A 57671-nucleotide genomic window follows, 5' to 3' on the forward strand; every position below is an offset into this window, starting at 1 on the left:
TAACGTGGAAATCCGCAGGCTGGTTCCCGAAAAAACTTCCGGAACGCACTTTCCAGATGCAGCTGCGCATTCGCCAGGGCAAGGGAATCCACCTCCTTCAGCCATGGATATTCCTTTTTATATCCGGCCGGTGTGTTCCGGAGCATCTTTTTTTCTTTCTGGTAATAGCTGATCTTATCTGCAAGCATCTGGTTATAGATAAAGCGGCTGCAGCCGATTGTTTGCTCTATCTGAACTCTCTGCTCTTTATTTGGATAAATCCTTATTTTTACGGCGCGGTTCATTCTTCTCACCCTGGCTTTCTATATACTGCCGTATCGTTTCAATCGTTGCTCCACCTGCACTGAGCAGGCCGAAGATCTGACCCCAGAATGCATCTTTCATGGTCTAACTCCATTATATTTATCGTCCTTTTTCTTATATCGACGGATATGTATTTATGAACTAATTGTTCTTTTTCAGTATACTACATCAGGGAAGGGAGAACGAGTGTTTCTTTTATACTATAGAGATTTTTTTTGAGCAGATATGCTCAGATGTGCAATTCATCTCACCACCTGAAGAGGTGGGAGAATTCTTGCTACATTTGTTAAAATTTATTCTTCTCAGTGGCCTTAATATATAGTTTATCAAAATATAGAAGAAATGGATATATATTTTCTTTTAATATTTTTCTAAAAAAGCTTTATTTTATCACTCTCCAGTCACCGGACGCATCATGGAAAGCAGCTCCTTCCGGTAATGATCGGCCTTTTCCTGATTGCCCTGTTCTTTCCGTACCATCTTTGTGATTCCCGGATACTGTCCCGGGAAGCTTTCCAGCATGATACCATCTCCATAGATTAGGTAAACATCTCCGTCTGTCATATCTTCCTCTGTCAGCTTCTTTCCATTCTCATCCGTAAGCTTATCCGGTATCGTTCCGGAGAAAATCGTGTCCGTGTCCAGATCCGCAAAATACCAGCTGTTATCATCTGTATGAAAATACACTGCTGTCATCGGCTTTTCCCCGCATCCCGCCAGACAGAACATAACAAGTACCGCCAGCATCACGATCCATTTTTTCATTATTCCACCTCCTAGTCTCTGTCAGTATTTGATTATTTCGACTTCACACTGTGCTAGCACCATGAAAAACATTAATATTACTGACTTCTACAATGTTTTTTATCTGGCACTACCATTAGTGGGAGATTTTTGATATAAATTTAATTGATCGTTGGAAGTACTTCCATAACCTGATCAATCACTTCCACAATTCTCTGCATATCCATATTTTCTTTTACATCAGAACTATCATTCACGTTCAAACCATCTTGCCAGTCCTGGACAATAGATACTGCCGGGATATTCACTAATGCAAACGGATAATGGTCACTGTTGGTTGCCATTGTCAGGAAAAATCTGTCACTGGGTGTAAATAGTTCTGACATACTGTTTTTATTTAATTCTGCCAGTTTTTTCAATCCCTCATCATCATATTCCGCATTGTCTGGTCTTTTGTTTCCTTCGATCATCGCCATATAACCCAGATCACTTTTTTCTGCAATAGTATCAATATTTATTACTCCGATGATCTGTTTCCGCTCGTCCTCCGTCAGCTTACCAACATACCATCTTGAACCCAGCATATATTTCTCTTCGCCCGAGAACAGGATGAATTTTATATTATACGGTATCTCTGTATCTTTTAAAATCCTTGCCAGTTCAAGCACTGCTGCCACTCCGGAACCGTTATCATTGGCGCCCACCGAATCTTCTGCACTGTCATAATGGGCACTTATGATCAGATTTTTTGTAGTATCAATAGATGAGTTTTTTGTCACAATGATATTTTCACCAATGCCGTCAACAATTGCATTCTCGGCTGTTGATGCCAGAAACACATCCGCCTGCGAGGAATGCCTTATTGCATTCTCATTGTTTTCATCGTTATATTCGAATTTCTGGTATTCTATATTGTCATATCCCAGATTGCCAAAATATTCACTAATATATTCTTTTACATTCTGTATTGCATCAGAATTTATTGGACGCGGTTCAGAAGTGATTTCATCGATGATCTGTTCAATATTCTGTTCCAAAGGCTCTATTATTGTACCGTTCTGGGTAACACTCTCCGCCATTGTCTGAATTGGTGCTATTAATGATATAACCATAATTAAGGCAATTGTAATTTTTTTCATTTGTGAGCTCCCTCATTTTACCAAGTATTAATCAGTATCTTTTATCCAATAACTTTCCATGCAAAACCATAGGCTACAACGAAAGCTTTTTTCCATACCATAAACATTATCATGTGATATACTTCTGCCAATTAAATCTCAGATTTTGAAAAAGGGACAGACATTGATAAATTTACTTAGTTCCATTCTGGGCTATGCACGGAACATTACAACCACATGATCAAAAGGCGGTAAATCTGATATTCTAAATGTACATTGTGATCCTTTTTTAACAAAATTAGCTTTTTTATCATTTATGTTATCAACTGATACTATTATACCATGAACTGCATCACCAACCAAGTGTTCTTTTTTGCTTTTACAGCGTTCGTACAGTGCTTTTACAATTCATTGCACATCTGTAAAGGAAAGAGACTTCTTGCTATATATTATGTTAAATTCCTGAAAGTATTTTCTTTGCGTTCTCCAGGTTATTTTTTCCATTTATTTTTAGATATACTTTACTGATTTCAGAAGGCTCTCCTATTTCTCTGCAGAGATCCTGTGCCTGGGAAATGGGTATGTAGATTTCGTTGCCTTCTATTACTACAGCGGCTTTACAGGGCATATATGAGGTTTGCAGTTCTCTTGCGGAATTGCCGGATAAAGTGGTAAGATCATCCGTGGCTTTGGAAGTTTCCTTCTCTTTTTCATCCAGGGAATAAAAAATATTCAGGTTTTCACCCATCTCTAAAAATTTTTCCTGTTGTTTTTTTGAAATGGCATGATTATTATAGTCTTTCATATCCCGTAGGGAAGCATTTCCCAGCAATAACAACGGCATCTTCCCCAGTTCATTCTGAGTTGGATTTTTTCCAAACGCATTCATATCAATTCCTGAAAAAGTCGTTGTTTCCGTATAATCTTCAATTTTGATGACAACCGGGACTTCTATGACTGGCCAGATTTCTTTTATACCTTTTATCTTCTTCGCTTTCTGCAAAAAATCTTCATCATAAGCCAGATCTCCAAGTGGGAGCAACACAGTAAATTGCCGTTTTTCTTCTTTCATGCCTGCCAGCAGCATTCCTAATAATGTAAGTGTCAATGTCAGCAGAAGTATGACAAATAAGGTAAAGCTGTCTATTTTTTTTCTTTTCAATGAGAAGCCGCCTTTCTCACTTCTTCGAGAAGGATATTTTTCTTATGAAGCTTTCTGACCAGAATCAGGATTATGGAAATAAGCAGTACTGCAACAACTGCAACTATGGAATACCACCAGTTATTGGTTTTCTCCTGGTCATCTTCAACCTTTAAAGACTTTATCTGGGTTTCTTTGATTTCAGAATCAAATTTTATTTCGTCCTCATACGATTTGCCATCGGCATCCTCATACGTAAGAATTAATTGACCTGCACATTTTCCTGTTTTTCCTTTTACATATATGCGAAGACTTCCCTGGGATAAATCTCCGGCCTCTATGGTCCCTAAGAATGCCGTATCGTTTGAACTTAATTCATCAGCTTTTAAGCTGACACTTGCATTGTATATTTTGTCTCTTCCGAGATTCATTGCTTTTACCGGGATCTCTACTGTATCCATAGTGTATAAAACAGATGGAATATCTGAAGCTTCCAGCTTAACACGAACCGGTTGGATGATCTGAAAAGACAGTGATTCTGTACCGGTAGTTGCCGTTGCTTTTGAATCTTCATAATCCAGAGAAAAAGTAATGACAGCCTGTCCAGGATCACAGTTTTCTGTTATAGTAATCATCTGTTCCAAAGTAATTGCTTCACCCGGAGCCAGGACTTGTACATAAAAAGAGTTTTTCTCAAATTCGATTCCTTTGTTCTCTGTAGAAAGGGAAATTTTTAAACCAAATACATTTTGACTGCAGCTTTTATTTCGAAATGTCAGCGACATTTCTGTTGTAGAACCAGCCTCCAATCGTCCACCTGAAAGATTGCTGTCTTCTAATAATACCTGCGGTTTATGTAATATTTTTTCACTTGATGAGTCTGATGTTGAATTACCTCCTCCCCCACCGCCCGAATACCCTCCGTTGTCTATAACCGGATCTGTTATCTGCGGGGCGTCACCGTCCTCCGGATTATCACTGTCTATTACAACATGAAAAGGATTCGATTTAGAACCATCACCAAAGTCATCTCCTGATGTAAAAATATCCGGATCCGGATTTTCTTTATCGGTATCAGCTTTATCAGGAGTCTTTTCATCCTCTGCCGGAGGTTCGCTACTCGTAGAATCATCCTCTTTTTTATCAAGGGTTAACGAGTTATCATTCTCATAAGATACGGACGGATCTGAGTCCGTAAATCCTTCTTCAGCAGATGTAATCTCCGTGTTTTGAGGCTCTGTGGCAAAAACGGTAGCTGGAAGAAATATTATTGTCGTACACAATACTAATGCCGTTTTTACAAATAAATTTCTCATTATCAGGCAGTCCTTTCTCTTAAGATTCCTCCATCCATTTCATATACGTGGTCACATAAGATTCTGATGTCCTCTTCATTATGGCTTGCCAGCAAAATGGTTTTTCCTGCTGCTTTTAAATCCAGCAGCAGTTCTCTTATTTCTTCCACGCCATGTTTATCCAGTCCATTAAACGGCTCATCCAAGATCAAAAACAGAGGATCTTCCATAATGGCCTGTGCAATACCAAGGCGTTGACGCATTCCAAGGGAATATTTTCCGACTGGTTTCTTCATGTCCGGATCCAATCCTACCCTTTTTAAGACTATGCGGATATCGGCCTTCGAAATCCGGCCATTCATGTCTGCCAGGATCTCCAGATTTTTAAAGCCCGTATATTGTGTAAGAAAACCGGGAGTCTCGATAATAACTCCAAGACTTTCAGGAAAATCCACATCATGGCCTATTTTTTTTCCAAATACAAAAATAGTGCCCGTAGTTACAGGGAGAAACCCACAGATGCATTTCATAAGAACGGTCTTTCCGGAACCGTTATTTCCAACAATCCCATAGACGTTCCCTGTTTTCAAGGAAAGATTTACTTCCTGTAACACGATGTCTTCACCGAAACGTTTGGTCACGTGTTCTATTTTTACGCAGGTGTTCTGCATCATTCCACTTGCTCTTTGCGGATCACAGGCCAGATTAAATGTCCCTTCAGATTTCTTCCAATCTTCCATATAAAACACCTCCCAGAATTCCCAGCATTACTAATAAAAACAACAGTAGAAATAGCCAAAGTCCTATTTTGTCCGGTCCCCAATTTTTATCAGCCAATATCCATTCTACTGGATAAAACCATATCTGATTTTTAAAATAGCGGTCATGAAGAATAATTCCGAAATAGAAGCTTACAAAAGGGATTCCATATACCATGTAAGCAGAATCCCATAAAATCCCGCAGCTTCCACCGAAAGTACTTATGATACTTCCGATAAGTCCTGTCCGGAATGCCTTCATGAGCAAGTCCAGAAGTGCTTCTTTCTGAATAGCACCCTGTATCTCCAGCGGATAGAACACAATAAAATTGATAAAAAGTACCGTTAGTATAGCTAATGTCCAGACCATAAAACCAGACATCATAATAGAAAAGACTTTACCTTCGACATACTGTCTGCGGGTCGTTCTGGGAAGTATCTCCTTTAAAAATCCACTTTTATATTCTTGCAGAATGGAATCACTCCATGGCAATACGGCCGCTACCGGAATGGCAAAAGATACTGCCTGACTTTTTAAGGAACCTTCCAGTATACTGATAAAAGTACCACATGCCAGTGCTTTTTTTAAGCTGGGATAAGTCTGGCCAATGGCGATGGAAATGCAGGCTATCAGCCATGCTGCCAGAAAATTCTTATTAAATAACATACGTTTTGTTTCACCCCACACAGGTATTCCCCCTCCCGATCATGTCTTTTCTCCAAGAAATTCAAAGGTATATTTTTTCATCCGGTTAATTGCAAAAACTGCAAGAAGAACTAAAATACCCAGAAAAAACATGTAGGAATGCGTGATTTTCGGAAGCAATGGGTCATAACCTAAGTTATGTTTTCCGTATACTGCCTGGTTCAGAGGACTGATCCAGCAGATTAATACATTTACCTGATACATTTCGTATTTTTCTTTATGTAAAATTGCAGCCAGTACTTTCGGGTCCAATAAAAAACCAAATACACTGTAAAGAAGGCCAAAAATCATACCCTTAGTCTTCCCTTTATAGAGATTTCCTACAAGGATTACAAAGCTTAAGGTCAGCGAATAACAAAACAGAAGGAAGAAAACCTGCAGCATACAGCCATAGGGTGAGATACTTTCCATGACCCTTACTGTAGAAGGGACCTGCAGGTTTTTTCCTAATTCTGAATAACCAAGCATGGCCGCAGTTTCGCTCCACAGGTTACCTGGATAACTCTTTTTCATACACAGCACGGCCGTAAATAACAGCATCAAAACCGTATATAAAACAGTCACAAGAATAACATAAATGAATTGACCTAAAAGCCATTTCCTCTTGGTTGTCCGGGTCAGCTGGTATGGAGTAATAGGTGTCATCTTCGGCAGGTCAGAAAACATAAGAAGCAAGAGCAGCGAACTGGACAGTACTGCTATCCCATCCCCAAATGTCCAGATAAATGGCTCAATGGCCTGTACCGGTGTATCGTAGGTCTCCATTACAACCATGATTCTGCCTGTAAGTAGAAAACTAAGTACAAATTCTAACAGAAATATAAAAATAACTTTGGGATTGCGTAAAAATCCGAAGAAATTGTACCGTACAATTCCAAATACCTGCCTCATGTCAGTAACCCAAATTTCGGTCTATAATACTGCCATCCACAGCATTAATGGTAAGGAAACTTTCATTCGGAGTTTTTATGGTATTTGATTCTGTTTCTCCGTTATATTCACTTTCTGAAGTCATGCTGCCGAAAAAATCCCAGACAGGGATCATAATACCTGTGTGTGCGTCAGTAGACGGCTCATATATTCTGGCATAACCAAGAACAATCCGATCAATATTATAGACCCTGGAATTTTCATATTGCATATTATCAGCGTTTGTTACCACCATCATTTTTTCATAAATTTTCATAATCTCGCTGAATGAAAGAAGATTTAAATTCTCTGTCTTTATGTTACCAATTGTGTATGGATTTGAATAAGTCATGCTTTCTATGCCATCTTTATCGACATAGAAACAGAGACTTTCATAAGACCATGTTTCCATTGTACTGTCCATATCTTCCAATGCCCCACCGCCTGCAATTGTCTGAGTTACCGGCACACCATTTATGGTACGTGCATAGTCAATTCTATATCCATTTCCAAAATTACCTGAACTATTATCGCCTTCAAAACTTTTGCACACCGCGTAATTCCAGTTAGAAAACTGTAAATCTGTGATGCCCATTTTTTCAACTTTTTCCTTTACAAGTTTTTTGGCTTCATCCAGGGACAGCCCGATAGATTCTTCTGTGGGTTTTTCTTCCTCTTCAGAATATCCGTAATCACACCACATTGCATCCTCCGGTATTTTTTCCCCGCCCTTGTTTGCTGCTTTCTTGATCTTGACTGATAAGGTATCGGAGCCAGCGGAAGATATTTTATAGTAGTATTGTGAATCATCTGGCATTTGTGCAATACAATCGAAAGAATTTCCGGCAACAGGTTTTGCCTCTGTCAGGGTTTTCTTTTCCGGAGCAGTTTCGTATTCCTGTTCCCATGTCTCAATATCTTCATAGATATCATAGACATAATTCCCATCATCGTCTGTTCCATAGTTATACGGATCCAGGTTTCCGTTTGCAACGTCTTCTTTTAGTTCATCCAGAGTTTTTTTAATTTCATCCTTTGTCTTCACATAATAACTATCCATGGTATAAAGTTTTGCCTCTGAGAAGAATGCGTTTGTAATACGGTCGAGAAGCTCCTGGGTAACTTCTGCCGCGGTGACAGAAATAGCAGATATCTTTTCCACTTCCGGAATTTCTACGCTTGCATCTGTATTTACCACGAGCTTGGCACTGTCATCTTCCACATGGCTTTTATAATTTTGAGGAGCATTGATGAGATTCCTGATGGTTGTCTTTGACTCTGAACCGTCATCGTTCTTGCTTTCAGATGCTTCTCCTTTAGAACCGCTGACATCATCCGCTTCCGTATAGGCATCTACAGCCTTGCTCCCCTTTGGCTTTACCAAAGAAGAATCCGGGGTCTGTGCGCATCCTGTAAACATTCCAATACAAAGCACTATTCCTGCAAACTTTTTAATATTTTTTCTCATTTCTGGTAAAATCTCCTTTCTAAGGTTGTTATAAGTATATCATCGAGCATTACACCAAATCTTTCGCGATTTGTAACTGATATGTAAACGTTAGTGTGATTACCAGAAAACAGAGACGGTAGTTCCTTTTCCCGGATTGCTTTCAATCTTCAGATGGAAATCGTGCAGTTCTATAATTTTCTGACATAAAGAAAGACCGAGCCCTACACTTCCTTTTGCCCTGGAACGAGATTTGTCTACCATATAAAATGGTTCCGTCACCATTTCCAGATCCTCTTTCGGTATTCCCTTTCCAAAATCTTGAACCATCAGATGGTCTGGGGTTGCCTCAAGCACAATTTTAGATTCTTTCCTGGAGGCTTTGACTGCATTATCAATTAGATTTGTCACTACACTTATCATTAAGTCCTGATCAAACTTCTTTACCAATTCTTTTGGTTCACAAAATACATCAAGAGAGATGTTTTTTTCTTGAAGCCTGCAATCAATGAGTTCTTTTACTTCTTTCAGGAAATTATCCACCTGTATTTCAGCTGGATTGAATGAGTTTTCCGAAGCTTCGTAGAGTCCGGTCAATTCCAGCATTTTCATAGAAAGTCTTGAAAGCCTGCGACATTCATTTTCAATATAAATCAGAGCCTTCTCCTGCCTTTCCGGGGTTAGGCGCACAGTAAGCAATGTATCTGCATAGCCTATGATTGCAGTCATTGGGGTCTTCAGCTCATGAGCCAGACTTCCAATAAGCTGTTTTTGTGTCCGGTTTATGTTAGAAAGACTTTCAATTTGTTCTTTTATTTTACCTGTCATAAAATTAAAGGTTGCACCTACCTGCGCAAGTTCTGTATTTCCCTCTGACGGTACTTTAAAATCATAAATACCTTCAGAAACAAGAAGCGTAGCTTCTCTTAGGCTTGTAAGCGGTGCTGTGATTTTTCGAAGGCTCAAATAAAGGATAATTCCCATCACCACGATCAAAGATAAAGTAAATACACCCGTCTGAAAAAACAGCAGATGACTTTTTTCTATTACATCTGTTATATCTTTATAAGTAACAATCTGATATCCCATATTTACATTGCCATAGTAAAATAACAAAAGTGTCCTTCCATTTATCTGACTGATCATAGGGCCATGACCGTCACTGTTGCTGCCATGATCCACCATGTTTGCCTTACTTTCACATAATTCTCTTAACTTTTTTACATCGAATTCATAAACAGTTCCATTATAGATCATTTTTCCATCAAGATATAAAACCGCGCTGTCATGAAAAACCTGCCGAAAAGCATAAGTAACTATTTGGGGGCGCATTTCGTTGTCGGTATTCTGTTTCTGATTGTCAGAAAGGCTTGTTTTATTTTCAAACTGTAAGATATTTGTTCTGAATATACTGCTTTCATAACTGTTGATATTCTGTATACTCTGATTTTTCCAACAATAAGTGGTATAGAGAAAGATCCCTGACGACACCAACAAAATGATACATGTAGTCTGAGCAAAGATCTTTATTAAGAGTTTCATAAATCCACCTCAAGTCTGTAACCGATTCTGGGAATTGTTTTAATCTTATCCTGCCAGCCAAGCTTTTTCCTGATACGACCCACATGTGCATCCACAGTTCTTGTTTCTCCGCAGAACTCTTCATTCCACAGTTCCTGCAGAATCTGATTCCTGGTCAGTGCTTTGTTCGGGTTTTTGGCGAACACCATGAGACAGTTATATTCCATTGGCTTTAAATAGATTTCCATGCCCATTTTTGTAACAGTACGACTAGACGTATCAATGATAACATCACCAATTTGAATCTGTTCTTGTACAGTGCCATTACGTTCCAGTACCTTTTCAAGACGGACCATCACTTCCAGCATTTCAAATGGTTTTACAATATAATCTTCTGCACCGTCTTTTAATCCCTTTATCTTGCTCGCGATATCTCCCTTTGCGGTAAGAAATATTACGGGGATTTCATACTGCTTCAGTTTCGGTAACAGGCTATATCCGTCTCTTCCGGGAAGCATGATATCTACAAGTGCACACTGAAACGCATGATCTTGAATAATTGCTTCATATGCCTCATTTCCATCCAGATATCCTACTGTTTCATACCCTGCAATCTCCAAATTCATACATAGCAGGTCATTGATTGACATTTCGTCTTCTATCACAAGAATTCTTGCCTTCATAATTATTACCTCACATGTTTTTATAACTATCTTTTCACAGGTTAATTATACATTAAATTCTATATTGCAGTTGTAACTGATTTGTAACAGCAAAAAAGGAAACCAAAACCATTCTGTGAGAATAGTTTTGATTTCCTGTATAAACCGTTATTTTCTGATCGTTTATAACGCTGGTGAGAACATCTGGGAGCAAATAATCAGTCTTTTATGAATCCCAAATATCTGCTTCCCTGATAAGTCAGCACTCCGGAATCTCCTTTTTTTATATTTTTAAATGCTTTCTTGTCAACATCAAATTCTTTTTCTGTATAGTCCGTCATGCGGAATTTGATTTTAAAGCTGGGGATATCATGCACTGTAAAACCATGACTTCCTGTCGGGTCACCTGCATTTGGTATCTGCTGCTGATATATTTCCCCTATTTTTTCTGATACAACAGCATCCACAGATTCTACGGAAGAATTATTATTTTTACTCCATTCCAGAATCATTCGAAAGAGAGACAATGCAAATACAAAAATTATTAAAATCACTAGAATTTTCACACGTAGCCTGATTCCTTTCATTTACCTTTATCAGATCGTGTCATTCAAATCACATCCACTGATGATGCGATTCCATAAGTTCTCCCGCTTGTCCATTCCTTTGGTAAAATAGGGAAGTCTTTCCTCTTCCAGCTCTTCCAGACGAAGCACATTTCCATTCAGATAATTGTCAATCCGGTATCCTGTACTTTTAAGTCTTGTAATCACGCCACCAATTTTTATATCCAGAATCTCATAACCAAATGGCTTTGCATTGTTCATCCAGATTTTTTCTCTTGATGATTTCATATCTGTCAGATTGCAGATGATTTCAGGAATAACATTCTGACTGATATCTTTCAACGCTGCTCTGTCCGATCTGTCATCTTTTCTTTTTTTCTCCTCATATACAGGAAACATTTACCCGCTCCTTTTTTTGCAAGATTTGTCTGTTTTTTCTTTCTATTTAGCATGAACTCCCGGTCAACCTGCTTTATAATACAGCCATAAGATAAAGAAAGGAGGAACAGACAATGAATAGATTTAAAGCTTATATCGAATATGTAATGAATTTTTATGCCAACTATTACAGATTTTACCGGTAAGTGCAAAATATGGCTTCCGGATATAACCCGGAATCTGTATTTGCAGTTCATGTAGACCTTGTAATCAATAATTTCAGTATACGTTAGAATCCGTTTCCTGTACATGAACAGGATGCGTTAATATATAAACAAAATTTACAGTTGGCAGACTTAGCCAAAAAGAACCGATATCAGTCTTGCAAAGACCTTGTATCGGTTCTTTTTGTATTTTCTCATTATCTAATTATGGGAGGATTTTTCTGTATCACCGAAAAAACTTTTATCCCCGCACTTCAAGCCATTGGTCAATGTTCCCAAAATGTACCGCCTGCAGGTTATCTACATCAACCAGTTGCGGGAAGCTGTTTCTGATGATCAGGACACCGTTTTCCTTATCCTGTTTTTCTCCACCGCCAGCGATGCCTCCCATGGTCCTATCAAGTGTTAAAACCGTTCCATCTTTATAACGCACCTGGTCAATACTAGTTCTGGCATAAAGATCCATGCCATAGTCCGTACCTGCGTACTCAAATTTGTTTTTTTCATCTTCATACACCTTCATAGCTTCATCATAATCAAGATATAATGACCATAAAAGGGGCGTTACTTCCATTTTTTTCACTGTGATTTCATAACCTCCAAAATCACATTTCCGGTTCACTTCCAGAGTTGTCGGAGGCTTTACTGCACCCAGAGTCCATTTAAAATCCCATGTTCCATCTGTAATAACAGTCGTATCATAATCTCCTTCCTCCGTAAGATTCTTTAATGTGATTTCTACTGTTTTATTACTCAGATCATAATCACCGTCATAAGATATACAGGCGTTAAAATATTTAAGATGTGTAGAATTTTGATCTGTTTTCAGTAACACATCCTGTCCTACCCCAGTATTGAAACTTCCAAATCTGTTATCGTCCACTGCATATACTTCTTTTCCATCGATCTTAAAATGTGTCATCTCCTCAAAAGAAGTATGATCAGTCATAGAAATACTGTCCTCTGTTTTCACTTCAAAAAAAGCATACAGGAATCCCTGATCCTGAATAGAATCTGTCAGGGTAACCGTCACACCATTTTGTGTTACAGACTGGTCTATATTCTGAATATAAGTTGATTCCTGCAGTGTCTCCTGCTGTTCCTCCGATGGATCCAGTCTTTTCACTAGGTAATCATTCCATTTAAAGAACTCTTTTGCAGCCACAGTAACAGCCATACCAGTACAGATTACTGCTGCTGCAATCAATAATCGTCCACTGATTTTTTTTCTTTTGTATTTTTTATCAACTGAATCCGCCTGTTCAATCTGTTTTAGTGTATCTTCAAATTTATTATGAAAATCCTGTGGTACTTCCGGTGCGATATGATTCCATTTCTTCTCTAACATGACATTTTCCCCTTTCCTGTTATTCTCTTTAATTGCTTGCTGTTTTTCCCAGTTGCCGGTCTTTTCTCTTCTTCGGATAACTGCACCTTCAAAAACTCTCTTGCACGTGAAAGTCTGCTTTTGATCGTTCCTTCCGGAATATCCAGAGCCTCACTGATCTCTTTCAATGAAAATCCTTCTAAATAATACAATGTTACCAAAACCCTCAGATCCTCCGGAAGTTCCATAATCGCCATATATAAATGACTGTATCTGTCCTCCTCAGTCATTTTCATATTGTCCATATATTCTTCATATGGAATAACATTTTTTCTTTTCCGAAGAATCCCTTTGCATTCATTGATCAATATCCTTGTGATCCATGTTCGGAAATATTTTTCTTTCTTTAAAGTGGAAAGTTTTTCATATGCCTTAAGAATTGTTTCCTGTACAGCATCCCCACAATCAGAGTCATTCTTCAGAATGGACTTTGATATATGATACAGCATGGCTTCTGCATCCCGAACCTCCTTAATAAATACATCTTTTGTCATAACTTTGTCTTCTCCTTTTGTCCAGCTGGATTACTACTCATGTTTACTTTTACACTAATTAGATGCATCGGAAAGGAAATCGGTTCTCATAAAAGTATTTTTTTCCGTTGCCTCTTCCATTGCCAACGAAATATCCACTTTTTTTAATCTCTGTTCTGTTTGTGTTTTTTATGTAATTCCGTAATATATTCCTCAAGCTTCTCTTTGTCTTGCTCTTCACAGGCGACAAAAACAAAACACTGCTTAGATCAATCCGATATGCTTTTACTGTTTTCTCACCCAGTTTCTCTGTATATGTGCAATAATTCCAGAAACGGTGCTAATTTATCCGGTAGTTTCATTTTTACTCTCTTACGTTTTTTACATTCTCCGTATTATACTACCATTTCACCAGAATATTTTCAGAAATTTTACAAACAAAAAGATGGACATAAGCAAGATCATACATGACAGAAGCACTCCTTGCATTGCCAATCAGATCCGGATTCGGATATTCATCAACGATGGATACCAGGTTGTGTTTTGTATATCAGCTGTCACAAGGGATGATGACATGATCTTTGCTGTGAAATTCAGGCATAACCTGCCGGATCATGGAGGCTGCCAGTTCCAGTTTAGACTCTTTTTTCTGCCACATACGATAACCAAGAGGAACGGAAAGATGAGATACTTTATCCCCATTCCAGACAGGTACGCAGAGCATGACTCTCACAAAGCAGTGTCCATTCAGATAGTTGGAACCGTTGTGTGCGGCTCAGTATAGATAATATCAGCAGAAATAAGGTATTTGCTGTCGGAACAGAAAAAGTTTCAAAATAGATCAAAAAATATTGCTGAAGTCTGCCTATCAGTGTTTTTTCGCTGTATAATGTTTTTGCCGTACAGGGTCACTTTCCTTTGTAATGTTTTATGCCAAATTCATTATACATCAGGAAATCCTGTACGATATTTTTTTATAAAAAAGTTGTAAAGTGGTGTATCAATATCATAATTTTCTAAAATTGAAACTTTTTGCGCTTTGACAGGATATATAAGAATGTAAAGGTTAAAAGCTTTTAATTTTTGAAAATATTAAAAAGAAAGTAGGATTGATATGACAGATGAAGAAGAACTTTTGCAGCGTCTCAGGAACAGAGAAAAAAATTCAATAGATGAAGCAATCCGAATTTATACGCCGTATTTGAGTACTGTTTTGTATCATATGGCCGGCAATTCACTGCCGAAAGAGGATATTGAAGAAATTGTGGCAGATGTGTTTGTTGTACTTTGGAAGAATACCGGAAGGATAGATTTGCAGAAAGGTACATTACGGTCATATCTTGCTGCTGTTGCCCGGAATTTTGCTCTGAAACGGATAAACAGAAAGATGGATCATACATCTCTTGAAGATATTGAGCTGTCAGATGGCAAAAATTTCATGGAAGAGAATTTTCACAATAATTATGTATGGGAAACAGTTATGAGCCTTGGCGAACCTGACAGCGAGATTTTTGTAAGGCGGTATAAATTTGATGAAAAAATCAAGGATATTTCAAAAGCAATGGGACTTAATATTTCTACAGTTAAGACCAGACTTTCAAGAGGAAAAAGAAAACTCAGAAAAATGTTATCGGATGCGGAGGAAAAATTATGAGAAGAAAAAATTTGCTTAAAGAATTGGGAATACAAAAACAGGTAGATATTTCCTGCAATGCTCTTGATATTGATACAGAGAATGTCAGACAGAGAGTTTATGCAAAACTTGACTTCGCAGATACAGAAAGGAAGCAAACGACTATGAGATCAAAAAAGAAAATATTACCTTTGTTGATAGCTGCAACACTTACAATTGGAGTTACTGCTATGGCAGCAACAGGAAAGATTTCAATGTGGACAGGTTCATCTGCATCACGTGCTGATTATACATCTCTTCCAACGTCAGAACAGATTACAAAGGATATTGGGTATAGACCGGTATTGATTGATACCTTTGAGAACGGGTACTGCTTCAAAGAGGGCAATATTATAAAAAACAGTTTTAAGGATGGCAATGCAAATGTAATTGAGAATTTTAAATCTGTGTCCTTTGATTATCAGAAGAATGGAGATGTTGTATCGTTTGAACAGCAGAAATTTAACTCAAAACTTACTCCGTCAGGTGATATTATTGCCACTGTAAATGAAACAAATTTGTATTATGTACATTATATAAATAAAGTGGTATCAGATGATTACGAATTGACAGAACAAGATAAAAAAGACCAGTCCAGTGGAAAAGTTGTATTTAGTTACGATGGCAGTGCTTCTCAGATTGAAGTCAGTCAGGTTCAAAGCGTTAACTGGAATAAGGATGGCATCCAGTATGATTTGCTGCAAATAGATGGAAAATTATCTGCCGGAGAACTTGCAGATATGGCGAGAGAGGTTATTAATAACAGAAGATAAAGAAAAAAGATGGTGGATTCAGTCCGGTTCACCATCTTTTTGTAACTGTTGTGGAAATACCTGTATCGCAGCTGATGCATAATATGTTATAATTTACAGATAGTGTAGCTGTCCAGAAGAGAGCGTTTCAAGTTTTGTGTAAACAGAAAAAACTGATATAAGATATGTCATTAGTTATCGAGGACAGAACCTGTTTTTCAGGGTTCTGTCCTTGTTTGTATTATAATGCAGTTTTAGGGCATGTCAAGCAGGACTGGCTGTGCCAGCCCTGCCTAGCATGCATTCTGCTTATAACCTTTCCAATCTTTCTTCGAAGAAAATTTCCAGCTGAGAATGGATCTGTCCCCAATCCTGACGGTGTCCCGTCCATTTCTTGGTGATATCTATCATGGCCAGATACAGCATTTTCAGGAGACTGTCATCGGATGGAAATACCGTCTTGGATTTGGTGACTTTCCGGAGTTGGCGGTTAAATCCTTCAATCGTGTTCGTGGTATAGATCAGACGTCTGACAGCTTCCGGATACTTAAAATACGTTGAAAGATTTGCCCAGTTATCTTTCCATGACTTTGCAATCTTAGGGTATTTCCCGCTCCATTTTTCGTCAAAGCTGTCCAGTTCTGCCAATGCAACTTCTTCTGTAGGAGCTGCATATACACGCTTCAGATCTGCCATAAGTGGTTTGATCTCTTTGTAAGAAACAAATTTCGTGGTATTCCTGATCTGATGGATTATGCACTGCTGGATCTCGGTCTGGGGAAATACTGCTTCAATTGCCTGTGGAAAACCGGTCAGTCCATCCACACACGCAATCAATATATCTTCTACACCCCGGTTTTTCAGGCCATTCAGGATGGAGAGCCAGAACTTGGCACTTTCATTTTGACCAACATACATTCCGAGGACATCCTTACGTCCTTCCATATCGATCCCAATCGCAATGTAAACAGCACGTTTTACAATCCGCCCCTCATTACGGGCATGGAAATGGATCGCATCCATAAATACAACAGCATACACACTTTCTAATGGCCTTTCCTGCCATTCTTTTACTATTGGCAGGATCTTATCAGTGATCCGGCTGACAGTACTGTCGGAGATTTCAAGATCGTATAATTCACGCATGTGGCTTTCTATATCGGCAGTAGTCATTCCTTTTGCGTACATGGAAATGATCTTTTCTTCCATGTCCTGCGTAATCGAATTCTGATACTTCTTTACAACCTGTGGTTCGAAGTCACCTTTTCGATCCCTTGGAATATCAATCTCCATATCTCCGTAACTGGTATGTAACGTTTTCTGGGAATGTCCATTCCTGGAATTATCGGTTTCTTTATTTCGATAATCATACTTGGAATATCCCAGTTCTTCATCCAGTTCCTGATCAAGGGCACCTTCCAAAATGATAGACATCATATCCCGCATAATGGAATTAACATCTGTTCCATCTTTTACTTTTACATTGTTTTCCTTCAGGTAGTTTCCCATGAGTTCTCTAAGCGCTGCTTTTTGTGGTGAATCCTTTTTTCTTGCCATAAAATAAACCTCCAAACTGAGTAATTCTATCTTACATCAGTTTGAAGGTTTACACAAACTTTGGGATACTCCCGTCCAGAAGAACTTTTATAGTTCTGTTCAATCTTTTATACTGTCAACAATTCAGCATTTTTTATGATATCTTTTATCTTTTTTTCGTCCATTTCAGCTACATCCGCGATCTGAGCAGCTGTATAACCTTTGTTGTACATTTTTATAATCATTTCCCGTTTACCCATCTCAATTCCGGTTTCAATTCCAGTCTCTTTAATTTTCTGGCTCAAATTACACATAATACTCACATCCTCTCTAGAATCCTTTTCCATTGGAATTGCATATTCATTTCCAATGATATCCAGTTTTTCGTTTGCTGTTAAATCCTGAGATAACAATGCTCCCAGTAATCTATGTAATTCATATTTCTCCTCATGCTTCGGAAGTTCTTTGGCAAGTCCGATCATTACGATATTAACCAAGTCCAGTTTGCCTTTCCATGCATGGGAATTTACAATACTATCTTTCACCAGGTGAATGTGTTCCAGACTATTTTCCGGCATATTCATACAAACCTAGATGGAATAGACTCGCTTGATATCATTATAATTTGAATTTGAAAAATCTCTTTCCTTTTGTGAGGAAATCATACGGCTTATATAAAAGATTGCCCGATTCAATATATCATACCCATTTGGTTCGTCCTTTTGGGCTTCTACATTGATAATAATCTGCGATAATCCATCCTTCATCCTGACATAGAATATAATGTCAAATCGTATCATTCCCTCATGAAGTTCCGGGTTTTCAGAATTAAGACTAACCACAAGAGATTCATCATTTTTAATAACAGTATTAGTAAAACCTGTTTCTATTGGAACAGTGTTAATAAATGGTTCGCCTTCAAGATAAGGAACCACATCTTCGGACTTAATGCCATTCTGTTAAAATCTCCTATTCTATACGGCATGACACCGTTTTATCTTAAGTCTGACCATGTTCCGCTCTGTAAGACCATGGTCAGGTAAATACTTATATTGTGAAACTTTTTCAAGTCTATCATAAAAGGATTTTGGATTCAAGATGGGGTAATGAGAAATTTTCTATCCGGATGTCCAGGGCTATCCTTTCGCCTGATAGTTTTCACACAGTTCAGAAAAGAAGCTGTTCTTTCAGTTTCCATTTTCTGTTCCTGGAAGTAAAGGCTGCCTCCACAGAATTCAGAAGCAGCAGCCTTTTCTGCTCCTGGGTAAGATTTAACAGAGATTCCATATATCGGAATTCCCGGGAAAGGGTTGTTCTTTCGATCGCCGGATCATCGGTATTTAAGGTTACCTTAAGTCCCATTTCGAGAAATGCTTTCAGCGGATAAGCAGACATTTCTTCCATAGCTTTTGTCTGGCGGTTGCTTGTAGGGCACATTTCCAGAAAAACCCCCTTATCCTTTACAAGCTGTATCACTTCCTTATTTCCCGCGATCCTCACACCATGACCGATCCTGACTGCCCCCATATGGACAGCTGTTTTTACATCCTCTGCATTTCCGGCCTCGCCTGCATGGATGGTAAATGGAATCTGATATTCTCTTGCTTTTGCAAAAAGCGCCTCGTAATTTTCTGTTGGAAAGAGTGCCTCGGCTCCTGCAAGATCGATAGCAACCACGCCGCCATCTTCAACAAGATATTTTTTTGCCAGCTCCAGAGTTTCCAGATTTTCTTTCTGGTTAAGATCACCGCGCATACAGCATAAGATCAGATTACCGGGGATGGGAGCTCTTTTCAGACCACGTAATGCAGCGTGGATCGCTGTTTCCTGAGTCATTTCCTTCTGTGTGTGGAGCTGTGGGGCAAAACGAAGTTCTGCGTAGATCACACCGTCTTCTTTCATTTCAGAAAGGATAAGATAAACAGCCTCTTCCAATGCCTCTTCTGTCTGAAGAAGGGAAAGAGGCAGGTCAAAGCATTTCAGAAAATCATTGAGATTTTCGCAGGTATCCGGCACAGAAAGAAGAGAAAGAAGCTCTTCATCTGTGGCAGCCGGAAGCGTGATCTGCTGCAATGCGGCAAGTTTTCTGGCTATCTCTGTGGTAATGCAGCCGTCCAGATGTGCGTGGAGATCGATGTAGTGATCAATTCTATTTTCTGTTTTCATAGGCGCTAAGTACCTCCCTGGTTGGATTTATTCTTATCCCTGAAATGGTTTTGCGTTTCTTATGGTATCTGTCGGAAGGAAATATTAAGGTGAATTCCGGGTTATATTTCCTGTGTGGCTTTTTTTAACCAGGATTGCTCTTCTTCATTCAGATACGGAGAAATCTTTTCGTATACAAGGGCATGATACTGATTGAGCAATTTGCGCTCTCCTGCTTCCATCTGTTCCGGATCGATACCTTCCAGATCAAATGGGACCAGAGTCAGTGGCTCAAATTTCATAAACTGGCCGTAGGATGTTTTTTCGGCTTTTTTGCAAACTACAAGATTTTCGTGACGGATGCCGAATTCATTTTCCGCATAATATCCCGGTTCATCGGAGGTGATCATCCCTTCTTCCAGAACAGGAGCCGGAAGCGCGGCAGGGCTTTTCCAGCGAAAACTCTGAGGTCCTTCGTGTACATTGAGAAGATAACCTACGCCATGGCCGGTTCCGTGGTTGTAATCCTCTCCCATAGCCCAGAGAGGTCCTCTAGCCAGGGCATCCAGATTCAGGCCGGTACAGCCGTAGCGGAATTTTGCTGCTGCCAGGTTTAGGTGTCCACGGAGTACTGCTGTGAAATATTTTTTTTCTTTTTCAGTAACCGGGCCAAGTACAACGGTGCGGGTGATATCTGTGGTGCCCTCCAGATAATGTCCGCCTGTATCCATCAGAACCAGCCCTTTTGGCTCAAGTGGAATATTGGTTTCTTCTGTTGCACTGTAATGGACAATGGCTCCATGTGCACCGTAGGCAATGATGGGATCAAAGCTGTTTCCCTGAAAATTCTCCTGTACGGAACGGAATTCATAGAGCTTATCAGCAGCGGAAAGCTCGGTGATCTCCTTCATTCCCGCATTTTTCTTCAGCCAGTGGATAAACTTCACCATTGCAACGCCATCTTTGAGGTGGGCAGTCTTTTCATTCTGGACTTCGGTTTCATTTTTGATGGCTTTTGGGAGAAGGGTCAAATTTTCACCGTCCAGGATCGTTACCGTCTTTGGAATACTGCTGACCAGCCGGCTGTTTACATTGCTTCTGGAAAGAAATACCTTTTTCTCTTCGGGAATCGTCTGTACATAGGTGTAAATGTCATCATATGGATAAATGGCAATACCGTCTTTGGAAAGTGCTTCCTTAGCAGAATCCGAAAAGGCTTTTTCATTGACAAAAAGACGGAGCTCACTGTCATCCAGCACAAGATAGGAAAGAACTACCGGGCAGCAGTGGGTATCATTTCCGCGGATATTTAAAAGCCATGCAATGTCATCAAGGGAAGTGAGGATAAAGAGGTCTGCGCCCTTCTCTTTCAGTTTGCTGCGGATCTCACGGATCTTGTCTGCTCTGGATCTTCCGGCCCATTTTTCGGATAATTCCATTACCGGTTCACAGGAAAGTGCCGGACGATCATCCCAGATATTTCCGATGAGATCCTCATTTACAGAAAAATGTACCTGTTTTTTCTGAAGGATTTTTTCTAGCGTCTCTGCTTCTTCTGCGCTTACGGTACGGCCATCGAAGCCGAGACACATTCCCTCTTTCAGATTTTCTTCCAGGAATTTGTGGATCGTTGGTACGTCTGGTTCTCCCATCTTAAATAGAGTAACCGGAGTTCCCTCTAACTGCTGTGCAGCCTGGATAAAATATCTTCCGTCTGTCCAGAGTCCGGCCATGTCCTGCATGATCACGGCAGTTCCGGCAGAACCGGTAAATCCGGTGATGTATTTTCTGCATTTAAAATAATCCCCAACATACTCAGAACCATGAAAATCATCGGTCGGAACCAGATAAGCATCGATTCCCTTTTCCTTCATTTGTTTTCGAAGAGCTGTGATCCGTTCTGTAACTGTCATAATCTTATGCCTCCTCTGTATAATTGTTCTTTATCGCAAAGCCATGATCCATAGGGCCGCTTCCTTTTCCCAGATCCAGCATGGCAGCAAGGGCTCCGGAAATATAGTCCTTGGCATGGTTTACAGATTCCACCATGGAAAATCCCTTTGCAAGGTTGGAAGTGATGGCCGAGGAAAGAGTACATCCTGTTCCGTGGGTATTGGGATTGTCGATCCTTTTTCCCTCAAACCACTGATATGTTCCATTCACATAGAGAAGATCATTGGCATCATTGAGCTTATGTCCGCCCTTGCAGAGAACTGCACAGTGATACTGCTCGGAAACCTGTTTTGCAGCTTCGATCATATCATCGGCGCTTTTGATCTTCCGTCCGGTAAGCACCTCGGTTTCCGGGATATTGGGGGTGAGAAGATCTGCAAGAGGAAACAGTTCTTCCTTCAGAACATCCACCGCCTCCTCACTGATCAGTCTTGCACCGCTTGTGGCAACCATAACCGGGTCCACCACGATATTTTTTGCCCGATACTGTCGGAGCTTTCCTGCGATCATATGGATCAGATCACTTTCGGAAACCATTCCGATTTTTACTGCATCCGGAAAGATATCCGTAAAAATACAGTCCAGCTCCTGACCCAGGAACTCTGCGGTTGCATTCTGGATGGCTGTGACACCGGTGGTGTTCTGGGCAGTCAGCGCGGTGATGGCACTCATGGCGTATACTCCGTTTGCCATCATGGTTTTAATATCGGCCTGGATCCCGGCTCCTCCGCTGGAATCGCTGCCTGCGATGGTTAATGCTGTTTTCATCTTTGGTTTCCTCCGTTTTCTGTGAATATATAGTTCTGTAACTCTGTCAGATCCCGACAGTAGATATAGGCATCCTTTTTCAGCTGTTCCTGATCCGGTTCTCCCAATGCGTCATAAATACCGGCAGTCAGAAATCCTGCATTTCCGGCAGTCTGCAACGCGTAGAGTGAATCCTCCACAACCAGCGTCCGGGATGGCTCCGTTCCCAGTGCTTCTGCAGCCGTAAGATAGACCCTCGGAGAATGTTTGCTTTCTCCGATCTCACTGGTGGTATAGATTTTATCAAAAAAGGAAAGAAGTCCGTTTCTTTCCAGCGCCCGGCAGATATGTTCCCTGGGGCTTGAGGTTGCCACCGCAGCCGGGATTTTCTGTTCTGCAAGGCATTGAAGAAGTTCTCTGGCACCTGATTTTGCCGGGACCTCTTCAAAATAGTATTTACGGATCCGGGATTTCAGATCCATCACGATCTTTTCTTCGGAATACGCAAGAGTAAACCTGTTTTTCAGCCAGTCCGCTCCCTGCTCCATACTCATGGGAAAAAGGATTTCGTCCATTTCCGCAACCGGCTGATATCCCAGATCTGTAATATATCGTTTTCCAAGCTCCTTCCAAACAGAGAGCGAATCCAGAAGGACGCCGTCTGCATCAAATATCACGGCTTTTATAGGAAAAATCATGTTTATTCTCCTGAAAATTTTTTTTTGATACTCTGTCATTGGAACATTACGAAATAATTTCCCATGACATAAAAAACGCGGATATACCACAAAAGATATATCCGCATTTATTATAAGCCTCAGATATCCAAAATGCAACCGGGAGTTAAGGAGGCTCATCTGAAACAGCAGCTCTGTTTTTTATTCTTTACCGTTAAAACAATATGTGCATATATTACAAGGATCGATCCCAATGGATTCCAGAAGATCATCCAGTCTGTGATAACGGAGAGTTGTAAAATTCTGCATCTCGCAGATATCCTGTACCATCTGCTCGTATTTCTCTGTATGTGGATCTGCATATTCATCCAGAACTTCCTGCGGACAGTTGGGGCCTTCTCTCTTCTCGATCACCTGACGGGCGATCAGCTCCATCTCAGATTTGGAACGTGAGAAGTTTAAATATTTGCAGCCGTACATGATTGGCGGGCAGGCAGGACGGACATGAACCTCTTTGGCTCCGCTGCGGTACAGAAATTCGGTTGTCTCGCGAAGCTGGGTGCCACGTACGATGGAATCGTCTATGAGAAGAAGTTTTTTATCCTTGATCAGCGCACGTACCGGGATCAGTTTCATTTTGGCAATAAGGTTACGCTGGTTCTGATTGGTCGGCATAAAAGATCTGGGCCAGGTTGGTGTATATTTAATGAATGGTCTTGCGTAAGGAATGCCGGATTCATTGGCGTATCCGATGGCATGGGCAATGCCGGAATCCGGAACACCGGCTACAATGTCCGGGTGCACGGAATCGCCGTCTCTCTTTGCAAGCATGCTTCCACAGCGGTAGCGCATCTCCTCTACATTTACACCTTCATAAGAGGCTGTCGGATATCCGTAGTAAACCCAGAGGAAGGAACAGATCTTCATTTTCTTTCCGGGCTCAACCAGAGTTTTGACTTCGTCTGCTGTTACGAATACGATCTCTCCGGGGCCAAGTTCTTTATAATCTTCGTATCCAAGGTTGATATAGGCATGACTTTCAAAGGAAATACAGTATGACCCTTCTTTGCGGCCAATTTCCACAGGAGTTCTGCCCATCTTGTCACGGGCTGCATAAATTCCGTCTTTTGTCATAAGGAGCAGAGTCATGGAGCCGTCGATCAGTCCCTGTACGTACTGGATACCTTCCACAAAGTTGTCCTTTTCACAGATCAGTGCAGCGATCAGTTCGGTCACATTGACTGTTCCATTGGTCATCTCCTGAAAATGTACCTTGGTCGTATCATACAGCTGCTGCAGAAGTTCATCGTAATTATTAATCTTTCCCACAAAAGTGAGGGCAAAGCTGCCGATCCTGGAACTGAACAGAAGGGGCTGAGGCTCATAATCAGAAATACATCCGATTCCCATATTTCCCTTCATGGAACCCACATCTCCGTCAAATTTTGTACGGAAAGGCGTGTTCTCAATGTTGTGGATGGCACGGTCAAATCCATGTTCTCCGTAAACAGCCATACCTCCGCGGCGTGTTCCCAGATGAGAATGGTAATCCACTCCGTAAAAAAGCTCCAGTACACAGTCATCCTTCGATGCTACTCCAAAAAATCCGCTCATAATGCGCTCCTCTCTACTACTATGATGTTAACGATTTCTGTTATCGTTCCTATATCCATAATCGCTATCAGTATAGCATAAGAGAATTGAAAATAAAAACCAATTTGGCGGATAATCCTGCTTTTTCAGAATAAACTATAAAGATATTAGCCGGATTTATAGAAGTGGAAAATTTTTTCTGTATGAGACAAAAGAAACAGCTCCGCTTTTACAGAACTGTTTCTTTTGGCCATTTGGCAAATATGTGGTTTAAAAATCCGGTTTATTCCTGGGTGATTCCCTTAAACTCGTAACCGGCTTCCTTGATCACTTCTTCAACCTTTGCCTCGTCAACCTTCTCAGGTACAGAGAATACAGTTGTTCCGTTCTCGTGGGAAGAAACTACGTCTTCTGCTCCGAAAGCTGCCTGGATGGCTTTGTTTACGTGTGCCTCACAGTGTCCGCACATCATTCCTTCTACATTGACCGTTACCTTTACCATTGTTTTGTTCTCCTTTTCTTCTTTTATATTTTCATCATGACTGATGTGTAATGTTACCGGATTTTTGATCGTTTTGTCTTTGGCTGCATTGTGGATCTGAAACAGATTCAGACGCAGTGCATTTGTTACAACACAGAAGCTGGAAAGACTCATGGCCGCAGCTCCGAACATCGGATTCAAAGTCCATCCGAAAAGCGGGATCCAGACACCTGCTGCAAGGGGAATGCCGATTATATTGTAGAAAAATGCCCAGAAAAGATTCTCATGGATATTCCGAAGTGTGGCGCGGCTTAAACGTACTGCCGCTGGAACATCGCTTAACTGGCTCTTCATCAGAACGATATCTGCCGCATCAATGGCAATATCTGTTCCTGCACCGATGGCAATTCCGATATCGGCTCTTGTAAGTGCCGGCGCGTCGTTGATACCGTCACCGACCATGGCAACCTTTCCCTGCTCCTTCAGAGCGCGGATCACACTTTCTTTTCCATCCGGAAGAACTCCTGCGATCACATCGTCAACTCCTGCCTGAGCTCCGATGGCTTTTGCGGTACGCTCATTGTCACCAGTAAGCATAACTACACGGATTCCCATGTTCTGAAGCTCTTTTACTGCACGGGGACTGTCTTCCTTGATCACATCCGCAACTGCGATGATTCCCAGAAGTTTACCGTTTCGTGTGAAAAGAAGGGGCGTTTTTCCCTGCTCTGCAAGCTGCTCGGCTCTCCTGTTAAGGTCTGCGGAAACATTTGTCTGGCTGCTGATAAATTTCAGGCTTCCGCCTGTCAGTTTGTCACTTCCAAGTATAGCGAAAAGTCCGTTTCCCGGAAGTGCCTGGAAGCCGGTTACTTCACCTGTGGCAAGGTTCTCTTTCTCGGCTTTTTTTAGAACTGCCTTTGCCAGTGGATGTTCACTTTTTTTCTCCAGTGCACAGGCCAGCATGAGAAGCTCTGTTTCTGTAACTCCCTCAGCCGGAAGAATATCTGTTACCTCCGGCTGACCGCTTGTAATGGTTCCGGTTTTATCCAAAGCGACGATCTGGACTTTTCCTGCTTCCTCAAGAGAAACGGCTGTTTTGAAAAGGATTCCGTTTTTGGCACCCATACCGTTGCCGACCATAATGGCAACCGGTGTTGCAAGGCCAAGTGCGCAGGGGCAGCTGATGACCAGAACGGAAATCCCCCTTGCCAGAGCATAACCGAAGGTCTGTCCTGCAAGAAGCCAGATGATCGTTGTGATCACTGCGATTGTGATCACTGCCGGTACAAACACACCGGAAACACGGTCTGCGATCTTTGCGATCGGTGCCTTGGTGGCTGCCGCATCACTGACCATTTTGATGATCTGGGAAAGGGTGGTATCCTCTCCCACTCTGGTCGCTTCGCATTTGATAAATCCGGACTGATTCACGGTTGCCGCAGAAACCATATCTCCGGTTTCTTTATCAACCGGGATACTCTCGCCGGTCAGTGCGGATTCATTGACTGCTGTGGTTCCTTCCAGGATCACTCCGTCCACCGGAATATTCTCTCCCGGGCGGACGACAAAGGTTTCTCCTTTCTGAACCTGCTCAATAGGAACGGTAAGTTCCTGTCCCTTTCGTACCACAACCGCAGTTTTGGGTGCCAGCTTCATAAGGCTTTTAAGCGCATCCGTTGTCTTTCCTTTAGAACGGGCCTCCAGCATTTTTCCTACGGTGATCAGTGTCAGGATCATGGCTGCAGATTCAAAATAAAAATCCATCATGTAATTCATAACTGCAGCAGAATCTCCGTCTGCCTGTGCTCTTGTCATGGCAAACAGTGCATAGACGCTCCACAGGAAGGATGCCATGGAGCCAAGAGCTACCAGAGTATCCATATTTGGGGAACGGCGCCACAGACTCTTAAATCCATTGATGAAAAATTTCTGGTTGATCACCATGATGATACCAGCCAGGAGCAGCTGTACCAGTCCCATGGCTACGTGATTGCCGTCAAACCATTTCGGCAGTGGCCATCCCCACATCATGTGCCCCATGGAGAAATACATCAGCACCAGCAAAAATCCTACGGATGTGATAAGACGTCTCTTTAGGATCGGAGTTTCATGATCTTCCAGTGCTTCTTCTGCCGCAGACATGGAAATCTTCGCTCCGGCAGCCCCGCCCTTTAAGGATGCACCATATCCGGCGGCTTCCACTGCGGCAATGATCTCGCCGGATGAAGCGGTTCCTTCAACTCCCATGGAGTTGGTCAGAAGACTGACGGAACAGCTATTCACCCCCGGAACTTTCGATACGGCTTTTTCCACACGGGCAGAGCAGGCGGCGCAGCTCATACCAGTTACATTATATTGTTCCATTTTCTTTCAGTACCTCCTAAAATCCAGTTTGTCCCTTTATTTCATCAGCTTCTGGAGGGTTGCTACCAGCTCATCAATGGTCTCATCCTTACCTTCCCGGATATCCCGGGCAACGCAGGTGCGGATGTGGCTGGCAAGCAGCTCTTTATTAAACGCATTCACTGCAGCATTGACTGCAGCGGACTGAATCAGGATATCATTACAGTAGGCATCATTCTCCATCATTCCTATAATGCCTCTGATCTGGCCTTCAATACGTTTCAGACGGTTGATCAGCTTTTTTTTCTCCTCCTCTGAACGTGCAGTGTGTTTTTTACAACAGCAGGGACAGGCTTTCTTTTCAGACATAGGCTGTCTCTCCTTTCTCATAAATACCCTCATGGGGTATCCTCTATATATGGAATAATATATACCCTCATGGGGTATTTGTCAATAGAAACAGTATTTTTATAATAAAAAAGCCCGCTCATCCGATAATGGCAATGAGCGGGTAATATAAACTTATAATTAGCCGAATCAGGTAAGTCCCCAACGGGGTTGCGAAAAACAATAAGCAGTGGGTGGGGACTTGTCGATAATTCTACTCTTCCACGATATGTCCGAAATAATAGAATCCCTTGCAGGTATCCAGGCTTACTTTTACATATTTGCCGATGAGATCTTTTTCTCCTGGGAAATGAACCAAGAGATTATGCTGGGTACGACCTGTAAGAGTACCCTTCTCCCGGTTTTCGTCTTCTACCAGGATTTCCTGAATGGTTCCCTGGAAACGGGAGGAATTTTCCCGGCCCTTTTCCTGCACCAGGGTAAGAAGACGGCTAAAACGGTCTTTTACCACATCCTCCGGCACCTGATTTTCCATGCCGGCTGCAGGGGTTCCGCTTCGTTTGGAATAAATAAATGTGAAGGCAGTATCATAATTTGCTTTTCTTACAACATCCAGTGTTTCCTGGAAATCTTCTTCTGTTTCTCCCGGAAATCCGACCATGATATCTGTTGTCAGCGAAATATCCGGGATTGCCTTACGGATCTTATCTACCAGCTCCAGATATTTCTCCTTGTCGTAACGGCGGTTCATTTCCTTTAAGACTCTGCTGCTTCCGGACTGCAGCGGAAGATGCAGATGGTGACAGATCTTCTGGCTCTCTGCCATGGTCTGGATCAGCTCATCGGACAGGTCCTTCGGATGGGAAGTCATAAAACGGATACGCTTCAGCCCTTCGATCTTTTCCACTTCTTTCAGAAGTTCTGCAAAGGTTACCGGTGTTTCCAGAGTTTTTCCGTAGGAGTTTACATTCTGACCAAGAAGCATGATCTCAGTAACGCCATCTGCGACCAGTTCCTCGATCTCGCGGATGATGGCCTGTGGCTCGCGGCTCTTTTCACGGCCGCGGACATAAGGAACGATGCAGTAGCTGCAGAAGTTATTGCAGCCAAACATTACGCTGACTCCTGTTTTGAAGGAGTATTTGCGGGAAGTTGGCATGCCCTCTACGATCTCATCGGATTCCTTCCAGATATCAATGATCTGGTCGTCGGTCTGCAGCGTCCGGTAAAAAAGCTCCGGGAATTTGTGGATATTATGGGTTCCGAATACAAGATTTACATATTTATAATCCTTGCGGATCTTTTCTACTACGTGATGCTCCTGCATCATACATCCGAACAGTACGATCTTCATATCCGGGTGCTCCCGTTTGATGCTCTTTAAATGTCCAAGATGTCCATAGATCTTCTGATTGGCATTTTCCCGGACTGTGCAGGTGTTAAATACAACTGCATCAGCATCCTCGGTATCTACCATTTCATATCCCATTTTTTCCATGATGGCCGCAATAGACTCTGTCTGGATGGAGTTCATCTGGCATCCTTCATTCTGGATGTGGAAGGTGGGACGTTTCGTACTGCTTTTGGCAAGAAGCTCTTTACATTTTTCAATGTACTGAAGCTGGATCTCTGTTTCTTTGTTCTGGCTCAAATCAATTCCTCCAATAACTAAAAATTTCATATGTATCTATAAATTATTTTTCTTTAGACAATATCAGACGGGAGCATTGAACTCACGTCTGATATATCATACAGAATTTACAGTTGTCTGTCAAAGAGTTTTTATAATAGCGGTGCAAAAACTCTCAGTACGTTCTGAATGGCACGTACCACAATATTTCTCTTCTGGCAGAATGCCAGATCAATGGGATCACAGTACTCCAGGGTTTCTGTAAAATCATCCCGGATGTCCAGGATCACATCATTCTTATACATCCAGACACCATCTTCAAAATGCAGATAAAGGCTTCGGTAATCCAGATTTATGGTTCCTACGACGCCTACTTTGTCATCACAGACAAAAGATTTTGCATGTAAAAATCCCGGCTGGTATTCGTAGATCTTTACACCTGCTTCCAGAAGCTGCTTATAATAAGACTGTGTCAGCAGGAAGACCATTTTTTTGTCCGGGATACCTGGTGTCATGATCCGGACATCTACACCGCTTTTTGCAGCGAGGCACAGGGCGGTCATCATCTCATTATCTATGATCAGATATGGTGTGCAGATATAAACATAGTTTTTGGCGCGATTGATAATATTAAGATAAACGTTCTCTCCTACGATCTCATCGTCCAGGGGGGAATCGCAGAATGGCTGGACATAACCGTTTCCCGGAAATTCGTTGGGGTGCCACCTGTGCGGAACATAATTTCCGAAATCAAGAGAAGTATCTGTTCTGGTAACGATTCCCCACATATACAGGAACATAGCTGTCATATTCCAGACGCCTTCTCCTTTCAGCATAACGGCTGTATCCTTCCAGTGGCCAAACCGTTTTCGCTGATTGATATATTCGTCAGCCAGGTTGATGCCGCCGGTAAAACCGGTCCAGCCATCGATCACACAGATCTTACGGTGGTCACGGTTATTCTGGATTATATTAAGAATCGGACGGAACCGGTTGAATACTTCGCATTTGATCCCCCGCCGGCGCATCTCCTGATCATACTTGTATGGCAATGTGGTAAGGCAGCCGAAGCCATCATAGATCAGTCGGACATCCACTCCTTCTTTAGCCTTTTTTTCAAGGATATTAAGGATCGTCTGCCACATTACCCCGTCATTTATGATGAAATATTCGATAAAAATAAAATGCTTTGCCTGCTCCAGTTCATGCACCAGAACCGGAAACATATCATCTCCTACCTGAAAATACTCTGCTGTGGTATTCTCGTGAACCGGATATCTTGAATACTGCCAGATGTAATCCGACTGGATCCTCATGGAACGGTCGTCTTCGTTTAAACGTTTTCTTGTGAGCTCTGAGCCTTCCAGGTATTCAGCAGTTTCATCAATAAGATTCTGGTAATGCTGCTCCATTACAGCGCCGATCCGTGACTTACCGAAAAGAAGGTACAGGGAAACACCAAATACCGGAAAAATAAGGATCAGCATCGTCCAGGCGAGCTTATAAGATGGATTGATCTTTTTATTTACGATCCACAGAACAACCAGAAAACCTATGACCTGCATTCCGATCGTCACCCATCTGGAGTATTCCATAAGCCGGAAAAGGGCGATCAGCAGCCATGCCAGCTGCACAACAAGAGCCAGAGCTACATAAAAAATTCGATTAAATAATAATTTAAGGAGCGATCGCAATGGTTTGATAATCAGTTTAATAAACAAATTCATATTTCTTTCCTTCGTCAAACGTTCCTGTTTCTATTTAATTAAAAATCCCTGACCATACAGCCAGGGATTTTTGCGCACAATTAATTATATTTACGTTTTCTTGCGGCTTCAGATTTTTTCTTACGACGAACGCTTGGCTTCTCGTAATGCTCTCTCTTACGGATTTCCTGCTGGATTCCCGCCTTAGCACAGCTTCTCTTGAATCTGCGAAGAGCGCTATCTAAAGTCTCGTTCTCTTTTACGATAACGTTTGACATAGACTCACACCTAACCTCCCTCCAGTTGTAGATTGTGCTAAAATACAACTGTCTGGGTATTTTTCTTGCACGAGTGTTATTATATAGCATAACATGTGGTTTCGTCAACATCTTTTTCGATTTTTATGAAAAAAATGTCAAAATTGTAAATCACGCACAACTTTGTTATTTTGTGAGCTGTTTTTCAAGGATTCCTGCTGCTGCGTCCATAGCTTCCTGAGCCTTTTCCGGATTCTTTCCGCCGGCCTGTGCCATGTTCGGACGTCCGCCACCGCCACCGCCAACGATCGCTGCCACAGCTTTGATCAGGTTTCCTGCATGAGCGCCTGCTTTCTGAGCTGCATCCGTTGCCATTGCAAGAAGATTAACCTTGCCGTCGTTTACTGCTGCAAGAAGGACAACACCTTCGCCAAGCTGCTCTTTCAGTTTATCACCCAGGTCTCTGAGACCGTTCATGTCAACGCCCTCAACTTTGGCTGCAAGGAGTTTTACGCCGTTTACTTCAACGACTTTATCCATGACATCGCCAAGTGCACTCTGGGCAGCTTTGCTCTTGAGGGATTCATTTTCGCTCTGAAGAGCCTTTACCTCAGCCTGCAGGTGACTGATCTTTTCTACAACCTCGGCTGTATTGGCCTTTAATGCTTTTGCAGCCTCATGGAGAAGCTCTTCCTGCTTTCTGTAGTATTCGATAACTGCTTTGCCGGTAAGTGCCTCAATACGGCGTACACCAGCTGCGATACCGGATTCGGACACGATCTTAAAGAGCATGATGGAGCTTGTATTCTTTACATGAGTACCACCACAGAGCTCTTTGGAAAAGTCTCCCATGGATACTACACGTACCTTCTGGTCATATTTCTCACCAAAGAGAGCCATTGCTCCGGATTTCTTGGCTTCTTCCACATCCATGACATCTGTATGAACATCAAGACCTGCCTGGATCTCTTTGTTTACAAGCTCTTCTGTTGCCTGGAGTTCTTCTGCTGTCATAGCCTGAAAATGAGCAAAGTCAAAACGAAGTCTGTCCGGAGTTACCAGAGAACCCTTCTGCTCTACGTGGGAACCAAGAACGGTTTTCAGTGCTTTCTGAAGAAGATGTGTTGCACTGTGGTTTTTCTCGGTATCTTTTCTTGCTTCTTCGTTTACCTTCAGGGATACTGTCTCACCTGAGGAAATCATACCGGATTCCATATGTCCTACGTGGCCAAATTTACCGCCGCGGAGTTTGATGGTGTCCTCAACAACAAATTTACCGTTTGCAGTCTCGATCACACCGGTATCACCTTCCTGTCCACCCATTGTTGCATAGAAAGGAGTCTGCTCTACAAATACGGTACCCTTCTGTCCCTCTGTGAGAGAATCTACGATCTCTGTTTCTGTGGTAAGGACAGTAACCTTGGAATCAAAGGTAAGATGATCGTAGCCGACAAATTCTGTTGTTACGTTTACATCAATATCATCGTATACGGTTGCGTCTGCACCCATATAGTTGGTTACTTCACGGGCAGTACGTGCCTTGACTCTCTGTTCCTCCATTGCTTTCTGGAAGCCTTCCTCGTCAATGCCGTAGCCTTTTTCCTCAAGGATCTCTTTTGTAAGGTCAAGAGGGAATCCGTACGTATCATAAAGCTTGAATGCGTTGTCACCGGAAAGAGTCTTTTCACCTGCTTTTTTCATATCCTCTTCCATGTCGGAAAGGATGCGAAGTCCCTGATCGATAGTTTTGTTGAACTGATTCTCCTCATTTGTCAGTACACGGAAGATGAACTCTTTCTTCTCCTCAAGCTCCGGATATCCGGCTTTGGAGCTCTCGATCACCTGTGCACTTAATTTTGCAAGGAAAGTTCCCTCGATGCCAAGAAGACGTCCGTGACGTGCTGCACGGCGGATCAGACGGCGGAGAACATATCCACGTCCCTCATTGGTTGGCATGATTCCATCGGAGATCATAAATGTTGCGGAACGGATATGGTCCGTGATCAGACGGATGGAAACGTCATCGGCATAGTTTTTATCATATTCTTTATGTGCGATCTCGCATACAAGATTACGAAGTGCACAAATTGTATCTACATCAAAAATAGAATCAACATCCTGAACAACTACAGCAAGACGCTCAAGTCCCATACCGGTATCGATGTTTTTCTGTTTCAGGGTTGTGTAGTTTCCGTTTCCATCGTTCTCGAACTGTGTGAAAACGTTGTTCCATACTTCCATGTAACGGTCGCAGTCGCAGCCTACCGTACATCCAGGTTTGCCACAGCCGTATTTTTCGCCACGGTCATAGTAGATCTCAGAGCATGGACCGCATGGACCTGCGCCATGCTCCCAGAAGTTATCCTCTTTTCCGAAACGGAAAATACGTTCAGACGGAATCCCTACTTCTTTGTTCCAGATATTGAAGGCTTCATCATCATCCAGGTAAATGGATGGGTAGAGACGGTCTGCATCAAGCCCTACAACCTCAGTAAGAAACTCCCAGGACCAGTGGATGGCTTCTTTCTTGAAGTAATCACCAAAAGAGAAGTTACCAAGCATTTCAAAGAAAGTACCGTGACGTGCGGTTTTACCTACATTTTCGATATCTCCGGTACGGATACATTTCTGGCAGGTTGTCACTCTTGTTCTTGGCGGCTTCTCAGCACCTGTAAAATATGGTTTCAGCGGAGCCATACCTGCATTGATCAGCAGAAGACTCTTATCTCCCTGAGGAACCAGGGAAAAGCTTTTCATTACAAGATGGCCCTTGCTCTCCATAAAGTCAAGGAACATCTTACGAAGTTCGTTCACTCCGTACTTTTTCATGTTGTTATCCTCCTTGTGTCAACCCTACCTGTCAGCATTTCCGGAATGCCGTAGCTTTATCCCGGAAATGTCACAGATATGGGAAATTATTTTACACAGATCTTTTTGAATTTTTTCTTGCCTCGTTTCAGAACGATCCCGTCCCCTGCAAAAGCATCCTTCTCAACCGTATGGTAAATATCGGTGAGCTTCTCACCATCGATGGATACACCACCCTGCTGGATCGCACGGCGACCCTCGGAACGGCTTGGTACCAGCTCTGCTTTTACAAGAAGTGTGATCAGGTCGATTTTTCCTTCCTCGTCAAAATCTTCCTCTGAAAGCTCTGTTGTAGGCATATGGGAAGTATCTGCACCTGAGAACAGTGCGCGGGCACCCTCCTGTGCTTTCTTGGCTTCCTCCTCACCGTGTACAAGCTCTGTCAGCTGGTATGCAAGGATCTCCTTGGCTTTGTTCAGCTCGCTGCCTTCCCATTTGGCCATCTCGTCGATCTCCTCAAGAGGAAGGAAAGTAAGAAGACGCATACATTTGATAACGTCAGCATCGTCTACATTTCTCCAGTACTGGTAGAAATCGAACGGGGATGTCTTATTCGGATCAAGCCATACAGCTCCAGACTGTGTTTTTCCCATCTTTTTGCCCTCAGAATTGAGAAGCAGTGTGATGGTCATGGCATAGGCATCCTTGCCAAGCTTACGGCGGATCAGCTCGGTACCGCCAAGCATGTTGCTCCACTGGTCATCGCCACCGAACTGCATGTTGCAGCCGTATTTCTGGTACAGCATGTAGAAGTCGTAGCTCTGCATGATCATGTAGTTAAATTCCAGGAAGCTTAAGCCTCGCTCCATACGCTGTTTGTAGCACTCTGCTGTCAACATACGGTTTACGGAAAAGTGAGCACCTACCTCACGGAGAAGCTCTACATAGTTAAGGTTCATAAGCCAGTCAGCATTGTTTACCATAAGAGCTTTTCCATCAGAGAAATCGATGAAACGGCTCATCTGCTGTTTAAAGCAGTCAATATTGTGCTGGATGGTTTCTTTTGTCAGCATCTGACGCATATCGGTTCTTCCGGAAGGGTCACCGATCATTCCTGTTCCGCCGCCGAGAAGGGCAATCGGACGGTTTCCTGCCATCTGCAGTCTCTTCATCAGGCAAAGAGCCATGAAGTGACCTACATGAAGGCTGTCTGCTGTAGGGTCAAAGCCAATATAGAATGTGGCTTTCCCGTTATTTACCATCTCTTTGATCTCGTCTTCGTCTGTAACCTGTGCGATCAGGCCACGTGCTTTCAGTTCTTCCCAAACTGTCATTGTTCTTTCCTCCTGTATAGTCATATAAAAAATGCCCGGTTCCTGTCCGTTTAGGACGAGAACCGGGTCCCGCGTTACCACCTAAATTTACAGAAAACTCGCATTTCCTGCCTCATAAAGTGAATCTACATCCCGTTATATCCATATATATCAAGATATAAAACCACTTCAGCACAATAACGGGTGCCATTCCGTCGCAGCCTATCTATAATACGCTATTATTATAAAGTTTATAATTTACAGTATCAAGTCCCGATTCGGTGCGCAGCTCCGGGATGTATTCACAAAAGTTCTACCCTGCGCCTCTCACCTGCCGGCTGCTCTCTGTGGGGTTTTCCTCAAGCTACTTCTTCCCTTCCAAGCCTTTTACTATACTATATGAAGTATACAAACTGCTTTTTTGTTTGTCAAGAAATTTTAATATTGCTTTGACAACTTAAAGTGGCAGAATGTTACTGTTTACTCTGTTCTCAGTAACACGCTTCGCGATGCACAGAATTTACGCTGATCGCATAAATTCGCGCGATATGTTTCGGTTTTTCTGTGAGTGATAAGTGGAACTTTTATTTCTGTAAGCCATTTATTCCTTCATCTACGTAAAGGTCATTGCCGTCTGCCGCTGATGTGGCAAGCTGATCACACCGTTCATTTAACGGATTATCTGCATGTCCCTTAACCCAGTGGAAGCTTACCTGATGCTGCTCCTTGGCCTTTAAAAGGCGTTTCCAGAGATCTACGTTCTTCACATCTTCGTTTTTTCCACGTTTCCAGTTTTTCTTCAGCCAGGCATCGATCCAGTGCTGATTAAAAGCATCTACCAGATATTTGGAATCGGAATACAGATCCACCTGGCAGGGGCGGTTCAGTGCTTCCAGTGCTACGATGGCTGCCATCAGCTCCATCCGGTTGTTTGTGGTTTTTTTGTAGCCTCTGGACAGTTCACGTTCATGTAACTGGCCTTTGGTATCGATGTACTGAAGAACTGCTCCGTAGCCTCCCGGTCCGTCCGGATTTCCCCGGGCTGCACCATCCGTATAGATTTTTACCTGCATATTTGCTTCTCCTTAAATTTTCAATTTTATGTCCATACGCCTGTTTGTTCAAAGTTTACTGCCGGAGACTATGTTGCTTATACCCAGTCTACAAAAAATGTATGGCCTTTGTAAGTTTCATATTTCACTTTATTGAAATTCAGATTCTGGTTCCAGAAATAGCTGGTCATCATGAAATACATATAATTAAAATCTTTCTGTTTAAATCCGCTGAGTGTCCTGGCCTTGCCGGAAGTGACATGTTTATTGAAAATAGTCATTGCTTCTCTTGCAGCCTGATAAGCAAGAGTACGGTTTTCAAACTGACCATTGAGACGTTTGAGAAGGGCCCCGTTCCGCACTACAGAATACTGTGGGGTTGTGCTGCTTCCGATATTCTCATAGATCACGCCTCGTATCGTAGATGGAAATTCCTTGTCTGATTTGATCGTACGATTCAATACACAGAGTGCTACTGCTTCCATTCCGATCTTGCCCTGATCGCCTGCTTCTGATTCGCAAAGTGCGGCCAGAAGTGCTTCATCTGAGGTCTTTCCGTTTGCAATTCCGGGATGACTCTTATATTCCTTGACCATGGTGTAATATCTGCTGTTTCTGGTATCATAAATTTTAACATTTCCGTTTCCGACATTTACATTAGGTTTGGTAGTCTTCGCAGTGGCCACTCCGTTTGCTGCGATGGAGTATGTAATTCCATTCACTGTCACGGAGGTACTTACTGCCATGACACCGTTGGATTTAAAATAATAGTTCTTCTGATCGATCGTCTTCAGACCAGTATACATATAACCGGTACTGGTGGCAAAATAGTAGCTGATATTTTTGGATTTGTTTTTTACCCATTTGGTTGCCATATAACCGGAAGTTTTGTAAAAATAACGTTTCTGCCCTTTGCTGTTGGTGAGCCAGCCGGTTGCCATAATGCCTCCGCTTTTTGTAAAATAACGTTTCCTTCCCTTGCTGTAGTTTACCCAGCCTGTGGTAAGCTTACCTGTTTTGGGGTTGAAATAGCGCTTATGGCCTTTGGAATCTGTCATCCATCCGGTTGTCATAACCCCCTTGCCTTTTGTAAAATAGTAGGTATATTTGCCATTGACCTTCATCCAGCCCTTTACCTGTACTCCGGTCTTTGTGTTAAAGTAGTACTTGTATCTGCCCAGGGTCAGCCAGCCTTTCTGCTTGCTCCCATCACTTTTTATGTAGTATGTTTTTCCATTGATAGTTTTAAAGCCTGCAGTGGCAGCCTGTACCTCTGTTGCAGAAGCAGAAAAGACTGTGCTTCCCACGATCAGCAGCATGGCAAGCATCAGACCCTTCAGCCATTTTTTTGTTCTGAAACTCTTCATAATTTTCCCCATTTCCTGTTTTAGATATAAAAGCTAGTTTGTCTCAAAAATTACAAAAATGTTACATTTCGTTTATTATATCGTAATGAATAAACACTGTCAACTTTTTTGTAACTGTGGACGGACTCCTGCCATATGATGAAGTGTAAATAAAATTTGCTGGAGGACTTATCGATGAGTGACTTAGCGGCTACCAATTGTGGATGTGATTGCGGATGTGGTTGTGATTCCGGATGCAGCACAGGATGTGGATGTAACAATAACTGTGGCTGTAATAATGGCTGCGGAACTTCCTTGTTTGGAAACGGTGGAAACAGCTGCTCCTGTATCCTTTGGATCATCTGTCTGATGTGTTGCTGCGGAAACAACAGTGGCTGTGGCTGTAATAACAACGGCTGCAACGACAGCTGTTGGATCATCATCCTTCTTCTGCTTTTGTGCGGAAATGGATGCGGCTGCAACAATTGCTGCTGATCTTTTGAAAAGGCAGAGGTTATTTCCTCTGCCTTTTCTGCTGCCGTTTTTCTGCTTCCTCCTGTTTCTGTTTTTTCTCTTCCAGACATTTCAGATCTATCTCATAAAAAGAATTTCCATCAATGACAAGTTCCTGTTTTTTTTCAGATTCCATAATCACATTCCTTTGAAAAATTTCTTCTATATATAATATGACCAGAGAAGGTTTCTGTCATATTTCTTTCTGCAAATTCATAGATTTCAGGAAAAAGGATTTTTTTATGGAACAGGAGCCTATCGCACGTACTGCTCTGGATGAAATGGTGGAAAGTGACCAGGATCAGATGCTGAAAGCCATGATCCCGTACCTTCCTTCTTCCGGGCAGCGGTTTTTATCTGTGTATACGAAAGTCCGGGAACTTCGGAATACCATGTCGCTTTTTCAAAGCAGCCGTAGAACAGCCGATCTGCAGGCTACCGGTTTTTCCGGCACCGATCCTCTGGAAATGCTGCAGGATATCCGTAAGTGCTGTGGCGGAGAAAATCGCCGTCAGATCGATCATATCACCAGTCTTATGGCTACGATCCAGATGCTTCAGATCATGAATGAAGATTCGTCAGGAGGTGAGAATCCATGAGTGATGACTGGAAAAATAATCCCCGGCTTTCCGGAATGGACCCTCAGAAGCTTTCCATGCTTCAGGGTCTGGCAGATCAGGGATTGGGGAAAAATCCGTCCGAACTTCTGCCTTTTATCATGGGCGCAGCTTCTAAAGGAAAAAATGCGGGCTTAAATTTCAGCTCTGATGAGATCTCCACTATCATAGAAGTTCTGAAAATGGGGAAAAGTCCGGCAGAGGCAGCTAAGCTTGACAGAATTGTGAATCTGATGAAAATGATACGTCATTAACAGCTTTGTGATCCCGGAACAGCAGTTTTCTGTTCCGGGATTTTCTACTTTGTAATTCTTTTTATATTTGTCGGAATATAATCTGCAAAAATCTGACATATCCATAGATTCTATCGCATAATTCATAGAACATATTCCCTATTTTTGTGATATTTTTTTATCATTTTCCCTTTCTTCTTATATCAGTATATGGTATACTTGTCCGTGAAATGAATGATATGCAAAATAGGATTTTATGCGTCAAGTGTTTGGCGAATGGGGAGTTGTCGCCAGAACGAAAAGTACGTCTTACGGTATGGAATCCGCACCCGTTGCAGCAATATAAGAGAATATCTCATATTGTGTAGGGCTTTTTCGACATACGTTCTATTACAATTGGAGATATCTTTTTTTATGCGCAAAAATAAAAGAGACAGTCTCCGAAAAACGTGATTTTTTTAACAAATGGAGGTTGTTATTTATGGTAGACAAAGCAAAAGTTGAAGAGGCGATCAAGCTTCTTCTCGAGGGAATCGGCGAGGATGTAAACAGAGAGGGACTGCAGGGAACTCCGGAACGTATCGCCCGCATGCGCGAGGAAATTTATGGCGGACTTGATAATGAAGCGGATGAACATCTTCAGAAACAGTTTCATGTAGAGAACAATGAAATGGTTCTGGAAAAGGATATTACCTTTTATTCCATGTGTGAACATCATCTTATGCCCTTTTACGGAAAAGCTCATATCGCATATATCCCAAATGGCAAGGTTACCGGCTTAAGCAAGCTGGCCCGTACCGTTGATGTGTATGCAAGAAGACCGCAGATCCAGGAACGTCTGACTGTGCAGATCGCAGATGCGCTGGAACGTGTTCTCGCTCCTAAGGGAATCATGGTTATGCTGGAAGCGGAGCATACCTGCATGACCATGCGTGGGATCAAAAAGCCGGGAAGCAAAACGGTTACGACTGTTACCAGAGGTGAATTTAAAGAAAATATGGAGCTTCAGAAACAGTTCCTTGCTATGGTCAAGGACTGATGGACAGAGTGAATCAGATCTGGAATCATCCGCTCTATCAGAATGAGCTTAATAAGCTTCAGCTTCTGGAGACTGACCGTGAATTCTGCAGACATACACCGGAGCATTTTTTGGATGTGGCACGCCTTGCCTATATCCGGGCACTTGAGGAAAATGCTCCTGTTTCAAAGGAACTGATCTACTGTACTGCCCTTCTTCACGATATCGGACGGGCCAGACAGTATGAAGATGGCACTCCTCATGATGAGGCCGGTGCTGCTATCGCAGGACAGATCTTAAACGAGCTTGGATTTTCTATGGAAGAAATGGAAGCGATCATTGCGGCAATACGTGGTCACAGAGCTCAGACGGATCCGACAGTTCTTGGAAAACTGCTCTATACTGCGGACAAAAGCTCCAGAAACTGTTTTTCCTGTAAAGTAGAGCCGGAATGTTACTGGTCTCCTGCAAAAAAAAATATGACGATCCAATATTAGGAGGTTTTTCCATGAAAATCGGAAATCGTGAGTTTGATGTAAAAAACAAAACATATATTATGGGTATCCTAAATGTCACACCGGATTCTTTCTCAGATGGCGGAAAATGGAACGATATGGATCATGCCCTGAAACATACAGAAGCTATGATCGCCGAAGGTGCTGATATTCTTGATATCGGTGGGGAATCCACACGTCCAGGGCATACACCGGTTGGCGCACAGGAGGAGATCGAGCGTATTCTTCCTGTTATCGAAGCAGTAAAAGGGCGTTTTGATATCCCCATCTCTGTAGATACCTATAAGGGATGTGTTGCGGAAGAAGCCCTGAAACACGGAGCAGATCTTATCAATGACATCTGGGGACTGAAATATGATCCTGAAATGGCTCCTGTCATTGCCAGATATCAGGCTCCCTGCTGTCTGATGCATAACAAAGATAATACTGAATACAATAATTTTATTGTGGATATGCTGGCAGAAACCCAGGAATGTGTCAATATTGCCAAACGTGCCGGTATTGCCGATGATAAGATCATCCTTGATCCTGGTGTCGGATTTGGTAAAACCTATGAGATGAACCTGATGACCATGGATAATCTGGAGCTTTTCCGGAAGCTGGGATATCCGGTGCTTCTTGGTACCTCCAGAAAATCTATGATCGGACTTGCCCTTGATCTTCCTGTAGATCAGCGTGTAGAGGGAACTCTTGCCACATCGGTGATCGGTGTTATGAAGGGTTGTGCATTTGTCCGTGTTCATGACATCAAAGAAAATAAACGCGTCATCCAGATGACAGAAGCTATTCTGGGACGTTAGGAGGAACTGATGGATAAAATCGAAATCAGAGATCTTGAGATTTTTGCAAACCATGGTGTGTTTCCGGAAGAAACAGCTCTCGGACAGAAATTTGTTGTTTCTGCTGTTATGTATACAGAAACACGTCCGGCAGGACTGACAGATGATCTTTCTGCTTCCATCAATTATGGAGAAGTCAGTCATATGATCACCGATTTTCTTCAGAAAAATACTTATAAACTTCTGGAGGCTGCTGTGGAGAATCTGGCAGAGACGCTGCTGCTTTCTCTCCCTCTTCTTAAAAAGATCACCCTCCGTATTGAAAAGCCCTGGGCTCCGGTAGGCCTTCCGCTGAAAACCGTTGCTGTGGAAATTACCCGAGGCTGGCATACGGCTTATATTGCTTTTGGTTCCAATATGGGGGATAAGAAGAAATACCTGGACAATGCGATCCAGGGTCTTCGGGATATGAAAGAGATTGTTGTTGAAAAGGTTTCCGAGTATCTTGTAACGGAGCCTTACGGGGATGTGGAGCAGGATGAGTTTCTCAACGGAGCCTTAAGAGTCCGGACGCTGCTTTCTCCGGAGGAGCTTCTTGACAGGCTGCATGTGCTGGAACAGGCTGCGGACCGGAAAAGGATCATTCACTGGGGACCTAGGACACTGGATCTGGATATTCTGTTTTACGATAACGAGATCATTGATACAGTGGAACTACATGTGCCTCATATTGATATGGAAAACAGGGATTTTGTTTTGAAGCCTATGGTGGAGATCGCACCGTATCTTCGGCATCCGGTGTTGAATTTAACAATGGAGCAGTTGTTAAAAAAGCTTGAGGGAAAAACTTTGGCGGTGTGACTTTATTTATTAAATAATAAAAAGATAACAAGCCCGATACAGATATCTTTACTACAATCTGTATCGGGCTTGTTTTGTATCAGTGTGAATTATTGACTATTATCAAAAAATATTTTATTTCTGGTTTACCAGATCGAATTCGTCGGTGATCTCTTTGGATGGTGCCTTGGTAATGAGGCTGACGATGATGTTTGCTGCAATAGCCACCAGGAATGCGGGAAGAAGTTCATAGATTCCCCAGGCGCCGCCGAGCGTGCTGATTCCGTATTTCCAGATAAATACCATGGAACCGCCGCAGATCATTCCTGCCAGAGCTCCCTGCCAGTTGGAACGTCTCCAGAATAATGCCAGAAGTACCACCGGGCCGAATACGGCTCCGAAGCCTGCCCAGGCAAAGGATACGATAGTAAACACAGAACTGTTCGGGTCGCGGGCAATAAACATGGCTACTACTGCGATGAGAAGAAGCGTGATCTTATCGGCTACCATGCTTTCTTTTTTTGTTTCTTTATCCTTCAGGATACTTCCGAGAAGGTCGGAAGAAACTGCTGAGGATGCTGCCAGGAGCTGAGAATCTGCAGTTGACATGGTGGATGCCAGGATTCCTGCAAGGATGAGTCCTGCAAGGATTGCTGTAATTACACCATGTTTACTGAGAAGATCTGCGATCTGAACGATAATTGTCTCAGATGCGGAGCCTTCCAGAAGGTCAAACTCTCCTGCTGCTGTCATTCCAAGTCCTACTACACCGATCAGTACTGCCACTGCCAGTGAGATCACTACCCATGTAGTTGCTACTCTTCTGGAAAGTGTAAGCTTCTCTTCGTCTTCGATCGCCATGAAACGAAGAAGAATATGCGGCATTCCGAAATATCCAAGTCCCCATGCAAGCATGGAAATGATATTAAGCAGTGGATATGCCTGTTCTGTTCCGGTTGTTGGATCATATGTAGTAAACATAGTCAGATATCCGGGCAGTGATCTTGCATGGTCTGCAACTGCTTCAATACCACCTGCTGTGCTGATCCCGAATACAAATACGATCACAAGAGCGATGGACATGATGATACTCTGGATAAAGTCCGTGGTAGATGCTGCCAGGAATCCTCCCAGTGTGGTGTATCCAACGATGACCAGTGCACTGATGATCATAGCTGGCAGATATTTTACACCGAAGAGACTTGCAAAAAGTTTACCACAGGCTGCAAATCCGGAAGCTGTATACGGAATAAAAAAGATCACGATAAAAATCGCTCCGATAGACTGCAGGATCTTTTTCTCATCTCTGTAACGATTACTGAAAAAGGATGGCAATGTAATGGAATTTCCTGCCACATGTGTGTAGCGGCGGATTCTTTTTGCCACGATCCTCCAGTTTACGTAAGTTCCGATCGCAAGGCCAATGGCTGTCCAGCCTGCATCTGCAATACCGGTAAGATAAGCAAGTCCCGGCAGGCCCATCAGAAGCCAGCTGCTCATGTCAGAAGCCTCTGCACTCATAGCTGTGACAAGTGGACCAAGCTTTCGTCCTCCAAGATAGAAATCAGAACTGTCATTATTGTTCTTGGAGCAAAGATAACCTACAAAGAGCATTGCACCCAGATAGACGATAATGGCTGCCATTATACAAATATGTGCTGTTGTCATTGTTTCTCTCCCTTCCATGTTTCTGCTTTAAAATCACAAAACATGAGGGATTTTGCTTATGCATCCCCATGCTTTCTGCTTTTAAACCAGTTTTACACATATTTATAGATTTTATTATATTAACTTTAGAAAGTAAAGAGGATTTTTCGTTTTTTTACATAAAAAAGTATTTTATATGAAGAAAAAGGGCTGAACCATATAAGGCGGCCCAGCTCTTTTTCAAAATCTCTGTTTATTTTTCTTCCATACGCTTCTGCACATCTTCTACTGTATATGCAAGCTTCTCAACATCCTCGGAATAAGTCAGCCCCTCCTTCTCAGCCAGAGCTTTCAGAACACCGATCGTTTTCTGAAGATGCATGTAGTTTCCTGCGGAGGAACCACCTGTCAGCGTGATGTATTGTATATTGGATATCTCCGTCTTCGACAGCAGCAGAAACTTTTTTTCCGCCAACTGCAAAAACGGCAAGCAGCAACAGCAGAATGCCCAGTACTTTAAAGTTTTTAAAAATCATACTGTTTTGTGCATTTCCTTATTTTTCCGTTACATAATGGCAGGCTACTTCATGTCCGGACTCTACTTCTGTGAGCACAGGACGGATCGTCCTGCATTTCTCCATGCAGTGTTCGCAACGATTCTGGAATGGACAGCCATGAGGAACATCCAGAGGGCTGGGGGCCTCACTTTCGATGCTCTCGATCTTTTTGTCCTGATCCATATGAATGGAAAACTGTGCCCCCAGAAGAGCCTGTGTATATGGATGAAGAGACTTTTCCGTAACATCCTCTCCCGGAATTACCTCCACGATATTCCCGAGGTACATGACAGCAATCTGATGAGCAAAGGAACGGATCAGAGCCAGGTCATGGCAGATAAAAAGCATGCTGATGTTTTTCTCCTTCTGGAGACGTACCAGAAGCCGGATCACGGATTCCTGTACGGAAACGTCAAGTGCAGAGGTAGCCTCATCGCACACCAGAATCTCCGGTTCCAGGGAAAGTGCCCGGGCAATACTGATACGCTGACGCTGACCACCACTCATATTATGGGGATAGCGGTCTGTAAAATCTTCAGGAAGCTCTACCATTTTCAGGAGTTCTCTGGCCTTGGATTCCTTTTCGCTTCTTTTCAGCTTTCCGTAATTGATCAGGGGTTCTGTGAGAATATCCACGATCTTCATTTTCGGGTCAAAGGACGCCAGCGGATCCTGGAAGACCATCTGCATGTTCTGACGGTTCAGCCAGGTTTCTTTTTTGGAAAGATCAGAGAGGTTTTTTCCATGGTAAAGGATCTCTCCGCTGGTCGGTTTGTCAAGAGAAATGACCATGCGGACAAAGGTTGATTTACCGCAGCCACTCTCTCCTACGATTCCCAGAGTTTTTCCTTTATAAACATTTAAGTTTACGTCATTGCAGGCTGTTAATGTTCTACCGCCGGAAGCCGGGAACTGTTTTACGATATGTTTTGCACTGAGTACGATATCGGATTCCTTAAACATAACGCTGTCCCTCCATTTCCGGCACTGCAGCCAGCAGTTTCTTTGTATAGTCACTGGTCGGATGCTCCATGACTTCATCTCGTGTTCCCTGATCCACAACTTTTCCGTTTTGCATAACAACAAGCTGATCTGCCATATAGGCTGCTACGCCAATGTTATGAGTAACAATGATGATACCGGTTCCGAAATCATCACGGAGCTCCATCATCTGGCGTACGATCTGTGCCTGTGTAGTAACGTCCAGCGCACTGGTCGGCTCATCTGCAAGAAGCAGCTCCGGGTTAAAAGTCATGGCCATGGCAATACCAACTCGCTGGCGCATACCACCGGAAAGCTGGTGAGGATAACTTTTCATGATATTTTCCGCGTCCGGAAGACGCATTTTCTGGAGCATGGAACAGCCTTTCTTCCATGCTTCTGCTTTGGATATATCTGTATGTGTACAGATATATTCCACATACTGACTTCCAATCTTACGGATAGGGTTCAGGGTTCCGCCGCAGTCCTGGAAGATCATGGAAATGCGGGTACCCCTTAAATTTCTCCATTCATCCTTTGTATTGGAAAGCAGAGAATGTCCGTGAAACCGAATATCTCCGGTGCTGACTCGGCCACCTCCGGCAAGTGCACCGAGGACAGCACGGATCACGGTTGTTTTTCCACTTCCGCTCTCGCCTACCACACTGATGATCTCACCCTTCTTCATGGAAAGGTTGAAATGTTCAATGGTAGGTGCCTGTTTTCCGTACTGAACGGAAAGATCCTTGATCTCAAGCATAAATAAGCGCTCCTTTACTCGGCAAGAGTGATATCCTTTGTCAGCCAGTAATAATCCATTGGATACATCTTAACACCTGTTACCTTTTTGTTGGAGAAGAGGTAGGTTGTCTCATAACCAAAGAATACAGTTGCAGCATCATCCATGATATCCTGCTGAATATCGATGATGAGATCTTTTCTCTTGTCCTCATCAAATGTCTGCGCAAGCTCGTCAAGAAGCTTGTCAACCTCCGGGTTATTGTATCCTGCAGTATTGTTTGCAGAGGAGCTGTACCAGTTCTCTCTTAAGTAGTTCTCAGGGTCTCCAGTGTTTGCTACCAGCACGTTCCAGATCAGAAGGTCATACTGACCGGAATCTCTCATGTCAAGAAGTGTCTCATAACTTACTGTGTTCAGGTTTACGTTGATACCGATCTCCTTCAGACTGGCCTGTGCTGCCTGTGCGTATACACCAAGCTCGGCACGGCTTGTGTAGATAACAAAATCAAGAACAAGAGGATCTCCGTCAGGAGTTTCTACAAATCCGTCACCGTCAACATCTTTGTATCCGGCCTCATCAAGGATCTTCTTTGCGCTGTCCGGATCATAGGAATTCTCATCCTTCAGATCATCGAATCCAAAGTCAAGTGTTGGAGGAACCGGTGCTTTACCAGCTGTTGCACCACCCTCAAGAAGAGTGTTGCAGTATGTTTCCTTGTCAAGACCACGAAGAAGTGCCTGGCGAAGAGCCTTATCGCTGAGTGCATGATCCTCGTTCTGGTTCATGAATGCATAGGTGGAACGAAGAGACTGAAGCTCCTGGATGTCGTAATTGTCATTTCCCTCAAACTCAACCAGGTTCTCTGTTTTCAGGTTGTAAGCGATATCGATCTCACCTGTCTGAAGAGCCATGGAACGTGTTGTCTGGTCATCCACACATTTCAGTGTAACTTTATCAAGGGGAACTTCTCCATCCCAGTAGTTCTCATTTTTTACTACGACACAGGAATCCGTCGGGCTGAAGGACTCTACTGCGTAAGGTCCTGTACAGATCGGTCCTTCCATGGCAAATGTAGAATCATCTACATTTGTATCTACGATCAGAAACAGCGGGTCTGCAAGGCATCCGGCCATGTTTGCATTTGCTCTGTTCAGATGGAAGATCAGGTTCTGTCCGTCAACTTCGAGGCTGTCGAGATCAAAGAATTCCGGAACACGGTCACTCTTTTCAGCGGTACGTTCGATGGAGGCTTTTACCATCTCCGGTGTCATATCGTCACCGTTGGAGAATTTTACGCCCTCACGGATCTTGAAGGTCCATGTTTTTCCATCGTCACTGTTTTCCCACTCTTCCGCAAGACATGGAACGATCTCACCGTTCTCATCGAATTTTGTAAGGCACTCACCGATCGCATAACGGGATACAACCCAGCTGAAATACTGCTCTGTCGGCTCCAGTGTATCTGCAAAGCTTGTTACTCCGATGGTGATCTCCTTATCACCTTTTTTGTCACCTTTTGCCTGAGCCACTGTTGCCATTGAAAGGGTCATCATACATGCAAGTGTAGCAGCCAGCACTTTTTTAACTACATTATTTCTCATTTCATCCTCCTAAAGATAATATACTGATCATATGGTGTTGGTTTGTTACAGAGTTGTTTTATTGATCCTGGCGCGGATCCAGTACATCACGGATGCTGTCTCCAAGCATGTTGAAAACAACAACACAGATCACGATAGCGATACCAGGGTAGATCATAAGCCATGGCGCCTTTGCCATGTAGGTTCTTCCTTCATTCAGCATCAGTCCCCACTCCGGTGTCGGCGCAGTTGCACCAAATCCCAGGAATGAAAGGGAAGCCAGCTCCAGCATCATAGTTCCGATATCTGCTGCCGCAGTTACCACCATCTGGGTTACCATGTTGGGAAGAATGTGTACAAGAAGAATTTTCCAGGTCTTTGTTCCGTTTACTATAGCTGCCTCTATGTAAAGACTCTTCTTGACTTTCAAGACCATACTTCGTGCAAGACGGGCATATTTTGTCCAGCTTACAGCCGCAATGGAGATAACGGCATTGACCAGGTTTGGTCCAAGCATGCCGGCAATGGCAATGGCCAGTACAAGCCCAGGGAAGGAGATCATCATATCTGCGATACGCATGATCACTGCATCCACAACGCCGCCGAAATATCCGGCAATAACTCCTAAAAATGTACCGATGACAAAGATCACTGCAACCAGACATAAGGTCATGATCAGAGAGGTTCTTGTTCCGAAGATAACACGGGAAAGAAGATCTCGTCCAAGCTTATCCGTTCCGAACGGATGAGCGGAGCTTGGCTCCTGCAGTGATTCGGTCATAACTGCATTCAGTGGATCATATGGTGAGAGCTGCGGCGCAAAGATCGCAATTCCGATCACCACGAGACCCAGAATGAAGAAAAGAGTGAACTGTTTATTTTCTTTGAATGTTCGTAATACCTTTTTCAATTATCTATCCTCCTTAAGTCTTGGATCGAGATAAGTATAGGACAGATCCACAAGCAGGTTGATGCACATGTACAGGATCGCGATCCAAAGTACATAGCCCTGTACAAGAGGATAGTCACGACAGGAAATCGCCTTTACTGCCATATTTCCCATTCCAGGCCAGTTGTAAATGATCTCTACAACTGCAGTACCTCCCAAAAGACTTCCAAGGGAAAGTCCCAGCAGCGTTACCAGCGGAAGCATAACATTAGGAAGGACGTGTTTCCAGAGAATGACGCTTTCCTTGATTCCACGCATTCTTGCACCTGTGACATAATCCTGATGAAGTTCCTCCAGCACTGCACTTCTTACCTGTCTGGTATATTTTGCAGACATGGCAAGTGCAAGAGTCAGCGCCGGGAGGATCATGGATTTAAAATCCGTACTGCCCCCGGCAACATTGATCCAGCGAAGCTGAACACCAAAGATGCTGAGAAGGATCAGGCCCAGCCAGAAGCTTGGAACAGATACTCCCACAAAGGTAATTCCTCTCACAAAATAATCCGGGAATTTGTTCTGATATACAGCGGCCAGGATTCCAAGCGGTATGGAAATAATGACCATCATCAGAAGTGCCAGCAACGACATCCTCAGCGTCGGCCAGAAACAGGATACCAGTTTATCTGTTACCGGCATTTTGAAAGAATAGGACTGTCCCATATCTCCTGTAACAACACCCTTCAGCCAGGAACCATACTGCACGAGAAAGGGCTGATCAAGGCCAAGCTCATGTCTTGTCTGTTCCAGAAGCTCTGGTGTAGGAAGATTACCACACTCTGTCAGCATGATCTCCGCAGGATCACCAGGTGACAGGTAGGTCAGTCCAAATGTGAAAAAGCTGATTCCAAATAATACAATGATGATCTGGAGAAATCTTTTTCCTACTTGTTTCTTTGTCACGTTTTACTCCTTTCCTCATTTGATGCGATTTTAACATTGCCGTTTTAATTTAGTTAGATAAAAGAAACTATTGGATTCTTAATATGCAGAATATGCATGGAATTTTAGAAAATTTGCACGAAAAAAGCCCGTGACGAAATACGGGCACACAAAATAAATATGCTTCCTATCTTCCGTAAGAATCATTTTAAAACAATTGCAAGCAGGTCTCCTGACTTAGGATCCTTACCCTCAGGCACCTTCCCGGTCTATTTCTCACGTACTCGACCAGTGGTACTTTGTCTGAGGATTCCCCCTTACAGTGACGGGATCGTACCGGATTTACACCGGTTTCCCTATTAATCCTCTCAGAACTTACAACGGCTGATGTGAAAATCAGCAAATGCTGTCAAATTACTGAAACATTATATGATAAAACTATAGTTTATGTCTATGGAAAAATGTTATATTTTTAGAAAACTCATAAATTTTGCTAAAGATGCTTGAATTGTATATATCCCCCATGGGGGATTTGACAATTGGATTTATCTGATCTGCTAAAAAAACACGGAGTTTACCTCGCTATTTTTATAAATAGAATAGCAAATGGTAAAACCCGGTTTTCTTACTGTTTCAATATGATTTCAGACAGAAGCGTTCTGAAAAGGTGGTTTACTATCAGGTCAGAGTCTCCGTGATCGCTGCATATGCGATCATTGGTCCGTCTTCAATAATGTTCAGACTGGCTGTTTGATAAAGTACGACTCCGTTTTCAGTTGCAATAGATGTGTAAAGTAAATTCCCATAGTAATCTCTCAGTTCACCCAGTTCTTCCCCCTTAAAAAAGTATTCTCCAGGCTTCTTGGAAGGATACCAGCATCCGGTATACGGCGCATATTCATAGACTACATTTTCCAGAAGCATCTGACGGTAATGCTTCAGGCCATGACATTTCTTTCCCTGGAGATGAAAAACAAGGTGACGGACGTCTCTTTTATCCTGTTCTACTTCTTCCCAGGTCCAGTAGCTGTGTCCGCCTCTTTCGATGAGAATACTTGGAATTCCAAGAGAAGAAGCATAATTGTAGGCGCCACCTGTGGCGGTTGTGGAACGGACCACATATTTTACGCCGATATGCCGTGCCATATGTAATGATTTCTCTGCTGTCTTTTCATCTACAACCCCTACATAATAAACATAGGGATGAAGCTGTTCGAACCCATCTCCGCTATGCAGGTCGATATAATAATCTGCTATGGAAAAAAGCTTTGTCACTATAGCATAGGCAATACGATCTGCAGCTGTTCCCTCAGGATCTCCGGGGAAAACGCGGTTCAGGTTCTTGCCATCCTCATAGACCAGACTCATGGTGCGATGCTCAAAGCCGCTGACATTGACCAGTGGAACGATGATCACATTTCCCTTCAGTTCTTCCGGTTGAAATTCTTTTGCAAGTTCCATTGCCGCCTGGATCCCCACATACTCCGCGCTGTGTATTCCTGCTGTGATCAGTATCGTCGGTCCGTCTTTCACTCCGCATATCACAGTTGCCGGCATTGCTATGCCGTATCCTGTGATCTTAATTTTCCCCTGTGCCTTCTCTCCTTTTTCAATCACCCAGTCATCAATTTTGATCATTGGTTGTTTCCCTTTTCCTTTTTTATATTTCCGCACTTTTGACGATAAGTATATCATGCCTAACCGAAATTGTACATATTCTTTTAAGATTCCGGGAAAACAGAAAAAAGCTTTCGTAACCGTTCATTCTGATCCGACGTACAAAAGCTTTTTTCCTGAATGATATATAATTTATCTTTTTACCAATTCTTTGGTGATTTCTTCCCAGCTGACTCCTTTTTCCACCATGAGTACCATCATATGATAAAGAAAATCTGAAATTTCGTATTTAATCTCTTCTTTATCCGGATTTTTGGCTGCAATGACGATCTCTGTGCATTCTTCACCGACTTTTTTCAAAATCTTGTCGATTCCTTTATCAAAAAGATAATTGGTATAGGAACCTTCCTTTGGATGTTCTTTTCGGTCAGTGATCACATCATACACATTCTGGAACACGTGAAGTGGGTTGGTATCATCGTACTCTTTTTTCAGCAGCGGTTTGAAGAAACAGGTACGGTTTCCTGTATGGCAGGCTGCGCCAATCTGCTCCACTTTGGCAAGGATCGTATCATTATCACAGTCAATAGTAAGAGACTTTACATACTGTACGTGTCCGGATGTCAGACCTTTGGTCCAGAGCTCATTCCGGCTGCGGCTCCAGTATGTCATTTTTCCAAGCTTCAATGTTGTGTTAAAAGCAAGCTCATTCATATAGGCCAGCATCAGTACTTCATCCGTCCGGTAATCCTGGACAATAACCGGAACCATTCCGTCACTGTTTAATTTAAAGTCCGACCATGCAATATTACTTTTATATGTGTTTACCGGAATTCCAGCTTCTTCGCAGGTCTCCTTAAATGTATGCAGATCATTTTCAAGACTGCTTACATAAGCACCGCAAAGTCCGGACACAGCTGGTTCTCCTAAAAGCTCCAGAACGTTCTCAGATCTGTTTTCATCGGTATGAAGAACAATGGAAATCTGAGAAATCTCTGCAATTTCATTTTCGACAGTGTCCAAAGCCAGAACAGTGTCTGCATATGTTTCGATCAGATCCTGATTTTCTGTGAATTCTCTCAGATCAGAGATACTGATCATCATACGCTCTTTTCCAAAGCGCCGGGATACTTCTTCCAGAAGCTTGATATTATTCTCTTTCGAAAAATTCAGTACAACTTTGGCACATCCCGCATAGATCAGCTTTTTTACATCTTCCATACGTTTGATATTTCCCGCTGCGATCACCGGGATCTCAGATACCTGACAGATATCACGGATTTTTCCGATCGCACGGTCATGCTCTGCATCTGCGGAAGAAAAGTCAAATACCAGAAGCTCATCTGCCCCATTGTCACCGTAAAATTTTGCAAGTGTTTCTACATTTCCGTCTCCGAAAAGATTTCTCTGTCCAAATCCTGTTACCGCCTTTTCTGAATGAAGATAAAGGCATGGGATCAACTGTTTGTTCATAAGTGGTCTCCTTCTGTATCAGAGGCTTCCCTTGGTAGAAAGCACGTCTGTGATCCGGGAATCGTACTGTGTTGCTGCATCAAGGGCTTTCGCAAAGCTTTTAAACATGGCCTCTGCCACATGATGGCTGTTTCCTCCGGAAAGAACCTTGATGTGAAGATTCATTGCTGCGGAATAGGATACTGCATAAAAGAATTCCTTTACCATCTCTGTAGCCATATCTCCTATTTTTTCCGTAGAAAACGCTGCATCCCATCCAAGATAAGGTCTTCCGGAAAGATCTACTGCGCAGAGCACAAGCACTTCATCCATAGGAAGAATACAGCTGCCGTAACGTTTGATTCCTTTTTTGTCGCCAACTGCCTCACGGATAGCGTTTCCAAGGACGATCCCTGTATCTTCAATGGTGTGATGATCATCTACATTCAGATCACCGTGGACTCTCAGCGTAAGATCATACAGTCCATGGCGCGTAAAACCGTCCAGCATATGGTCAAAAAAGCCAATACCTGTATCAATATCGGAACTTCCTGTTCCATCAATATTCAGTTGCAGACGTATCTGCGTTTCTTTTGTGTTTCTTTCGATCAGTGCTTCTCTTGCCATTATTCGTTCTCCTTGTCCTCTTCCTCAAAACGGACTGCAATGGAATTTGCGTGTGCAGTCAGCTGTTCCGATGTGGCAAACTGGATGATGTCCTTGTGGATCTTTCGGAGTGCTTCCCTGGAATAATATACAATACTGGATTTTTTGATAAAATCATCTACAGAAAGTGCGGAGAAAAATTTGGCAGTTCCATTGGTAGGAAGCACATGGTTTGGTCCTGCAAAATAATCTCCAAGGGGTTCAGAGCTGTGCTCTCCGATAAAGATCGCACCTGCATTTCGTACCTTCATCATATCTTCAAAAGGATGCTTTGTGACGATCTCCATATGTTCAGAAGCAATTTCATTGGCAGCCTCAATGGCCTCGTCCATATCTTCTGCGATCAGGATATAACCAAAGTTCTCCAGGGATTTCTCAATAATGGCTTTTCTGGAAAGTACCTCAACAAAACCTCTGACTTCTTTATCTACCTGATCTGCAAATTCCTCATTTGTTGTGATCAGGATCGCAGATGCCATCTCATCATGTTCTGCCTGAGAAAGAAGATCTGCTGCAATATAACGAGGATTTGCAGTCTCATCTGCAAGAACGAGGATCTCGCTTGGGCCGGCAATAGAATCAATGCTTACGTATCCATAAACTGCCTTTTTTGCAAGCGCAACAAAAATATTTCCGGGTCCTACGATCTTGTCAACCTTTGGAATACTCTCGGTTCCATATGCAAGTGCTCCGATGGCCTGTGCACCACCCACTTTATAGATTTCATCTGCTCCGGCTTCGTTGGCAGCAACAAGTGTGCTTGGATTTACTTTTCCGTCTTTTCCAGGAGGTGTTGTCATTACAATACGGTCAACACCGGCAACTTTTGCAGGAACGATATTCATAAGCACGGAAGACGGATATACAGCCTTTCCACCGGGAACGTAAACACCTACACAGTTCAGAGCGGTTACCTTCTGACCAAGCATGGTTCCGTCTGTTGTGCTTGTGAACCAGCTGTTCTGAAGCTGCTTTTCGTGATAGCTACGGATATTCACCAATGCTTTTTTGATCACATCGATCAGGGAAGGATCTACCAGCTTGTATGCTTCCTCGATCTCCTCAGGGGTTACACGGATCGTATCCTTTGTCACTTCGACTTTATCAAATTCTCTGGTAAATGCAAATAACGCGGTATCTCCCTCTGCTTTTACTTTGGCAAGGATATTTGCTACTGCATCCTCGTATTTTCCATAATTATTAGGGCTTCTTTTTAAGAGAGTTTCCAGAATATCTTTTGTAGATTCTTTGGTGAGTTTTACCTTACGCATAATAAATTCTGCCTTCTTTCTGTATTTTGGAGGTTCATCTGTTATTCAGTTTATTTGATCACACCTCGAAGTTCTGTGATCAGTTTGCGGATCCGTTCATCTTCCATTTTCATGCTGACCTGATTAACTACCATACGTGCAGACAGCGGGCAGACTTCTTCCAGCACCTTCAGGCCATTCTCGCGAAGGGTGCTTCCGGTTTCCACGATATCCACGATAACCTCGGAAAGTCCTACGATCGGTGCAAGCTCGATGGAACCGTTCAGCTTAATGATCTCCACAGTCTGATGCTTTTTGTTATAGAAGTAATCCTTTGCAATATTTGGATATTTTGTAGCTACACGGATCAGCTGATTGTTATTCAGGACTTCTCTGGCGCTTTCAGGGCCGCATACGCACATGCGGCATGCTCCAAATCCAAGATCCATAACCTCATATAGCTTTCTTCCTTCTTCCAGAATGGTATCCTTACCTACGATACCAATATCTGCTGCACCATACTCTACATAAGTCGGCACATCCGGACCTTTTGCAAGGAAAAACTTCAGCTTCAGTTCCTCATTGGTAAAGATCAGCTTTCGGGAATCTTTGTCACGCATCTCCTCACATGTAATACCGATCTTCTCAAACATATCCAGTGTTTTGCTGGCCAGACGCCCTTTTGTGAGGGCAAATGTAAGATATCTCATCAGTCCTGCTCCTCCTTTGCCGGGCACAATGCCACTTTTTTACCTTTATTTCGAAGCTCCATTGCTTCCTGGATCGCTTTTTTCAGATTTCCCGGATCATAGGTGATCACAATGGTCTTATCGCCAGCCGGAACGGTCAGCTTCTGTCTGGAAAGCGCGAGCATCAGGTTATCAACCACAATGGCAAATCCAATGGAAGAAGCCGGTTTTCCGAAATGCTTCATCAATTCGTTGTAGCGTCCGCCCTTGATCAGGGGTTCACCGGTTCCATATGTATAAGCCTGGAAAATGATCCCTGTATAATAACGGAACTTACTGAGCATTCCAAAATCAAAAGCAATGTATTTCTCACAGCCGTATACTTTCAGGATCTCATAAATTTCTTCCAGTCGTTTTACTGCAGAAAGTGCTTCCGGATTGGAGGTGAGCTTTTTTGCTTTTTCCAGCACTTCTGCTGAACCGAACATCTGAGGCAGTTCAGCAAAAGCCTTGGAAAGGTTATCGCCTAAATTCTGTCCCTTAAGAAGCTCTTCCACACCAAAATAATTCTTCTGAGAGATCAGCTCACGAAGATGCTCTTCTATCTCCGGCTCCAGATCTGCCTCTGCAAGCAGGGATTTATAATAATCTACCTGGCCTACGCTAACCTGGAATTCGGTAAGTCCTGCTGCCTTCAGACACTCCACGGTCATAGCAAGGATCTCAGCATCTGCTGCTGCAGAATCATCTCCCATATGCTCAACACCCATCTGAGTATTTTCCTTCATCTGACCTCTGTAACTGGAATTGTTGATAAATGTATTTCCGGTATAACAAAGTCTTACAGGTCCTTTTTCCGGATCAAAATAAGTTGCACATGCTCTGGAAACAGACGGTGTAAAGTCAGGTCTGAGGACAAGTGTGTTTCCCTCTCTGTCAAAAAATTTATATAAATCCTTGGATGGGATCGTTCCTACTTCATTGCTGAACACTTCAAAATACTCAAATCCCGGTGTTTCTATATCTTCATATCCATATCTTGAAAACACCTGGTGGAGCTCCCTCTGGAGCCGTTTTTTGCGGCTGCATTCCTCTCCATAAATGTCCCGCACACCTTCAGGTGTATGAAAAATACGCTGCATGTTCATTTCCTCCGTAACACGTTTTGAGATTTTCTGCGTTCCACTTTAATTCGCTACCATGCTACCACAGAAAAACTTAAATTTGATTATATAGGAAACCTTTCCAAAAGTCAATCCCGTAATTGCAGATCTTTCTGGATCCCTTCCAGATAAGGAACCAGAAATCCATTTTTTCCGGAAAGATAAAATTCCTCGTCCAGCTCTTCCCGACGAAAACTTTTTCGTCCGCCGTCTTCCATCCTTTTCCAGAATTCCTTCAGCTTACGAAGGGTAAGATAATAAAAAACATTATCTGCGCTGAAATAGATCAGAAAAAAAGCAATCCCCTTCTGCTTTTCAAACTCATCCATAAATGCTACCTGATGAGGATGAATGTTCGCAAGGGGAAAAGTTTTTACACAGCATTCTTTTGCATCGAAGCAGACAGGGATTCCCTGTACTGCTCCGATATAATCTACGGTACTTTTCTGTTCAAAATATGCCAGCGTGATATGCCGGGAGGTTTTATCCATTTTAACCGGAGTGATCGGCGTCGGGATTTTCTGGATGAGGGCCAGTCCCTTTTCCCTGTACTGCTCATTGGTACGATTGATAAGTTCCTCCAGAGTAGAACCACGAAGTCCTCTGCTGTTCCATGTTGCCATAAAGTCTGCCCTTTAATTTAGAAGTTTGATGGATGGGAAATAACGGATCTCCGCCTTTCCGACGATCTGATCAAACTGTACATATGTATTCTGCCAGTATCGGGAATCCTTGGAATTGTTACGGTTGTCTCCCATCATAAAGTAACAGTTTTCCGGTACTTCGTATGGTCCGAAGCTTCCAAGAGGAGTTTCCGACACAAAGGAATCATCCAGAGGTGTCTCTGAATCATTGATATAAACTTTACCATCTTTGATCTCTACTTTATCTCCGGGAAGACCGATGATACGTTTGATGAACAGCTGGGACTCATCATCCGGATATTTGAAGATCACAATGTCAAAGCGTTCCGGATCTTTCCATTTTTTTGAG

General features: G+C 42.7%; 59 protein-coding genes and 2 riboswitches (1 of these 61 running past the window's edge). Of the genes, 9 read left to right on the forward strand and 50 right to left on the reverse strand.

The features are described 5' to 3' along the window. From BLP57_RS17595 to BLP57_RS18865, 17 genes are all read right to left on the reverse strand, one after another. A partial coding sequence (locus BLP57_RS17595) for a helix-turn-helix domain-containing protein (protein WP_175442958.1) occupies nucleotides 1-284 on the reverse strand: 284 nt, incomplete at its 3' end. After that, nucleotides 247-384: a hypothetical protein gene (locus tag BLP57_RS07365; RefSeq protein ID WP_199579967.1), complete on the reverse strand. Its 138-nt coding sequence runs from the start codon at nucleotides 382-384 to the stop codon at nucleotides 247-249. The genes BLP57_RS17595 and BLP57_RS07365, both read right to left, overlap by 38 nt. A gap of 309 nt (nucleotides 385-693) precedes the next feature. Further along, nucleotides 694-1068, reverse strand: coding sequence for a hypothetical protein (locus tag BLP57_RS07370; RefSeq protein ID WP_015524968.1), 375 nt, complete (start codon nucleotides 1066-1068; stop codon nucleotides 694-696). Between the two features lie 140 nt (nucleotides 1069-1208). Next, entirely contained in the window at nucleotides 1209-2186 is a 978-nt protein-coding gene (locus BLP57_RS07375) for a M28 family metallopeptidase (protein WP_242872569.1), read from the reverse strand. Between the two features lie 433 nt (nucleotides 2187-2619). Beyond that, on the reverse strand, nucleotides 2620-3327 hold the full coding sequence (locus BLP57_RS07380; protein ID WP_242872570.1) for a hypothetical protein: 708 nt from the start codon (nucleotides 3325-3327) through the stop codon (nucleotides 2620-2622). Next, entirely contained in the window at nucleotides 3324-4622 is a 1299-nt protein-coding gene (locus BLP57_RS07385; protein WP_092070482.1) for a hypothetical protein, read from the reverse strand. The genes BLP57_RS07380 and BLP57_RS07385 overlap by 4 nt, the downstream gene beginning before the upstream one ends. A 2-nt stretch (nucleotides 4623-4624) precedes the next feature. After that, entirely contained in the window at nucleotides 4625-5275 is a 651-nt protein-coding gene (locus BLP57_RS07390) for an ATP-binding cassette domain-containing protein (protein WP_044925097.1), read from the reverse strand. Between the two features lie 43 nt (nucleotides 5276-5318). Further along, nucleotides 5319-6047, reverse strand: a complete 729-nt coding sequence (locus BLP57_RS07395) for an ABC transporter permease (RefSeq protein WP_242650130.1) — start codon at nucleotides 6045-6047, stop codon at nucleotides 5319-5321. A gap of 18 nt (nucleotides 6048-6065) precedes the next feature. Next, a complete protein-coding gene (locus tag BLP57_RS07400) occupies nucleotides 6066-6839 on the reverse strand; it encodes a hypothetical protein (protein ID WP_242872571.1) in 774 nt (257 codons plus the stop codon). 118 nt (nucleotides 6840-6957) lie between these two features. Beyond that, on the reverse strand, nucleotides 6958-8442 hold the full coding sequence (locus BLP57_RS07405; protein ID WP_092070485.1) for a DUF6034 family protein: 1485 nt from the start codon (nucleotides 8440-8442) through the stop codon (nucleotides 6958-6960). Nucleotides 8443-8541: 99 nt separating this feature from the next. Further along, the gene (locus BLP57_RS07410) at nucleotides 8542-9678 is read right to left on the reverse strand and encodes a sensor histidine kinase (protein WP_242872572.1); all 1137 of its coding nucleotides are present in this window, start codon (nucleotides 9676-9678) and stop codon (nucleotides 8542-8544) included. A 281-nt stretch (nucleotides 9679-9959) separates the two neighbouring features. Beyond that, the gene (locus BLP57_RS07415) at nucleotides 9960-10625 is read right to left on the reverse strand and encodes a response regulator transcription factor (protein WP_059085761.1); all 666 of its coding nucleotides are present in this window, start codon (nucleotides 10623-10625) and stop codon (nucleotides 9960-9962) included. Nucleotides 10626-10822: 197 nt separating this feature from the next. Continuing rightward, nucleotides 10823-11158 carry a DUF2500 domain-containing protein gene (locus BLP57_RS07420; RefSeq protein WP_161206386.1) on the reverse strand — a complete coding sequence of 112 codons (336 nt, stop codon included), beginning with the start codon at nucleotides 11156-11158 and terminating at the stop codon, nucleotides 10823-10825. Between the two features lie 42 nt (nucleotides 11159-11200). Next, a complete protein-coding gene (locus BLP57_RS07425) occupies nucleotides 11201-11569 on the reverse strand; it encodes a hypothetical protein (RefSeq protein ID WP_092070494.1) in 369 nt (122 codons plus the stop codon). A gap of 444 nt (nucleotides 11570-12013) precedes the next feature. Further along, nucleotides 12014-13120 carry a DUF4179 domain-containing protein gene (locus BLP57_RS07430; RefSeq protein ID WP_092070497.1) on the reverse strand — a complete coding sequence of 369 codons (1107 nt, stop codon included), beginning with the start codon at nucleotides 13118-13120 and terminating at the stop codon, nucleotides 12014-12016. Continuing rightward, entirely contained in the window at nucleotides 13114-13653 is a 540-nt protein-coding gene (locus BLP57_RS07435; RefSeq protein WP_092070500.1) for an RNA polymerase sigma factor, read from the reverse strand. The genes BLP57_RS07430 and BLP57_RS07435 overlap by 7 nt, the downstream gene beginning before the upstream one ends. 529 nt (nucleotides 13654-14182) lie before the next feature. After that, entirely contained in the window at nucleotides 14183-14356 is a 174-nt protein-coding gene (locus BLP57_RS18865) for a hypothetical protein (RefSeq protein WP_330389374.1), read from the reverse strand. Between the two features lie 390 nt (nucleotides 14357-14746). On the opposite strand from BLP57_RS18865, the gene BLP57_RS07450 reads away from it, so the two are divergent. After that, nucleotides 14747-15286 carry an RNA polymerase sigma factor gene (locus BLP57_RS07450; protein WP_092070503.1) on the forward strand — a complete coding sequence of 180 codons (540 nt, stop codon included), beginning with the start codon at nucleotides 14747-14749 and terminating at the stop codon, nucleotides 15284-15286. After that, nucleotides 15283-16077 (forward strand): hypothetical protein, encoded by a 795-nt coding sequence (locus BLP57_RS07455; RefSeq protein ID WP_092070506.1) that lies wholly within the window; start codon nucleotides 15283-15285, stop codon nucleotides 16075-16077. Before BLP57_RS07450 ends, BLP57_RS07455 begins: the two co-directional genes overlap by 4 nt. A 288-nt stretch (nucleotides 16078-16365) precedes the next feature. On the opposite strand, the gene BLP57_RS07460 is transcribed toward BLP57_RS07455, so the two are convergent. The 17 genes from BLP57_RS07460 to BLP57_RS07535 all read right to left on the reverse strand — a co-directional run bounded on the left by BLP57_RS07460 (nucleotide 16366) and on the right by BLP57_RS07535 (nucleotide 38012). Further along, complete coding sequence (locus tag BLP57_RS07460) at nucleotides 16366-17613, reverse strand: IS256 family transposase (protein WP_005338314.1); 1248 nt, start codon at nucleotides 17611-17613, stop codon at nucleotides 16366-16368. A 107-nt stretch (nucleotides 17614-17720) separates the two neighbouring features. Further along, nucleotides 17721-18137 carry a hypothetical protein gene (locus BLP57_RS18215; protein WP_242872573.1) on the reverse strand — a complete coding sequence of 139 codons (417 nt, stop codon included), beginning with the start codon at nucleotides 18135-18137 and terminating at the stop codon, nucleotides 17721-17723. Between the two features lie 45 nt (nucleotides 18138-18182). Further along, complete coding sequence (locus BLP57_RS18220) at nucleotides 18183-18527, reverse strand: Rpn family recombination-promoting nuclease/putative transposase (RefSeq protein WP_242872574.1); 345 nt, start codon at nucleotides 18525-18527, stop codon at nucleotides 18183-18185. A 232-nt stretch (nucleotides 18528-18759) separates the two neighbouring features. Next, nucleotides 18760-19758: an adenosine deaminase gene (add, locus tag BLP57_RS07470; protein ID WP_092070509.1), complete on the reverse strand. Its 999-nt coding sequence runs from the start codon at nucleotides 19756-19758 to the stop codon at nucleotides 18760-18762. A gap of 101 nt (nucleotides 19759-19859) precedes the next feature. Further along, nucleotides 19860-21650, reverse strand: coding sequence for an aminopeptidase P family protein (locus BLP57_RS07475; protein ID WP_092070512.1), 1791 nt, complete (start codon nucleotides 21648-21650; stop codon nucleotides 19860-19862). Between the two features lie 4 nt (nucleotides 21651-21654). Further along, complete coding sequence (gene thiD / locus BLP57_RS07480) at nucleotides 21655-22458, reverse strand: bifunctional hydroxymethylpyrimidine kinase/phosphomethylpyrimidine kinase (protein ID WP_092070515.1); 804 nt, start codon at nucleotides 22456-22458, stop codon at nucleotides 21655-21657. Further along, complete coding sequence (locus tag BLP57_RS07485; RefSeq protein WP_173741506.1) at nucleotides 22455-23135, reverse strand: HAD family hydrolase; 681 nt, start codon at nucleotides 23133-23135, stop codon at nucleotides 22455-22457. Before BLP57_RS07485 ends, thiD begins: the two co-directional genes overlap by 4 nt. A 180-nt stretch (nucleotides 23136-23315) precedes the next feature. Next, complete coding sequence (locus BLP57_RS07490) at nucleotides 23316-24728, reverse strand: amidophosphoribosyltransferase (RefSeq protein ID WP_092070520.1); 1413 nt, start codon at nucleotides 24726-24728, stop codon at nucleotides 23316-23318. A gap of 262 nt (nucleotides 24729-24990) precedes the next feature. Beyond that, entirely contained in the window at nucleotides 24991-27552 is a 2562-nt protein-coding gene (locus tag BLP57_RS07495) for a heavy metal translocating P-type ATPase (protein ID WP_092070523.1), read from the reverse strand. A gap of 36 nt (nucleotides 27553-27588) precedes the next feature. Next, nucleotides 27589-27900, reverse strand: a complete 312-nt coding sequence (locus BLP57_RS07500) for a metal-sensing transcriptional repressor (RefSeq protein ID WP_059085725.1) — start codon at nucleotides 27898-27900, stop codon at nucleotides 27589-27591. 232 nt (nucleotides 27901-28132) lie between these two features. After that, on the reverse strand, nucleotides 28133-29560 hold the full coding sequence (gene miaB, locus BLP57_RS07505; RefSeq protein WP_092070526.1) for a tRNA (N6-isopentenyl adenosine(37)-C2)-methylthiotransferase MiaB: 1428 nt from the start codon (nucleotides 29558-29560) through the stop codon (nucleotides 28133-28135). Between the two features lie 101 nt (nucleotides 29561-29661). Beyond that, nucleotides 29662-31236, reverse strand: a complete 1575-nt coding sequence (gene cls / locus BLP57_RS07510) for a cardiolipin synthase (RefSeq protein WP_092070529.1) — start codon at nucleotides 31234-31236, stop codon at nucleotides 29662-29664. Nucleotides 31237-31316: 80 nt separating this feature from the next. Further along, entirely contained in the window at nucleotides 31317-31493 is a 177-nt protein-coding gene (rpsU, locus tag BLP57_RS07515) for a 30S ribosomal protein S21 (protein WP_004222305.1), read from the reverse strand. 165 nt (nucleotides 31494-31658) lie between these two features. Continuing rightward, the gene (alaS, locus tag BLP57_RS07520; RefSeq protein ID WP_092070532.1) at nucleotides 31659-34301 is read right to left on the reverse strand and encodes an alanine--tRNA ligase; all 2643 of its coding nucleotides are present in this window, start codon (nucleotides 34299-34301) and stop codon (nucleotides 31659-31661) included. An 86-nt stretch (nucleotides 34302-34387) separates the two neighbouring features. Further along, on the reverse strand, nucleotides 34388-35614 hold the full coding sequence (tyrS, locus tag BLP57_RS07525; RefSeq protein WP_015524942.1) for a tyrosine--tRNA ligase: 1227 nt from the start codon (nucleotides 35612-35614) through the stop codon (nucleotides 34388-34390). Nucleotides 35615-36177: 563 nt separating this feature from the next. Further along, nucleotides 36178-36666: a ribonuclease HI gene (rnhA, locus tag BLP57_RS07530; RefSeq protein ID WP_021651464.1), complete on the reverse strand. Its 489-nt coding sequence runs from the start codon at nucleotides 36664-36666 to the stop codon at nucleotides 36178-36180. Between the two features lie 77 nt (nucleotides 36667-36743). Continuing rightward, a complete protein-coding gene (locus BLP57_RS07535; RefSeq protein ID WP_092070535.1) occupies nucleotides 36744-38012 on the reverse strand; it encodes a cell wall hydrolase in 1269 nt (422 codons plus the stop codon). A 174-nt stretch (nucleotides 38013-38186) separates the two neighbouring features. On the opposite strand from BLP57_RS07535, the gene BLP57_RS07540 reads away from it, so the two are divergent. After that, nucleotides 38187-38486 (forward strand): hypothetical protein, encoded by a 300-nt coding sequence (locus BLP57_RS07540; RefSeq protein WP_092070538.1) that lies wholly within the window; start codon nucleotides 38187-38189, stop codon nucleotides 38484-38486. Between the two features lie 19 nt (nucleotides 38487-38505). On the opposite strand, the gene BLP57_RS18430 is transcribed toward BLP57_RS07540, so the two are convergent. Beyond that, nucleotides 38506-38640 carry a hypothetical protein gene (locus BLP57_RS18430; RefSeq protein ID WP_255363762.1) on the reverse strand — a complete coding sequence of 45 codons (135 nt, stop codon included), beginning with the start codon at nucleotides 38638-38640 and terminating at the stop codon, nucleotides 38506-38508. Nucleotides 38641-38746: 106 nt separating this feature from the next. Between BLP57_RS18430 and BLP57_RS07545 the strand changes: the two genes are divergently transcribed. The 6 genes from BLP57_RS07545 to folK all read left to right on the forward strand — a co-directional run bounded on the left by BLP57_RS07545 (nucleotide 38747) and on the right by folK (nucleotide 42527). Next, entirely contained in the window at nucleotides 38747-39103 is a 357-nt protein-coding gene (locus BLP57_RS07545) for a hypothetical protein (protein ID WP_022426549.1), read from the forward strand. Then, nucleotides 39100-39375: a hypothetical protein gene (locus BLP57_RS07550; RefSeq protein WP_015524936.1), complete on the forward strand. Its 276-nt coding sequence runs from the start codon at nucleotides 39100-39102 to the stop codon at nucleotides 39373-39375. The genes BLP57_RS07545 and BLP57_RS07550 overlap by 4 nt, the downstream gene beginning before the upstream one ends. A 219-nt stretch (nucleotides 39376-39594) precedes the next feature. Then, nucleotides 39595-39691, forward strand: a riboswitch (THF riboswitch). A gap of 144 nt (nucleotides 39692-39835) precedes the next feature. Continuing rightward, nucleotides 39836-40393: a GTP cyclohydrolase I FolE gene (gene folE, locus BLP57_RS07555; RefSeq protein WP_092070541.1), complete on the forward strand. Its 558-nt coding sequence runs from the start codon at nucleotides 39836-39838 to the stop codon at nucleotides 40391-40393. Next, complete coding sequence (locus BLP57_RS07560) at nucleotides 40393-40869, forward strand: HD domain-containing protein (protein ID WP_092070544.1); 477 nt, start codon at nucleotides 40393-40395, stop codon at nucleotides 40867-40869. Before folE ends, BLP57_RS07560 begins: the two co-directional genes overlap by 1 nt. Nucleotides 40870-40880: 11 nt before the next feature. Then, entirely contained in the window at nucleotides 40881-41687 is an 807-nt protein-coding gene (gene folP / locus BLP57_RS07565; RefSeq protein ID WP_092070547.1) for a dihydropteroate synthase, read from the forward strand. Nucleotides 41688-41696: 9 nt separating this feature from the next. After that, nucleotides 41697-42527, forward strand: coding sequence for a 2-amino-4-hydroxy-6-hydroxymethyldihydropteridine diphosphokinase (folK, locus tag BLP57_RS07570; protein ID WP_092070551.1), 831 nt, complete (start codon nucleotides 41697-41699; stop codon nucleotides 42525-42527). Between the two features lie 114 nt (nucleotides 42528-42641). On the opposite strand, the gene putP is transcribed toward folK, so the two are convergent. From putP to lepB, 15 genes are all read right to left on the reverse strand, one after another. Next, nucleotides 42642-44174 carry a sodium/proline symporter PutP gene (gene putP, locus BLP57_RS07575; RefSeq protein ID WP_092070554.1) on the reverse strand — a complete coding sequence of 511 codons (1533 nt, stop codon included), beginning with the start codon at nucleotides 44172-44174 and terminating at the stop codon, nucleotides 42642-42644. A 232-nt stretch (nucleotides 44175-44406) separates the two neighbouring features. Continuing rightward, entirely contained in the window at nucleotides 44407-44535 is a 129-nt protein-coding gene (locus tag BLP57_RS18435; protein WP_021651475.1) for a hypothetical protein, read from the reverse strand. Between the two features lie 172 nt (nucleotides 44536-44707). Further along, nucleotides 44708-45673: an ABC transporter ATP-binding protein gene (locus BLP57_RS07580; protein ID WP_092070557.1), complete on the reverse strand. Its 966-nt coding sequence runs from the start codon at nucleotides 45671-45673 to the stop codon at nucleotides 44708-44710. Beyond that, a complete protein-coding gene (locus BLP57_RS07585; protein ID WP_092070560.1) occupies nucleotides 45666-46451 on the reverse strand; it encodes an ABC transporter ATP-binding protein in 786 nt (261 codons plus the stop codon). Before BLP57_RS07585 ends, BLP57_RS07580 begins: the two co-directional genes overlap by 8 nt. A 14-nt stretch (nucleotides 46452-46465) precedes the next feature. Continuing rightward, nucleotides 46466-48034 carry an ABC transporter substrate-binding protein gene (locus tag BLP57_RS07590; RefSeq protein ID WP_092070563.1) on the reverse strand — a complete coding sequence of 523 codons (1569 nt, stop codon included), beginning with the start codon at nucleotides 48032-48034 and terminating at the stop codon, nucleotides 46466-46468. A 58-nt stretch (nucleotides 48035-48092) separates the two neighbouring features. After that, a complete protein-coding gene (gene nikC, locus BLP57_RS07595; RefSeq protein ID WP_021651479.1) occupies nucleotides 48093-48923 on the reverse strand; it encodes a nickel transporter permease in 831 nt (276 codons plus the stop codon). Beyond that, nucleotides 48924-49862 (reverse strand): nickel ABC transporter permease, encoded by a 939-nt coding sequence (gene nikB / locus BLP57_RS07600; RefSeq protein ID WP_021651480.1) that lies wholly within the window; start codon nucleotides 49860-49862, stop codon nucleotides 48924-48926. It lies immediately after the preceding gene. Between the two features lie 184 nt (nucleotides 49863-50046). Then, nucleotides 50047-50235, reverse strand: a riboswitch (cobalamin riboswitch). Between the two features lie 284 nt (nucleotides 50236-50519). Beyond that, entirely contained in the window at nucleotides 50520-51479 is a 960-nt protein-coding gene (locus tag BLP57_RS07605; RefSeq protein WP_015524925.1) for a M14 family metallopeptidase, read from the reverse strand. A 171-nt stretch (nucleotides 51480-51650) separates the two neighbouring features. Further along, nucleotides 51651-52931, reverse strand: a complete 1281-nt coding sequence (hisIE, locus tag BLP57_RS07610; protein WP_092070566.1) for a bifunctional phosphoribosyl-AMP cyclohydrolase/phosphoribosyl-ATP diphosphatase HisIE — start codon at nucleotides 52929-52931, stop codon at nucleotides 51651-51653. Nucleotides 52932-52949: 18 nt separating this feature from the next. Then, entirely contained in the window at nucleotides 52950-53537 is a 588-nt protein-coding gene (gene hisB / locus BLP57_RS07615) for an imidazoleglycerol-phosphate dehydratase HisB (protein ID WP_015524923.1), read from the reverse strand. Then, complete coding sequence (gene hisD, locus BLP57_RS07620) at nucleotides 53537-54847, reverse strand: histidinol dehydrogenase (RefSeq protein WP_092070569.1); 1311 nt, start codon at nucleotides 54845-54847, stop codon at nucleotides 53537-53539. The genes hisB and hisD overlap by 1 nt, the downstream gene beginning before the upstream one ends. Nucleotides 54848-54897: 50 nt before the next feature. After that, nucleotides 54898-55536: an ATP phosphoribosyltransferase gene (gene hisG, locus BLP57_RS07625; RefSeq protein ID WP_015524921.1), complete on the reverse strand. Its 639-nt coding sequence runs from the start codon at nucleotides 55534-55536 to the stop codon at nucleotides 54898-54900. Next, nucleotides 55536-56657 (reverse strand): ATP phosphoribosyltransferase regulatory subunit, encoded by a 1122-nt coding sequence (hisZ, locus tag BLP57_RS07630; protein WP_092070571.1) that lies wholly within the window; start codon nucleotides 56655-56657, stop codon nucleotides 55536-55538. Before hisZ ends, hisG begins: the two co-directional genes overlap by 1 nt. Nucleotides 56658-56767: 110 nt before the next feature. Continuing rightward, entirely contained in the window at nucleotides 56768-57301 is a 534-nt protein-coding gene (locus BLP57_RS07635) for a Holliday junction resolvase RecU (protein ID WP_015524919.1), read from the reverse strand. A 12-nt stretch (nucleotides 57302-57313) separates the two neighbouring features. Beyond that, nucleotides 57314-57671, reverse strand: partial view of a signal peptidase I gene (gene lepB / locus BLP57_RS07640; protein ID WP_022426337.1) — the 3' portion only. It continues 200 nt past the right edge of the window; only the last 358 of its 558 coding nucleotides appear in the window; the start codon falls outside the window, past its right edge; the stop codon is at nucleotides 57314-57316.

It is taken from the genome of Blautia sp. SF-50, from assembly GCF_900101315.1.
Classification (GTDB): Bacteria; Bacillota; Clostridia; order Lachnospirales; family Lachnospiraceae; genus Blautia_A; species Blautia_A fusiformis.

Excerpts from the sequence above, each read along its gene's own strand:
- BLP57_RS07500 (WP_059085725.1), bottom strand. The coding sequence starts at position 27,900 with ATGTCTGAAAAGAAAGCCTGTCCCTGCTGTTGTAAAAAACACACTGCA.
- BLP57_RS07430 (WP_092070497.1), bottom strand. The coding sequence starts at position 13,120 with ATGTTAGAGAAGAAATGGAATCATATCGCACCGGAAGTACCACAGGAT.
- BLP57_RS18435 (WP_021651475.1), bottom strand. The coding sequence starts at position 44,535 with ATGCATCTTCAGAAAACGATCGGTGTTCTGAAAGCTCTGGCTGAGAAG.
- hisG (WP_015524921.1), bottom strand. The coding sequence starts at position 55,536 with ATGAGATATCTTACATTTGCCCTCACAAAAGGGCGTCTGGCCAGCAAA.
- BLP57_RS07450 (WP_092070503.1), top strand. The coding sequence starts at position 14,747 with ATGACAGATGAAGAAGAACTTTTGCAGCGTCTCAGGAACAGAGAAAAA.
- BLP57_RS07365 (WP_199579967.1), bottom strand. The coding sequence starts at position 384 with ATGAAAGATGCATTCTGGGGTCAGATCTTCGGCCTGCTCAGTGCAGGT.
- miaB (WP_092070526.1), bottom strand. The coding sequence starts at position 29,560 with ATGAAATTTTTAGTTATTGGAGGAATTGATTTGAGCCAGAACAAAGAA.
- BLP57_RS07495 (WP_092070523.1), bottom strand. The coding sequence starts at position 27,552 with ATGGAACAATATAATGTAACTGGTATGAGCTGCGCCGCCTGCTCTGCC.
- rpsU (WP_004222305.1), bottom strand. The coding sequence starts at position 31,493 with ATGTCAAACGTTATCGTAAAAGAGAACGAGACTTTAGATAGCGCTCTT.
- BLP57_RS07455 (WP_092070506.1), top strand. The coding sequence starts at position 15,283 with ATGAGAAGAAAAAATTTGCTTAAAGAATTGGGAATACAAAAACAGGTA.
- BLP57_RS07405 (WP_092070485.1), bottom strand. The coding sequence starts at position 8,442 with ATGAGAAAAAATATTAAAAAGTTTGCAGGAATAGTGCTTTGTATTGGA.
- rnhA (WP_021651464.1), bottom strand. The coding sequence starts at position 36,666 with ATGCAGGTAAAAATCTATACGGATGGTGCAGCCCGGGGAAATCCGGAC.
- alaS (WP_092070532.1), bottom strand. The coding sequence starts at position 34,301 with ATGAAAAAGTACGGAGTGAACGAACTTCGTAAGATGTTCCTTGACTTT.
- BLP57_RS07460 (WP_005338314.1), bottom strand. The coding sequence starts at position 17,613 with ATGGCAAGAAAAAAGGATTCACCACAAAAAGCAGCGCTTAGAGAACTC.
- BLP57_RS07540 (WP_092070538.1), top strand. The coding sequence starts at position 38,187 with ATGAGTGACTTAGCGGCTACCAATTGTGGATGTGATTGCGGATGTGGT.
- BLP57_RS07580 (WP_092070557.1), bottom strand. The coding sequence starts at position 45,673 with ATGTTTAAGGAATCCGATATCGTACTCAGTGCAAAACATATCGTAAAA.
- BLP57_RS07550 (WP_015524936.1), top strand. The coding sequence starts at position 39,100 with ATGAGTGATGACTGGAAAAATAATCCCCGGCTTTCCGGAATGGACCCT.
- folP (WP_092070547.1), top strand. The coding sequence starts at position 40,881 with ATGAAAATCGGAAATCGTGAGTTTGATGTAAAAAACAAAACATATATT.
- folK (WP_092070551.1), top strand. The coding sequence starts at position 41,697 with ATGGATAAAATCGAAATCAGAGATCTTGAGATTTTTGCAAACCATGGT.
- add (WP_092070509.1), bottom strand. The coding sequence starts at position 19,758 with ATGAAAACAGAAAATAGAATTGATCACTACATCGATCTCCACGCACAT.
- hisD (WP_092070569.1), bottom strand. The coding sequence starts at position 54,847 with ATGCGTAAGGTAAAACTCACCAAAGAATCTACAAAAGATATTCTGGAA.
- hisZ (WP_092070571.1), bottom strand. The coding sequence starts at position 56,657 with ATGCAGCGTATTTTTCATACACCTGAAGGTGTGCGGGACATTTATGGA.
- BLP57_RS07385 (WP_092070482.1), bottom strand. The coding sequence starts at position 4,622 with ATGAGAAATTTATTTGTAAAAACGGCATTAGTATTGTGTACGACAATA.
- BLP57_RS07415 (WP_059085761.1), bottom strand. The coding sequence starts at position 10,625 with ATGAAGGCAAGAATTCTTGTGATAGAAGACGAAATGTCAATCAATGAC.
- BLP57_RS07560 (WP_092070544.1), top strand. The coding sequence starts at position 40,393 with ATGGACAGAGTGAATCAGATCTGGAATCATCCGCTCTATCAGAATGAG.
- BLP57_RS07435 (WP_092070500.1), bottom strand. The coding sequence starts at position 13,653 with ATGACAAAAGATGTATTTATTAAGGAGGTTCGGGATGCAGAAGCCATG.
- BLP57_RS07370 (WP_015524968.1), bottom strand. The coding sequence starts at position 1,068 with ATGAAAAAATGGATCGTGATGCTGGCGGTACTTGTTATGTTCTGTCTG.
- hisB (WP_015524923.1), bottom strand. The coding sequence starts at position 53,537 with ATGGCAAGAGAAGCACTGATCGAAAGAAACACAAAAGAAACGCAGATA.
- cls (WP_092070529.1), bottom strand. The coding sequence starts at position 31,236 with ATGAATTTGTTTATTAAACTGATTATCAAACCATTGCGATCGCTCCTT.
- tyrS (WP_015524942.1), bottom strand. The coding sequence starts at position 35,614 with ATGACAGTTTGGGAAGAACTGAAAGCACGTGGCCTGATCGCACAGGTT.
- BLP57_RS07490 (WP_092070520.1), bottom strand. The coding sequence starts at position 24,728 with ATGAGCGGATTTTTTGGAGTAGCATCGAAGGATGACTGTGTACTGGAG.
- BLP57_RS07635 (WP_015524919.1), bottom strand. The coding sequence starts at position 57,301 with ATGGCAACATGGAACAGCAGAGGACTTCGTGGTTCTACTCTGGAGGAA.
- BLP57_RS07535 (WP_092070535.1), bottom strand. The coding sequence starts at position 38,012 with ATGAAGAGTTTCAGAACAAAAAAATGGCTGAAGGGTCTGATGCTTGCC.
- BLP57_RS07400 (WP_242872571.1), bottom strand. The coding sequence starts at position 6,839 with ATGGTTGTAATGGAGACCTACGATACACCGGTACAGGCCATTGAGCCA.
- BLP57_RS07410 (WP_242872572.1), bottom strand. The coding sequence starts at position 9,678 with ATGATCTATAATGGAACTGTTTATGAATTCGATGTAAAAAAGTTAAGA.
- putP (WP_092070554.1), bottom strand. The coding sequence starts at position 44,174 with ATGACAACAGCACATATTTGTATAATGGCAGCCATTATCGTCTATCTG.
- BLP57_RS07585 (WP_092070560.1), bottom strand. The coding sequence starts at position 46,451 with ATGCTTGAGATCAAGGATCTTTCCGTTCAGTACGGAAAACAGGCACCT.
- thiD (WP_092070515.1), bottom strand. The coding sequence starts at position 22,458 with ATGAAAACAGCATTAACCATCGCAGGCAGCGATTCCAGCGGAGGAGCC.
- BLP57_RS07590 (WP_092070563.1), bottom strand. The coding sequence starts at position 48,034 with ATGAGAAATAATGTAGTTAAAAAAGTGCTGGCTGCTACACTTGCATGT.
- BLP57_RS07605 (WP_015524925.1), bottom strand. The coding sequence starts at position 51,479 with ATGATCAAAATTGATGACTGGGTGATTGAAAAAGGAGAGAAGGCACAG.
- BLP57_RS07545 (WP_022426549.1), top strand. The coding sequence starts at position 38,747 with ATGGAACAGGAGCCTATCGCACGTACTGCTCTGGATGAAATGGTGGAA.
- BLP57_RS18865 (WP_330389374.1), bottom strand. The coding sequence starts at position 14,356 with ATGCTCTGCGTACCTGTCTGGAATGGGGATAAAGTATCTCATCTTTCC.
- BLP57_RS07485 (WP_173741506.1), bottom strand. The coding sequence starts at position 23,135 with ATGATTTTTCCTATAAAAGCCGTGATATTTGATGCAGACGGCGTCCTT.
- BLP57_RS07390 (WP_044925097.1), bottom strand. The coding sequence starts at position 5,275 with ATGATGCAGAACACCTGCGTAAAAATAGAACACGTGACCAAACGTTTC.
- folE (WP_092070541.1), top strand. The coding sequence starts at position 39,836 with ATGGTAGACAAAGCAAAAGTTGAAGAGGCGATCAAGCTTCTTCTCGAG.
- hisIE (WP_092070566.1), bottom strand. The coding sequence starts at position 52,931 with ATGAACAAACAGTTGATCCCATGCCTTTATCTTCATTCAGAAAAGGCG.
- BLP57_RS07475 (WP_092070512.1), bottom strand. The coding sequence starts at position 21,650 with ATGACAGTTACAGAACGGATCACAGCTCTTCGAAAACAAATGAAGGAA.
- BLP57_RS07425 (WP_092070494.1), bottom strand. The coding sequence starts at position 11,569 with ATGTTTCCTGTATATGAGGAGAAAAAAAGAAAAGATGACAGATCGGAC.
- BLP57_RS18430 (WP_255363762.1), bottom strand. The coding sequence starts at position 38,640 with ATGGAATCTGAAAAAAAACAGGAACTTGTCATTGATGGAAATTCTTTT.
- BLP57_RS07375 (WP_242872569.1), bottom strand. The coding sequence starts at position 2,186 with ATGAAAAAAATTACAATTGCCTTAATTATGGTTATATCATTAATAGCA.